We start from the raw sequence: 55300 nt of genomic DNA, 5'->3' as shown, positions 1-55300 counted from the left end.
ACTTGCAGCAGGCAGCCGGTGCGGTCTGCCATCACCTACGGGAGCAACCTGTACATGTCCGAATCCATCTCCAGCAAAATGGCCATCGGCGGCCACCCGCTGCACCCGATGCTGATCCACTTTCCGGTGGCCGCCCTGATCGGCCTGATAGGAACCGATCTGGCGTGGATCCTTACCGGCGACTACTTCTGGGCCAGGGCCAGCCTCTGGCTGGTGGGTGTCGGTGTGGTCGGCGGCTGGCTGTCGGGCAGCGTCGGCCTGCTGGATCTTCTGATAGTGGCCGAGATCCGCCGGCTGATCACCGCCTGGTGCCATGCCATCCTGGCGGTGATGCTGATGTCGCTGGCAACCCTGAACTGGCTGCTGCGTATCGATCAGGCGGAGGCCGCCATCCTGCCCTGGGGCCTGTTCCTGTCGCTGGTGAGCGGCGCCACCATTGCCCTGACCAGCTATTTCGGCGGCCAGCTGGTGTACGACCATGCCGTGGGTGTCGAGTACGAGGAGGCCCCGGAGCCGAGCAAGCCGCAGTGAACTCATAACAGCAGCCCCATGGTCGGCTTGGCCAGCACCAGCCAGAGGATCAGGCCGATCAGCAGCATTACCCCCACCGCCAGGGCGATGCAGGCCGGCACCAGCGGGGTGCCGCCGCGCTCCACCCGCAGGATCAGGGCCCCCACGGTCACATGGCAGAGCACCAGTCCGGTGACCAGGGTCAGCTTGATGATCAGCCAGGGATTGATATTCCGGTCGATGACGAACACCAGGGTGCCGGCGATGATGGCGGTCAGCGCAGCCGGTGTCGCCACCCGGGTGAAGACCATGCGTTCGATGGAATTGTGTGGGTTCTGCGGGGATTGCACCGGCAGGAGATGCGCCCGACGGGCAGCGATGAGCGCCGGCAGGTACAGCAGGGCCGCCACCCACAACAGCAGGGCAATGATGTGCAACACCAGGAACCAGAGCATGCAGAGTCAACTCCTGTCATCTCGCATCAGCAGTAAGCGAGGCTACAGGGTGGGACAACCAGTTCCGGTTATTGGTGCCAGCAAATTGGAGTGATCAGGACAACAGCCCGCAGAGCGGGCCGTTATCGGGAAGGAACAGCCTTACAGCGGCTTGCCACGGTTGCCGTGGGCGGAGACGAACTGCTGGATCTCGGTGAGACTGTTCGGCAGCACCGTGCAGCGCTCTTCACGGTCGAACAGATCCGCCAGGTGCGGCGGCAGCTGCGGCTCGACCACACCCGCCTTGCGCACCGCATCCGGGAACTTGACCGGGTGCGCGGTACCCAGGGTGATCATCGGGGTGCTCATGCTGCGGCGGCACTCGCGGGCTGCACGTACGCCGATGGCAGTGTGCGGATCCAGTACCTCGCCACATTGGGCGTGGACCTCGGCGATGGTCGCGCAGGTCGCCTCGTCATCCACTGCCAGCGAATCGAACAGGCGACGGGCTTCGGTCCAGCGCTCGGGCTCGACCGACAGCTTGCCGTTCTGCCGGAAGCTGTCCATCAGGTCCTTCACCAGGGCGCCGTTGCGGCCATGCAGGTCGAACAGCAGGCGCTCGAAGTTGGAGGAAACCATGATGTCCATGGACGGCGACAGGGACGGGTGCAGGGTGTCCTTGTCGTACTGGTTGCCACTCATGAAGCGGTGCAGGATATCGTTGCGGTTGGTCGCCACCACCAGCTGGCTGATCGGCAGCCCCATGTTGCGCGCCAGGTAGCCGGCGAAGATGTCGCCGAAGTTGCCGGTGGGCACCGAGAAGGCCATGGAGCGCAGCGGCCCGCCCAGCTGCAGGGCGGCATGGAAGTAGTAGACGATCTGGGCCATGATCCGCGCCCAGTTGATCGAGTTGACCGCCACCAGCCGGGTGCCCTTGAGGAAGCCCTGGTCGGCGAAGCTGGCCTTGACCATTTCCTGGCAGTCGTCGAAGTTGCCTTCGATGGCGATGTTGTGGATGTTGTCACCGAGGATGGTGGTCATCTGCCGGCGCTGCACTTCGGATACCCGGTTGTGCGGATGCAGGATGAAGATGTCCACGTTCTCGCAGCGGCGGCAACCCTCGATGGCCGCCGAGCCGGTGTCACCGGAAGTTGCGCCCATGATCACCACGCGCTCGCCGCGCTTGGTCAGGAAGTGGTCCAGCAGTCGACCCAGCAGCTGCAGGGCGAAGTCCTTGAAGGCCAGCGTCGGGCCGTGGAACAGCTCCATCACCCACTCGTTGGTGTCCAGCTGACGCAACGGCGCCACCGCGCTGTGGGCGAACCCGGCATAGGTGTCCTCGAGGATGGCCTTGAAGTCCGCATCGCTGATGCTCTCGGCGACGAAGGGACGCATGACCCGGAAGGCCAGCTCATGGTAGGGAAGACCGTTCCAGGAGGCGATCTCCTCCAGGGTGAAGCGCGGCAGGTTCTCCGGCACATAGAGGCCACCGTCGGAAGCCAGACCGGCCAGCAGCACGTCTTCGAAATTCAGGGCGGGGGCCTGGCCCCGGGTGCTTATATAACGCATATCTTCAAACCTTCGGTTTGAGCGGCAAGCTACAAGCTGCAAGCCACAAGCTGTTCTGCCTGTAGCCTGCCGCCTGTCGCCTGCAGCTGATTAATCCAGTTGTTCCACGCGGATGCGCATCACCGGGTTGGCGACCTCATCCAGGGCTTCCATCGCGGCAATGGCATCGTTCATGCTCTGCTCGCGCACGCGGTGGGTGAGGATGATGATCGGCACCAGGCCGTCCTGCTCCTCTACATCCTTCTGCATGATGGATTCGATATTGATACCGCGCTCGGAGAGAATGCTGGCCACCCGGGCCAGTACACCCGGACGATCCTGGGCGTGCAGACGCAGGTAGTAGGCGGTCTCCACATCACCCACCGGCAGCACCGGCAGGTCGGACAGGGCATCCGCGCGGAAGGCCAGATGCGGCACCCGGGTGTCCGGATCGCAGCTCATGGCCCGGGCCACGTCGATGATGTCCGCCACCACGGCCGAGGCGGTGGGTTCGGAACCGGCACCGGCGCCGTAGTACAGGGTAGAACCGACCGCATCGCCATTGACCATGACGGCGTTCATCACGCCATGTACATTGGCCAGCAGCCGGTTTTCCGGGATCAGCGTCGGGTGTACGCGCAGCTCGATGCCCTGCTCGGTACGCCGGGCAATGCCCAGGTGCTTGATGCGGTAACCGAAGGCTTCCGCGTAGTTGACGTCCGCCGTGGTCAGTTTGGTGATGCCCTCGGTGTAGGCCTTGTCGAACTGCAGCGGAATACCGAAGGCAATGGAGGCCAGGATGGTCAGCTTGTGGGCAGCGTCGATACCTTCGACATCGAAGGTCGGATCGGCTTCGGCGTAGCCCAGCGCCTGGGCCTCGGCCAGCACGTCGGGGAAGGCGCGACCCTTGTCACGCATTTCGGTCAGGATGAAGTTGCCGGTACCGTTGATGATGCCTGCCAGCCACTGGATGCGGTTGGCCGCCAGACCTTCACGCAGCGCCTTGATGATCGGAATGCCACCGGCTACCGAGGCCTCGAAGGCGACGATCACGCCCTTCTCCCGGGCAGCGGTGAAAATCTCGTTGCCGTGTACGGCGATCAGCGCCTTGTTCGCGGTAACCACATGCTTGCCGTTGGCGATCGCCTGCATGACGATTTCCAGCGCCAGACCGTAGCCGCCGATCAGCTCGACGATGACGTCGATCTCCGGGTTGTTGACCAGGGCCAGGGCGTCGTCGGTCACCTGGACGTGGCTGCCGATGCTGCATGATGGGTTGGGGTGCCGGGTGGCAATGTGGGTCACCTCAATCGCCCGTCCTGCCCTGCGGGCAATCTCCTCGGCGTTGCGTTGCAGAACATTGAAGGTGCCACCGCCTACGGTGCCCAGACCACATATACCCACTTTGACCGGTTTCAAACCAGGAACCCCACGTAATTGACTTTGTTGAATATTGGCTTCTGTCCGCCTTTCAGACGGTTCTACTTGTTGGCGATTGCCTCGGCTGCCAGTTGCTGGGCCGGCTTGTAGCCGGGCAGCAGCCTGCCATTGGCAAAGAAGATCGCCGGTGTGCCCTGCACCCCGAGACGGGAGCCCAGGCTGTACTGCTCGGCCACCGGATCCTCGCAGCTGGCGGCGCTGACCCGCTTGCCCTGCTTGGCATTGGTCATGGCCGTCTGCTGATCATCGGCACACCAGACCGACTGCATGGTGCGCGCGGTGGCGCTCTGCAGGCCGGCACGGGGGAAGGCCGCATAGCGGACCTCGATGCCCAGATCGTTCAGCTGACCCACCTCCTCATGCAGCTTGCGGCAGTAACCGCAGTCCACATCAGTAAAGACGGTGATATGGGTCTTGGGCTGCTCCGGGGCAAACACCACCAGCTGCTCGGCCGGCAGTGCTGCCAGCACCTGCCTGGCCTGCTCGGCCTCGACCTCGGCGGTCAGGTTGCGCACCCCGTCGTCACCTACCGAGAGCAGTACCCCCTGGATCAGATGGCGCCCGTCGGCGGTGGCGTAGATGACCTTGCCGTTATCCAGTTGTACCTGATGCAGGCCCTCGACCGGCGACTCGGAGACGGCGGAAATCGGCACGGGAAACTGCAGTCGCTCCAGACTCTGCGCGATGTTCTGCCGGGCATCGGCCCAGACGGAGGCGGCGCAGAGGCTCAGCAGACCCGCCGCCAGATATTTCAGTCGCATGATCGATCCCTTCAACAGACACAAAAAGACAATAGAGCTTACCACGAAACCGTGATCTCACCCACGGGGATGATGACTGGCATGCAGCTCGCGCAGCCGGTGCCGGGCCACATGGGTGTAGATCTGCGTGGTAGACAGATCGCTGTGCCCCAGCAGCATCTGCACCACCCGCAGATCGGCCCCGTGGTTGAGCAGGTGCGTGGCAAACGCATGGCGCAGGGTGTGCGGGGACAGCGGCACGCGGATCCCCGCCTGCTGCGCATACAGCTTGATGCGGTGCCAGAAGGTCTGGCGGGTCATCTGCCGCGCCTGCTGGCTGGGAAACAGCACATCATTAGCTTGCCCGCGCAGCAGTACAGGGCGGGCCTCTGCACAGTAGCGGACGATCCAGGCCAGCGCCTCCTCGCCCAGCGGCACCAGTCGCTCCTTGTTGCCCTTGCCGGTCACCCGCAGCACGCCCTGGCGGGGGTTGAGCTGGTCGACCCGCAGACCCACCAGCTCGCTGACCCGCAGGCCGCAGGCATAGAGCACCTCGAGCATGCACCTGTCGCGCAGTCCCAGGGTGTCCTCCACATCCGGCGCCGCCAGCAGGGCGTCCACATCCGCCTCGCTCAGCGTATCGGGCAGCGGCCGCCCCAGTTGCGGCATGGCGATATCCAGCGTCGGGTCCTCGGCGATCAACCCCTCGCGCAGGGCATGCCGGTAGAAGCCGCGCAGACAGGACAGCAGCCGCGCGGTGGAACGCGCCGAATAGCCCGCGCGCATGCGCCAGGCCAGATGCTCCATCAAGTCCGCTCGGCCCGCAGCATACAACCCGCCCCGGCTCGCCAGCCAGCCGGCGAGCAACGTCAGATCGGTGCGATACGCCTGCAGGGTCTTGTCCGACAGGCCGCGCTCCAGCCACATGGCATCGAGGAAACGGGTAATGGCCTGCTGGTCGGCCTCAGTGGGCGGAGGAAGTTGTGGCGCGTTCATGATCATCTCGGAATTGCATACCGGCGATCATAAAGGTTTCGCACACCCGCTTCGACTGCCCTTCGCTGCGGAGGGAATGTGGGCGCAGTTGCTCAACGAGTGCGCTTCGGCCTTCTCAACGCGGCCCCATCACCTCGGCCATCTGTTCCGGGCGGGGCATGCCATTGAATTTCCTGATCAGACCATCGCTTTCGCGCACCACTATGCCTGGTGTGCCGCGAAAGCCCGTGGTCTGCATCAGCTGCTGATTCTCATCCAGGATTCTCTGGGCCCTGCTGGAAATGCTGCTGGCCGGTTTGATACCACCTCTGGCGAAATTCTTCTCGTTTTCCAGCAACGCCGCTGACGGATCATCCGCCTCGAGGATGGCCGCCGCCTTGGCCGGGCTATCGGCCTTGATGACCCCCACAAACAGATGACGCAATTGCACCTTGCCGGAATCCACCCAGGGGCGGGCCGCTTCCCAGAAGCGATGGCAGAAGGGGCAGTTGGCGTCACTGAAGGTGTAAACCACACGCGGCGCCTCCGCGTCGCCGTCCAGCACCCAGGTGGCGTTTTCCAGCGCGGCCCAGGTTTTTTCACTCATCGGCTTGGCCACCAGTTCCTGGAGCGTGGCGACATCAACCGGGGCGCCGCTGGCATCCAGTCGGGTACCTACAACTGCGCTGCCGTCGCTGGTGACATAGACCGCGATGGGCTGATCACCCGCAACGCCGGCAAAGGCCCGCAGCTCGCTGCCAGCGTCGAACTCCTCGACGATGGTCAGACCCTGAGCCTCCAGTGCCGTGAGCACCTGCGGCTGCGCCGCCCCTTGTGCGTACACGCCGGTTACTGCCGATAACAAAGCCGCGGCCATGCCGAAGGACATGCCGGAACGCGGTTGGAACATGAATCTGGAAAACATGCTTACTCCTCGTTGGAAATGGGTCGGACGGATTGCGCGAAATGGCGCGCCATGTTGCTCTTGAAACTGGCCATGGTGAGCTCGCCCATGTGCGAATCCACCAGTTCACCTTCGGCATCGAAGAACAGGGTGGTCGGCAGCGCGCGTGCGCCCGTCGCGTTCATGACGCGGGAAAAGGGATCCAGCAGCACGTTGCTCAGCGTCAGGCCCTGGCCTGTCAGGAAGGCCTGCGCCTGCTCGGCGCTTTCGCCCTGGTTGACCATCACGATGTTCACGTCCGGGAACTCGGATTGCGCCTGCTCAAACACGGGCATTTCCCGGCGGCACGGCGGGCACCAAGTGGCCCAGAGATTGACCACGGTCGGGCGGCCCTGGTAGCTCAGCAGCGACACGGGCTCCTCCTCCAGGGTGGCCAGCTGCAGATCCGGCATGGGCGGCGAATGGTGCAGCAGACCCACCACCATGCCGGCCAGGAACCAGGCCGCGACGCCGGTCAGCACCCCCGCGAGCGCCGCCCGCCGCAGCATGCGCATGCCCCGGGCTCGCCAGCCGATAAACGCCAGCGCGAACAGCACGCCTACCCACCAGGTAAACCCGCCATCGCCAATGGCGATTATCGACATCGGTGTCGCGAAATAATCCTCCCACCAGTAGGCGACATACCCGAGCCTCGCGGCTATCAACCCCCAGAACACGGCATCGAACAAAACGGCGCCAGCCAGTTTGGGCGAAACATCGTCGCCCATCCGCCTGGCAACCGCACGGGTCACCAGCCAGGCGAGCAGGATGGCAGCAACAACGCCGACGACTTTGATGGAGAACGGACCGACACTCATCATGGGGTACCTGCAGCATTCAAACGGTTGAGAAATTCACTCGCATTGATCTCGCCGACCATCCGCAAATCGCGGCGTTCGTTGCCATCCGGCCCGACCAGGATCAGCGTGGGCGGCCCCAGCACGCCCCAGTGCCTGAGCAGCGCCTGGTCCACCGCATCGTTCCGGGTGACATCCGGCCGCACTATCTGCATGCGCGCCAGGCGCTCCGCCACGACCGGATCGCCGAACACATTGCGCTCGATCACATGGCAGCTGACGCACCAGTCGGCGTAGAAGTCGATCAAGGTCCACTCCCCCCGCGCGGCGGCTTCAGTCAGGCGGGCGTCCACATCCTCCACCGACTTGGCCTGCACATAGTCCGGCATAGACGGGGCGGACGCCGGCGCCGAACCGCCGCCGCCCAGGTGGGTCAGCGGCTGCAATACCGAGCTGCCGCCGGACGCCGCGCCCAGCAACATCAATATTGACCACAGCCCGACGAAGCTGGCGCCCGTACGCAGCGCCCACTTCAGGCGCGGCCTGGCCAGCGCCGCCTGGGCCCAGGCGAGCAAACCAATGGCAATCGACAATATCCAGGCACCCCACAGCAGCAGGCTCAAGGTGCCGGGCAGGAACCGAGCCAGCATCATCACGGCCATGCCGACCATCAGGTAGCCAAAGGCGATATTCACCCGCTCCATCCAGGCACCGGGCCTGGGCAGGATGCGCGCGCCGAAGGTCGCAATCGCCAGCAGCGGCAGCCCCATGCCCAGGCCCAGAGCAAACAGGGCCAAGCCACCATAGACGGCGCTACCGGTTTGCCCGATGTACAGCAGCGCACCGGCCAGCGGCGCGGTCATGCAGGGACCCACCAGCAAGGCGGATAGAAAGCCCAGGGCGGTGGCACCGACCAGGCTGCCGCCTGTCTGCCCGCGCCCTGCCGACTCGACCCGATTCACCAGGGCCGATGGCAGGCGCAGGGTGAACACGCCAAAGAGCGCGCTGGCCAGCACCAGGAACAGGGCGGCGAAGGCGCCCAACAGCCAGGGCGATTGCAGGGTCGCCTGCAGGTTGGCACCGGCCAGCCCCGCCGCTACCCCGACTGCCGCATAGGTCACGGCCATCGCCACCACGTAACACAGCGATAGCATAAAAGCGCGAGCCGGTCTGGCCTGGCTGCCGACGACCATGCTGGACACGATGGGGATCATCGGCAAAGTGCAGGGAGTAAACGCCAGCAGCAGACCGAAGCCGAAAAACAACAGCGTACCCGCCACCGGCCCCAGGGTAGCCAGGTGTTGCGCCGCCTGCTGATCCTCGCCCATCACAGCATTCGACGGCGCATCACCCACGTCCGGGGAGCTGGTTAAGGCCGCTTTGGCTGAAGCCGGCGCCACGCCTGCTGCAGCAACATCCACCTGCAGCGTCTGCGGTGGATAACAGAAGCCGACCTCTGCACAGCCCTGCCAGTGCAGCGTCAGCGGGCCTGATACGTCTGCCGGAAAGCCCAGCCGCAACATATCGGCGGTATAGATTTCGGTGTCACCGAAAAACTCGTCATGCTGGGCTTTGCCCGCACTCAGCTCCAGTTCGACCGGCTCGCCCTGGTCGTCAACCAGCTTCAGAGAGTGGCGGTATACGTAATAACCATCGCTGACCCGCCCCTTGGTCGTATAACGCTCGCCCTGCTGTTCGACCTCTTTCAGGGTAAAAACCTCTGCGGCCTCCAGCAGATCGGGCTGCTGTCCCCAGGTGAACAGGCCGCTGCTGGCGGCACTGCCGGTGGCATGCAGCAACAGCAGGACAAGCGCCAGGGCGTGTTGATAACCGAACGACAATGTCGACTCCTTCAGACGAGGCTTTCGGGCAATGTTGCACCTGCTCGATTAAGCGAAACTGAAGGCGTGACGGCGGCCAGACGGGAAACGAAGCGGGACGGCAGCCGTCCCGCTTCGCGGAGGGAGGTCAATCGTAGGTGCGATCGCGCAGCACGTCGGGCTTGAGGAAGTCCTTGCGTCCCACGTTATCGTGATCACCCAGCACCCGGCCGTTCACTTCCTGGCCGTACATGGTGTGCTTGTGGAAGGTATCGCGGTACAGCTCCAGGGTTTCCTTCACATCGCCCGTGTAGCGGGGGTCCTGCGGCCGCTCCTCGGAGTCGATGAACTGCGCCAGATCCCAGGCCTGCTGGTCGGTCAGGCTATTGGGCTGGCCCAGCGGCATGTTGTGCTTGATGAAGGATGCCAGGGTGTATACCCGGCTGATCCCCGCTCCCCAGTTGTAGGAGTTATCTCCCCAGACCGGCGGAAACACCACCTCGCCGCGGACGCTCAGGCCCGCCCCCTCATCACCATGGCAGATCGAGCATTGGGCTGCATAGATCTCCTTGCCACGATCGTAGTCAGGCTTCTCGGCGGGCTCGTCGAGCCGAGGGAAGCCACGCCCATACAGCTTGCCGGTCGGGTACATGGGCACACCACTGGCCAACCACTGGTGGTAGGCGGCGAGCGCGATCATGTCATCACTGCCGTAGGCCGGCGGCTTGCCGTTCATGGAGTAGGTGAAGCAGCCGGCGATGCGCTCTTCCAGGTTGTTGACGTGATCGTTCTTCGGCCGGTAGCCCGGCAGGGTAACCGCCGCCGGCCAGATCGGCCCCGAGAACGGCAGTCGCCCTGCGCCCAGGTGACAACTGCTGCAGTTCATGTCATTGAACACGTACTCGTCGCGAAACTGCTGGGTGTTGGTAAAGATGTCGTACCCGCGGCGGATCACCCGTTTCAGCTCCGGGTGCAGTGAAGACGCTTCCAGATCCTCCATGGTTGGCGGAATATGAACAAAACTGTCAGCGGTGGGCGCAGGCGCACCGGGCGCCATACTGGCCAGAACCGCCAGGCTTTCCTCGGACAGTTCGGTCTGGGCCTGGGCCAGAGGCGCAGCCAACAGGGACCCCAAGGCGACCAGCAGGCCGGTGCGCAGCCGGTGCATCAACGAATTCAGAATAGTCATACTGCTCGCCCTTACTGTTCGGCGGTGGCCGGCTGGGTGGAAAGCCAGGCGGCAACGGCGGTGATGTCGTCACTGCTCATGCGCTCGGCGATGGTGGCCATCAGGCGCTGCGGGTCGTTCTTGCGGGACCCCTTCTGCCAGGCGAGCAGCTGATCGCGGATGTAACCGAAGTGCTGACCGGCGATCGCAGGGAATACGGTGCCGGCACCCAGGTTATCCGATCCATGGCAGCTCGAGCAGGACACAATGTACTTGCTCCAATCACCTTCGGTGGCGAGTTGCTCGCCGCGCTTGAGCAGTTCCTCCGAATGACTCTGCGCCTCGGCCGGTTGGCCAGCGGTAGCCGGGAGGCTGGCGAACCAGGCAGAGACATCGGCGATCTGTTGATCATCAAGCATCTGGGCAAAGGCCTGCATGCTGGGATTCTGCCGGGTGCCGTCCTTGTAGGCCTGCAACTGTCGGGCGATATAACCGGCATCCAGCCCGGCCAATCGGGGCCAGGATTCGCCGTTGGGATTGTTCTGGCCGCTGCCGTCCACCTGGTGGCAGCTGGCGCAGACCGCCGCTGCGGCCTTGCCCTGTTCTGGATCACCGGCCGATGGTGCGGCCGCCACACCCAGCGGCAGGGTCAGCAGGCAGATGACGCCAGCCGCCCCCCGGATATGTTTTCTTAGCACTTTGAACTCCTGAAGTGGCCGCGTTGCGCGGCTTCAGCATCGTTGTCGATCTGACGCGAGGCGTGCTTTTAGCATAGCCCGATTAAGCGAATGTTAAAGACGGCATACCAGCGATCCATGGCTGACGTACATCAACGCTCTGGCCTAAGATGGTCTTTTTCAACGCAGAGACCGGATATGCGCGTTCTGTTGGTAGAGGATGATGTCCTCATCGGCCAGGGTATTGTCGCCGGACTACGCAAACACGGAATTTCCGTGCGCCATGTGGATACCGCTGCTGCTGCGGAGGCGGCGCAACTCGAGGACACCTTTCAGGCATTGATCCTCGACCTCGGTCTCCCCGACCTCGAAGGCCTGGAATTGATGGCCCGGATGCGTCGTTTCGAGCCCGAGCTTCCGGTACTGGTATTGTCGGCACGGGATGCCATTGAGCACCGGCTCGCCGGCCTGCAGAGCGGTGCCGATGACTATCTGGTCAAACCCTTCGACCTACGCGAGCTCGCCGCTCGGTTGCACGCGCTGGTCAGGCGCACCCAGGGCCGGGCTGTCCAGACCATCGAGGCCGGACCGTTGCGCCTGGAGCCGGACAGCGGTCTCGCCTGGCTGGGTGGCGAGCCGGTCACCCTGTCACGCCGGGAGGTCGATCTGCTGGTTCACCTGGCGGCCGCCGATGGGCGCTGGGTATCCTCCGACGCGCTCAATGAGCGCCTGTATGGCCTCGGTGAGGAAGTCAGCAGCAATGCGCTCAGCGTGCATATTCACAATATCCGGAGAAAGCTCGGCGCGGAGGCCATCGAAACCGCCCGTGGGCTTGGCTACAGGCTGGGCTGGAGCTGCTCCCAATGAGCCTGCGCCTGCGTGCGGTGCTGATCACCGGCATAGCCCTGATGGTGCTCTGGGCACTGGCTGCAGCCTGGATGACGCAGGGCATGCGCGCCAACCTGGACCGCACCCTGGATGGCCGACTGGCCATGTCGGCCCGCATGGTGGCGGGCCTGCTCGAAGGGGCAGCACTGGACCCGAATGCCTCGCCGGCAAACTTCACCGATGCAGTGCGCGTCAGTGGTAAGGAAGGCATCGCCTGTGAAATCCGGGCGCTGCGCGGAGAGGTACTGGCCAGCACCGGCAGCGTTCCCACGTCGGATTTCGCCACCCTCACCGCCGGTTATAGTACCAGGGAAGTGGAAGGCAGGCAGTGGCGGGTCTATATCCTCCACGACAACGGCTACCAGATCACCACCGCGGACCGCATCGATGAGCGGAACGTACTGATCAACAACCTGCTGGGCGCGGCGGGCGTGCCTTTCCTGATCGCCTTTCTGGGCGGCCTGGCGGCACTCTGGATCGGTATCGGGCGCGGTCTGGCCCCGCTGGAAGCGCTGCGCGAACAGCTGCGCGCCAGGGACACGGAGGACATCACGCCGATTGTGGTCGGCCGTTCACCCACCGAGTTGCGCCCGGTCCTTGATGCGATGAATGCGCTGCTGGCCCGTCTGGCCCAGGCGCTCGCAAGCCAGCGCGCCTTCACCGACGCGGCCGCCCATGAACTGCGCACACCGCTGACGGTCATCGACACCCATCTGCAGGTGGCACGCCTGAGTGACGGCGAAGACGCGCAAGCCTCGCTCGCCAGCGCCGAGGAAGGAGTACGTCGACTGCGCCGTATTCTCGACCAGATGATGACCCTGGCGCGCACCGAGGCCGTTCCCAGCAAAGGCGATGAATGCATTTCGGTGCTGGCTGCCGTGGAGGAGGTGCTGGATCGCACCGAGGCCAGCCAGCGAAGCCGGTTGATCTTCACCGTGACGGGTAACGATGCCGGCACCCCGCTGCCCAGATCGCTGTTGGAAACGGCATTGCGGAACCTGGTGGATAACGCGCTGCGCTATTCGCCGGAGGGTACCCCCATCGAGATAACGGCCGCTTTCGACCATCCGGCCCGGCGCTGCGTCATTGCGGTGGCCGATCAGGGCCCGGGAATGGACCCCGAGCAGCTGCGGCAGATCGGCCGCCGATTCTGGCGGGGCGACCGGGGGCGTCAATATCAGGATGGCGCCGGCCTGGGCATCTCCATTGTCCGCGCCATCGCAGAACGCTTTGGCGGCGCGCTCAGCTTGAAACCTCGGGAAGGAGGCGGTTTGCTCGCAGAAATCCTGATACCTCTTTCCCATACTGCGAAGGTCTGACTCTCACTTTCGCTTCTTGCAGGGGGTATCGGGCAGCTGGTGTTCTTCAACCGACGCTTTCCGGCGCAGCTCTGGTCGAGGCACCCTTGCGTATCGCCACGGCCAGGGCCACCACCGCCAGTACCAGTGGAGCGAACGAAACCCACAGAACGGTATGCCAGCCATAGACCGACAGCAGGCCGCCCGAGGCAAACGAGCCGATGGCCATCAGCCCGAAAACGATGAAGTCGTTGAGCGACTGAACAGGGGCCTTCTCTTCAGGGCGGTGGCATTCCAGAACCAATGCGGAGGCGCCGAGAAAGCCGAAATTCCACCCCAGACCAAGCAGGATCAACGACCACCAGAAATGCATGAGATCCAGCCCGACCAGCCCAACGGCCGCCGACAGGCCAGTCAACACCAGACCGGCTATGGCCACGCGCGCCGCGCCAAAACGCGTGATCAGGTGACCGGTGAAGAAACTCGGCGCGTACATGGCGATGACGTGCCATTGCAATCCCAGGTTGGCTGAAGCCTGCGAATGCCCATGCATGTGCATGGCCAGCGGGGCTGCGGTCATCAGGAAGTTCATCAGCATATAGGACACGGCACCGCAGATGACCGCCGCCACAAAGCGCGGTTGGCGTACGATCACAGCCAGTGGTCGTCCACTGGCGATTTCCTGCGCCGTTGGCATCGGCAAACGTACTCCCAGCAGAATCAGGGCGGACACTGCGGCAACCGCGGCCTGGAACAGGAAGGTAGCAGCGAATACGTAGGCGGGCCACAGGTCCATGGTCCAGGTCACCAGCTGCGGGCCGACTATGCCGGCGGCAACGCCGCCGGCCATCACCAGCGATAACGCCCGAGCACGCCGTTTCGGCTCTACTCCATCAGCAGCAGCGAAACGGAAAGACAGCACCACAGCCGCATAGCTTCCTCCAAAGAAGGTGGCGAGACAAAACAGCCAGAACCAGCCCACGATGACCGCTACCATGGCCAGCAACCCGGCGAGCACGCCCGCCCCGGTTCCTGCCATAAAGGCCACGCGACGCCCATGCTGCCGAGTAATTGCCCCCACCGGCAGGATGCAGGCGGCCATGCCGACCACGAAAATGGAGATAGGCAGGGTCGCCAGTACCGGCGATGGAGCCAGCATATCGCCGACGATGGCGCCGGTCGCGTAGACCACCACCGAGTTGGCTCCGGCCAATGCCTGAGCAACGGACAGACGCCAGATGTTACCGCGCTGAACCTGTTCCGAAAAAAAAGGAGAAGTATTCACAGAATCGCTGTTATTCGTCACTTTGAGTGTATCCGTTGCAGCGCCCATTGCTGGCGGGCCGATGTAAGCGGGACGGATCGGCAGCCCCCATCCCCGCGCCGATGATGACAAACCAAGGAGAACCCGGAATCAAACCCGATTCTTCGCTTATTTCCCTGCCCCGGCAAACGAAATAAAGTGTCCTTCACTGAAAGAAAAAAACTTTGACATGGGTGGGCACTACGGCCTGGGGGTGGGCGGGCCTGGTGGCAGACAAGCTGATGGACGAGGAAGTCTACCCGGTGTGCTCGCCCGCAACCAACAAGGATAAAAAAAGCAGCCCGAAGGCTGCCTTTTTTCGAGAAAAGCTCCGATCAGTTGAGCTTTTCCTTGATACGAGCGGCCTTGCCGGACAGGGCGCGCAGGTAGTACAGCTTGGCCTTGCGCACGTCACCACGGCGCTTGACAGTGATGCTGTCAACCATCGGGGAGTAGGTCTGGAAGGTACGCTCGACGCCTACACCGCTGGAGATCTTGCGCACGGTGAAAGCGGAGTTCAGACCACGGTTACGCTTACCGATAACCACGCCTTCGAAGGCCTGCAGACGCTGACGGTCGCCTTCCTTCACTTTTACCTGGACGATGACAGTGTCACCCGGCGCGAACGCAGGGATTTCACGGTTCATTTGCTCGGCTTCGAGCTGGGCAATGATGTTGGACATTTCTAGAACTCCTACAAGCCGCCGGACTTGCTTCAATGGTTATCGGTTTCCTGCTCGCGGATGAATTCCGCCAGCAGTTGCTGCTGTTCTTTGCTCAACGCCAGACCTTCGAGCAGTTCCGGCCTTCTCAGCCAGGTTCTGCCAAGCGACTGCTTGAGACGCCAGCGCCGGATCAGTTCATGATTCCCACTGAGCAGCACCTCCGGTACGCGCTGCCCTGCAAACTCTTCCGGCCGGGTGTAATGCGGACAATCCAGCCACCCTTCCGAAAACGAATCCTCCACCGCTGAATCCGCATGCCCGAGCACGCCGGGTATCAGCCGGGTTACCGCGTCCAGGAGCACCATGGCTCCCAGTTCGCCGCCGGACAACACATAGTCGCCGATGGATATCTCCTCGTCGACGCACATCTCCACGATGCGCTCGTCGATACCCTCGTAGCGCCCGCACAGCAATACCAGGCTGTCCAGTTGCGCCAGCTCGACGACCCGTTTCTGGGTCAGCGGCTGCCCCTGCGGTGAGAGATAGATCACCCGCGGGGGTGAGGGAGCCTTGGCGCGGATGGCCGCAATGGCCTCCAGCAAGGGCTCAACCTTCATCAGCATGCCCGGGCCGCCCCCGAAAGGCCGATCATCGACCGTACGGTGCCGGTCGTGAGCATGGTCACGGGGATTGCTGTACTCGACAGTCAACTGCCCCCGCTTGACGGCTCGCCCGGTCACTCCGTGCCCGGTCAACGCCGTGAACATCTCGGGAAACAGGGTTACCACACCGGCCCACACCGGTCAGAACTCCGGATCCCAGTCGACCTGCATGACACTCTCAGCCAGGTCGATGTGCTTTACGTACAGATCAGGCAGGTACGGCAACAGCCGTTCGCGCTGGTCGATACTGCCCGCACAGGGCTTTACCACCAGGACATCATTGGAGCCGGTCTCCAGCAGATGATCGACCCGACCGAGCAGCTGCCCGTCGAGGGTGACAACCTGCAGACCTTCCAGCTGATGCCAGTAATACTCACCTTCCGGCAACGCGGGGAGCTGGGACTCGGGAACACAGATTTCCCAGTCCACCAGTTCCAGTGCTTCGTTGCGGTCTCTCACGCCCTTGAGCTGAGCTACCACCACACGCCCCTGGAGCCGGCCCGAAATAACGGACATCTGTCGCTGCTCCTGCCCCTTCCGAAGTATCCAGACGGGGTAGTTCAGCACGTTGTCCAGCGGCTGGGTGTGCGAATACACCTTCACCGCTCCGCGTATGCCATGAACCGATACGATCTTGCCGAGAATCAGCAGCGGCGCTTGCGCCGACTCAGGCTCGCGGATCATATCAGGCGGAGGCCTGGGCTTCCTTCAGCAGAGAAGCAACGCGCTCGGAGGGCTGTGCACCCTGACCCAGCCAGTAGCTTACGCGCTCCTGGTTGACGGACAGGCGAGTTTCACCACCGGTAGCGACCGGGTTGAAGAAACCAACGCGCTCAACGAAACGGCCATTGCGAGCGTTGCGGCTGTCAGCAACAGTCAGGTGGTAGAAGGGGCGCTTCTTGGAGCCGCCACGAGCAAGACGAATGGTTACCATGTGAACATCGTTTCCTGTATTTGAGTAACACCCACGGATTCATGCCGGGCATATAGCCCGAAAGGTCGCGTATTCTACGGAATATCGCAAACAAATGAAACCCTTTGTGAGGCCTGCTCGACCACAGGTCGGACAGGCCAGATCAACCGATGCGGCGGGGGATGCCGACAGCGGTCAGAAACGCGGCATGCCGCCGCCCGGAGGCAGCATGCCGCCACCGCCCAGACCGCCCATGCCGCGCATCAGTTTGGCCATGCCACCCTTGCCGCTGACCTTCTTCATCATCTTCTGCATCTGCTTGTGCTGCTTGATGACGCGGCCGATATCCTGGATCTGGGTACCGGAACCGGCGGCGATGCGACGCTTGCGCGAGCCGCTGATGATATCCGGGTTGCGCCGCTCGGCCGGGGTCATGGAGTTGATGATGGCCTCCATCTGCTTGAACTGCTTCTCGGCCTGAACCTGAGCCGCTTCCATCTGCGACGGGTTGATCTTGCCCATCATCGGCAGCTTGTCCATCAGCGAGCCCAGCCCGCCCATGCCGCGCATCTGCTGCAGCTGGTCGCGGAAGTCTTCGAGATCGAAGCCCTTGCCCTTTTTCAGCTTGTTGGCCAGCTTCTCGGCCTTGGCCTTGTCCAGCTTCTGCTCGGCCTGCTCGATCAGACTGAGCACATCGCCCATGCCGAGGATGCGCGAGGCAACCCGGTCAGGATGGAAGGGCTCCAGCGCATCGGTCTTCTCGCCGACACCCAGGAACTTGATCGGTTTGCCGGTGATATGGCGGACCGACAGCGCCGCACCACCGCGGGCATCACCATCGACCTTGGTCAGGATGACCCCGGTCAGCGGCAGGGCTTCATTGAAGGCCTGGGCGGTATTGGCCGCGTCCTGACCGGTCATGGCATCGACCACGAACAGGGTCTCGGCCGGTTTGGCCGCCGCGTGCACCGCCTTGATCTCCTCCATCATGTCCGCATCGATGTGCAGACGACCGGCGGTATCGACGATCAGCACGTCCATGAAGCGGCTTTTCGCTTCACGCAGGGCAGCGTCGACGATATCCACCGGCTTCTGGCTGAGATCGGAGGGGAAGAAGGTGACACCCACCTCGCCGGCCAGGGTCTCCAGCTGCTTGATCGCCGCCGGACGGTAGACGTCGGCACTGACCACCATGACCTTCTTCTTCTGCCGCTCACGCAGGGTCTTGGCCAGCTTGGCGACGCTGGTGGTCTTACCCGCACCCTGCAGACCGGCCATGAGGATGACCGCCGGCGGGGTCACCGACAGGTTCAGGCCCTCGGCCTGCCCCATGACCGCTTCCAGCTCGGACTTGATGATCTTGACGAACACCTGCCCCGGCGACAGGCTGCGCGAGACTTCCTGGCCCACGGCCCGGTCGCGCACCTGATCGACAAAGCTCTTGACCACCGGCAGCGCCACGTCCGCCTCAAGCAGCGCCATGCGCACTTCGCGCAGGGTGTCCTTGATATTGTCTTCAGTCAGCTTGGCGCGACCGGTGATACCGGCCAGGGTACCGGACAGGCGTTCGGTAAGATTTTCAAACATCAGCGAATTCTCCTTGGCCCCGTAGACCCCTGCTGCGGGTTGAGGCAATCTGGCTGGGCAGTATACATTGGGGTTTGTGTGTGTGCAGCAAGCGCTTTATCCTCACCCCGGCTTGTGCGACACTTGATCGCCAATTGATAACCATTTGCAAGGACGTATGACTGCCCTGATTGCTACCCTCCTTGCCGCCGCGCTGTATCTGGGCGGTACCCTGTATCAGCTTCACTGTCTGCGGCAACGTCAGACAGCCAGTCCTTCGATCCTGCGCGGCGTCGGCGCCCTCGCCCTGATAGCCCACGCCATCAGCCTCTATGGCGAGATCTTCACCGGTCAGGGCCTGTCCTTCGGCTTCTTCCATGTTTCCTCATTGATTGCCTGGCTGGTCATCGCCGTCACCCTGGTATTCAGTCTGCGTGCACCGGTTACCAGCCTGTTGCTGGTGATGTTCCCGGTGGCACTGATCGCCAAGCTGCTGGCCTGGCTGCTCCCCGATCAGGGCGCGGCGACCGTCCCCGGGCACTCGGCGCTGCTGGTGCATGTGCTGATGTCCATACTGGCCTACGGCATCCTCGCCATTGCCGCCTTCCAGGCGAGTCTGCTGGCCCTGCAGAACCATCAGCTGCGCCACCGCAACCCGGTGCGTTTCAACCATACCTTTCCACCGCTGCAGACCATGGAAGCCCTGCTGTTCCAGTTCGTTCTCTGCGGCGAGGTATTGCTGACCCTGGCGCTGATTTCCGGCTTCGTGTTCCTGGACAACATGTTCTCCCAGGGCGTGGCCCACAAGACCCTGCTGTCATGCCTGGCCTGGGTGGTGTTCGGCATCCTGCTGTGGGGCCGGCACGTGCGCGGCTGGCGGGGCAGCAAGGCCATCCGCTGGACCCTGGCCGGCTTTCTCCTGTTGATGCTGGCCTTCTTCGGTAGCAAACTGGTCCGTGAATTCATCCTGCCCATGTGAGCGGGGCCCTGTCCGACCCGTACCGAGGTAGCTCTTGAGCGAGACTAGTACCGGCCTGTTACTGCTGATCCTGGCGTTGCTGATTGTCTGCTCGGCATTCTTTTCCAGTTCCGAAACCGGGATGATGAGCCTCAACCGCTACCGGCTCAAACACCTGAGCAAGAAGGGCAATCAGTCCGCCCGCCGGGCCGAGCGCATGCTGGGTCGGCCCGACCGACTGCTGGGTACCATCCTGGTCGGCAACAATATCGTCAATATCCTTGCCGCCTCCCTGGCCACCATTGTGGCCGTGCGCATCTGGGGCGATGCCGGGATCGCCGTCGCCACGGTGGCACTGACCGTGGTCATTCTCATCTTCGGCGAGATCACCCCCAAGACCCTGGCGGCGCTGCGACCGGAAGCGATTGCCTTCCGCGTCAGCCGGCCGCTCGCCGTGCTGCAGCGGCTGTTGTATCCGATCGTCTGGCTGTGCAATACCCTGAGCAACGGCTTGTTGCGACTGCTGGGCATCACACTGGAGAACGCCCAGGCCGCCCAGCTGTCGGCCGATGAGCTGCGCACCGTGGTCAACGAGGCCAGCCTGGGCATAACCCCGCGGCGCCAGAACATGCTGCTGAGCATCCTCGACATGGAACGCATGACGGTCAACGACATCATGGTGCCGCGCAACGAGGCCTACGGTATCGATCTGGATGACGACATGCCGACCATCCTCGAGCAGCTGCGCACCAGCCATCACACCCGCCTGCCGGTCTACCGCGGCGACATCAACAATGTCACCGGCATAGTGCACATGCGCGCCATCGCCCGCTTGCTCAGCCACAACGCGCTGACCAAGAACAAGCTGGTCGAGAGCTGCAAGGACCCCTACTTCATTCCGGAAAACACACCGCTGCACACCCAGCTGCTGAATTTCCAGAAGCACAAGCGGCGCATCGGTTTTGTCGTGGACGAATACGGCGATGTGATCGGGTTGGTCACCCTGGAGGACATCCTGGAGGAAATCGTCGGCGAGTTCACCACCGACCTGCTGCCGGCCAACCACGACATCCACCCCCAGGAGGATGGCACCTTCGTGATCGACGGCAGTGTCTACCTGCGCGACATCAACCGGCAGCTGCAATGGCATCTGCCCGAGGATGGCCCCAAGACCCTCAATGGTCTGATCACCGAGCGCCTTGAGCACATACCCGACAGCAGCATCGGCCTGAGTATCGACGGCTATCGCATGGAAATTCTGCAGACCAAGGACAACATGGTCAGAAGCGTGCGCATCTGGAGCGTGGATACCCCGGTGACGGCAGACTAGGACCGCTCCCCGCCTGCCGGAGACAGTTACAGCTCGACGCTGACCGCCTGCGCCGCGCGCAGCGCCCGGGCCCGCGCCAGCTCGATATTCTCATCCCGTGCCAGCACCACACCCATGCGCCGCAGACCTTCCACCGCCGGCTTGCCGAACAGGCGCAGCTGGGTATCGGGCTCGCTCAGGGCCTGGTGCAGGTTGCCGTAGCTGACGTTGCTCGAGTTGCCCTCGACCAGGATCACCGCCGAGGCGGCCGGACCATACTGGCGGATCTGCGGAATCGGCAGACCGAGAATGGCCCGGGCATGCAGGGCGAACTCCGACAGTTCCTGGGAGATCAGGGTCACCAGCCCGGTGTCGTGGGGACGGGGCGAAACCTCGTTGAACCAGACCTGATCACCCTTGACGAACATCTCCACGCCGAACACCCCGCGCCCGCCGAGCGCATCGGTGATGCGCCGGGCCACGTCCTGGGCCTGTGCCAGCGCCTGCTCGCTCATCTGCTGGGGCTGCCAGGATTCGCGGTAGTCGCCACTCTCCTGACGATGACCGATGGGCGCGCAGAAGCTGGTGCCACCGGCATGGCGCACTGTCAGCAGGGTGATCTCGTAATCGAAATCGACAAAGCCTTCGACAATGACCCGGCCGAGCCCGGCACGGCCGCCGGACTGGGCATAGTCCCACGCCGCCTCTATATCCTGCTCGCTGCGCACCAGACTCTGGCCCTTGCCGGAGGAACTCATCACCGGCTTGACCACACAAGGCAGACCGATTTCGCGGACTGCTGCCAGATAGTCGTCGCGCCCCTCGGCAAAGCGGTAGGGCGAGGTCGGCAGCTGCAGCTCCTCGCTGGCCAGGCGGCGGATGCCCTCACGGTCCATGGTCAGGCGCGCGGCGCGGGCGGTGGGAATGACGGTGTAGCCCTCCTCCTCCAGCTCGACCAGGGCCGCAGTGGCGATGGCTTCGATTTCCGGCACTATGTAGGCCGGCTTCTCCAGCTCGATCACCTGGCGCAGGGCCGCGGCATCCAGCATGTTGATCACATGGCTGCGGTGCGCCACCTGCATCGCTGGGGCATTGGCGTAGCGATCCACGGCGATCACCTCGCAGCCCAGACGCTGCAGCTCTATGGTCACTTCCTTGCCCAGCTCGCCCGAGCCGAGCAACAGGACACGGGTGGCGTTACCGGCCAGGGGAGTTCCGATACGGGGCATGCTGCCTATCCTTCTGTTATCTCGTTCCGACATTCATCCACACGCCCTGCTCCCGGGCGCGGATTTCACACTGACGCAGGATCTCCCGGCGTCGCTCGTTGCTGGCCCTGCCCCACTCGGTAATCTCCCTGCCACTGCGGTGGCAACCGGTGCAGATGTCATTGTCATCCAGACTGCATACATAGACGCAGGGCGACTTGACCGGGGTCTCGGTGCTCATCAGTCTTCCTGGGGGTGCAGGTCGCGCTTGAAACGCTGGGCGTTGTGTACGTAATGGGCGGCACCGGCCTTGATCGCCATTGCCTGCTGTTCGCTCAGCTGACGCACCACCTTGCCGGGCGAGCCCATGACCAGGGAGCCATCGGGAATTTCCTTGCCCTCGGGAATCAGCGCGTTGGCGCCGATGATGCAGTTGCGGCCGATCTTGGCGCCATTGAGGACCACGGCATTGATGCCGATCAGGCTGTCGTCGCCCACGGTGCAGCCGTGCAGCATGGCCTTGTGTCCGACGGTGACGTTCTTGCCCAGAATGAGCGGAATGCCCGGATCGGTATGCATGATGGCCCCGTCCTGGACGTTGCTGTTCTCACCGATAAGGATGAGTTCGCAGTCACCGCGCAGCACTGCGTTGAACCAGACGCTGGCGTTCTTCTCCAGACGCACCTTGCCGATGACCACGGCGGTCTCGGCGATCCATGCTCCTTCCGCCATCTCCACACGATCATCACCCAATCTGTACTTCATCCTGACTCCTCATGATTGTTCTGGTTTTCAACGTCTGTGCCCATCGGGCGGGACCTGCAGCGGAATCCGTGCGTCGAATGCGACGTTCATGAAATCCACCAGGATCAGGGCGGTCAGGCCCCAGATCCGGAAACCTTCGAAACGGTAACTGGGCACGTACCAGCTGCGCCCTTCATAGTCGATGCGGTGGGTCATCTCCCGGTTGTCCTCGAGGAAATAGCTCACCGGCACCCGGAACACTTCCTGTATCTCGTGCTCATTGGGGCGCAGATCGAAGACATCGGGCACTATGCCCACAAAGGGCGTGACCTTGATACCGAACCGGGATACCAGACTGCCGAGCGGCCCGACCACTTCCACCAGGTCCGGCAGCAGGCCGATCTCCTCGTGGGCCTCGCGCAGTGCGGTATAGGCCAGGTCGATATCACCGGGGTCCCGGCGACCACCCGGCAGGGCCACCTCGCCGGAATGGGTCGACAGGTTATTGGAACGCAGGGTGAGAATGATCTCCGGCCGGTCCTCCACGCAGGTGACCGGGACCAGAACGCCGGCTTCCGGCAAACCGGCTGTTTCAACCACCCGCGGCTGATACTCGGGAATCCGCGAGCGTACCTTGTCCAGCATCTGACCTACCTCGTATTTTCCTATCATGATGGCATGATCACCGACACCCGACCAGCACCCATGATTGCTGAATATATCCCCATGCCGGGCATTGTCGGCCCATTGCCTCTTTACCCCGCGGGCGATGCGCAGCAAGATGGAAGCCTGCCAGCCGACGAATCGAGGAACCCCCGCTACATGAAGTTCTGCAGCCATTGTGGCCAGCCGGTCACCGAGCGCATCCCCCAGGGAGACACCCGGCCGCGCTTCATCTGTGATGCCTGCCAGTTCGTGCACTACCAGAATCCACGTATCGTCGCCGGCTGTCTGGTCACCGAGGAGCGCTATGTGTTGCTGTGCCGGCGTGCCATAGAACCGCGCCACGGCTTCTGGACGTTGCCGGCAGGCTTCATGGAGAACGGCGAGACCACCGAAGAGGCAGCGCTGCGCGAGACCTGGGAGGAAGCCCATGCCCGGGTGCGCGATCAACAGCTGTATATGCTGTACAACCTGCCCCATATCAACCAGGTGTACATGTTCTTCCGCGGCCAGCTGGCCGACGGGGAGTTTGCTCCCGGCGAGGAGAGCCTGGAGGTACGACTGTTCAGCGAGGCGGAAATTCCCTGGGACCAGCTGGCCTTCCCCACCATCGGCAAGACCCTGCGCCAGTACTATCGGGACTACTCCAGCCAGCAGTTTCCCGTACGCATGCGCGACATCACCTGGCCGCCGGGGCACACCACCCGATGAGTCGCTGGCTACTGTTGTTGTGCCTGAGCCTGTTCTGCACCCTCAGCGCCGCCGCCCAGCCGGTCATCGACCAGCTGCGGGTTCACAAGCAGGAGCGCCGGCTGGATGTGATCAGCGAGGGCAAGGTGATTCGCAGCTACCGCATCTCCCTCGGTCGGCAGCCGGTGGGACACAAGCAGCACCAGGGCGACAACCGCACCCCGGAAGGCATCTATCACATCGACTGGCGCCACCGCAGTCCCAACTACAACCTCAGCATGCATCTGGACTACCCCAACCTGAAGGACAGGGCCGAGGCCTGGAAGCGCGGGGTCGACCCCGGCGGCATGATCATGATCCACGGCACGCCGGTGGATGATGACTACCCGGAATGGTTCTTCCACGGTCTGGACTGGACCAACGGCTGCATCGCCCTGCTCAACGCCGACATGCAGGAGCTGTGGGACCTGGTGCCCGACGGCACCCGGGTCGAGATATTACCTTGACCCACGTCAACCCTCCCGCGTGGTGGGTCTGAGACACTCCAACCCAGAGAATGAACATGGCGAAGACCATGCCTGCTGAGGTGCATGTAAGGAGTGTTGCCCATGAAGAAACTGCTTAGTCTTGCTGTCGCCGCAAGTATCGGCATCAGCGCCCACGTCCACGCCGACCGCCTGACCAGCGAGCTGATCAAACCGATCGAGCCGGCGGTAGTGACCGAGCCGGAAAAGGTCGAACTGGGCAAGAAGCTCTGGTTCGATCCGCGCCTGTCGATGTCCGGCTTCATCTCCTGCAACTCCTGCCACAACCTGTCCATGGGCGGCAGTGACAACCTGCCGACCTCCATCGGCCACAACTGGGCGGAAGGTCCGATCAACTCGCCGACCGTACTGAACTCCAGCCTGGCCGTGGCGCAGTTCTGGGACGGCCGTGCTGCCGACCTGAAAGAGCAGGCCGGCGGCCCGATTGCCAACCCCCTGGAGATGGCCTCCAACCACGCGCTGGCAGTGGACGTGATCAACTCGATCCCGCAGTACCGCGAAGAATTCGCCAAGGTCTACGGCAGCCCGGAAGTCACCATCGAAAACATCACCGATGCCATCGCCGTGTTCGAGGAGACCCTGGTCACCCCCAACTCCCGCTTCGATCTGTGGCTCAAGGGTGATGACAGTGCCCTGACCGCCCAGGAACTGGCCGGCTACGAGACCTTCAAGAGCATCGGCTGCGTGGCCTGCCACAACGGCCCGGCCGCTGGCGGCACTTCCTTCCAGCGCATGGGCGTGGTCGAACCCTACCAGACCGACAACCCGGCTGAAGGTCGTGTGGCCGTCACCGGCAAGGACGCGGACCGGTTCAACTTCAAGGTGCCGACCCTGCGCAACGTCGAGCTGACCTATCCCTACTTCCACGACGGCGCCTACTGGGAGCTGGAAAAGGCAGTGGATGTCATGGCTCGCCTGCAGCTGGGGCGTCAGCTCAATGACGAGGAGATCAACAACGTGGTCGCCTTCCTCAAGACGCTGACCGGCGATCAGCCCCAGCTGACCCTGCCGATCCTGCCGCCGTCGACCAACGACACGCCGCGTCCGCAGCCCTTCGGCGCCAAGTGATACCCAGTCGGTAACACGGCAATGCAAAAGGCCACCCTCGGGTGGCCTTTTCATTGTCCGCTTCCTACAGCTCCAGCAACGGCCAGACGTCGAAGGCCGGTTCCTCGTAGGGGTGGGCCTGACGCAGTGCAGCCACCGCCTGCTGGATGGCCTCATCCTCGCAGACCATTTCCACCCGGTACTCGGCGACCTGCTCCAGCCTGCCCGCCTCCCCGATGAAGGGATTGGCGCCGGACCCGGGGCGGAACTGCCCCTGACCCAGCACCTGCCAGCAGCAGTGCTCGTAGTCGCCCATACGCCCGGCGCCGGCATCGAATACCGCCTGCTTGACCGCCTCGAGATGGGACTCGGGTACATAGAAACAGAGCTTGTACATGCGTCACTCCACAGGGCACAGAGGGCCGCAGTGTCGCAGCCATGCGCCCGTTTCTCAATACCGCCGCCTCACAGACTGAAACGCACCCCCAGGGTCAGGTTGCGCCCCGGCAGCAGCACGTCGTCCTTGATGAAGGAGCTGTGCTGACGCGCCTTGTCATTCAGCAGGTTGCCGGCACGGGCGTAGATCAGGTAATCCACCCCCGCCTCGCTGAAGCCGCGGAAACTCAGGCCGGCGTTGAGCATGGTGTAACCGTCGGTGCCGGTTTCGTGCTCTGCCAGCCGGTCCTGACGCTCTACCCGGTAGGCCTCCAGCTCGCCATCGAGGGCGCTGGTGATCTGGCGGTTCAGCCGCAGCCCGTAGCGATCAGCGGGGATGCGCTCCAGATTGCCGCCGTCACGCAGCCGGCCACGTACGCTGTCGGCGAACAGCCCGAGCTCCAGGCGGTCGCTCAGGGCCAGGGCGGCACTGGCCTCGAAGCCACGCAGCACAGCGTCGTCCTGCCGGTACTCCACTACCCGGTAGTCGCCGCCGGGGTCATAGCCGGCATCGGCGGCATGGATGAAATCATCCACCTGATTGCGGAACAGGCTCAGGCTGTAGGTCAGCCGGCCGGCGGTCTTGCGCAGACCGAGTTCGAGGTTGTATCCGGTCTCCTCATCCAGCCGTGCATTGCCCAGCTCCACGGTGCGGGTCGCCGCGTGGGGGCCACGGGCATACAGCTCCTCGGCGGTTGGCAGGCGCTGGGAACGGGACAGATTGCCGAACAGGGCATAGCCCTCGGTGAACTGCCAGGTGCTGCCGAAGGCGATGGAGGTCCCGCGGTGGCGGCTGTCCGCCGCGCTGCGCTTGACCTGCACATCCTGCCATTCGTGGCGCAGGCCCAGCTCATGGCGCCAGGCCCCCGATTGCAACTCCTCCACCAGGAACAGGGCGTGGTTGCTGGTCAGGGTCGCCGGCACATAGGCCTCCTCGCCGAGGGCCGCGAAATCCCTGCGACTGCTCTGCCCGCCCAATACCCCGCGCCAGCCGGCGATGGGTCTGTGGGTCAGCTCGGCGCGCATCTCCTGCCCCCGGTTGTCGAAGCGGGTGCCCACCTCGCTGCCCTCCATCTCCCGGTGCTGATAGTCGGTGTTGGCCAGACGTACCCGCAGTTTCTCGAAGCCGGCCAGGGGTTCCCGATATTCACCCCGCAGATCCCAGCGCCGCTGACGCATGTCGATACGGGCATCGTCGTGGTCCTCATGGTCATGATCGTGATCCCCGTGCCCGTGACCATGCCCGCCGCAATGCCACACCGGGCCGTGGGTGTGGCAGTCCGCATGCTCATGGGCCAGCAGACCGTACTCGCGATTCTGCTCACTGTAGGCCAGCCCCAGATAGCCCCGCTCCCCGATCCAGCTCAGTCCCAGGGCCGCGGAATCGGCCTCGTTGAAGGCCCCGTCCTGGCGCGAGGGCGAACCCGGAATGCGATACTCGTCGGCCTCCAGACGGCTGCCCTCCAGCCGCAGCGCCAGCTGCCCCGCCCCTGCCGTCAGGCCGAAGGCACCGGCTTTCTCGTCGGCCACGGTATTGCCACGCAGCTCCAGATCCGCCTCCAACCCGTCCTCGGGCAGGTAGGTGGGCACCCGTCGATCGATCAGATTGACCACACCGCCAATGGCACCACCCCCGTACATCAGGGTCGCCGGCCCCTTGAGCACTTCAATGCGCTCCAGCAGCTGCAGCTCACCGGTACTGGCATGGTCGGGACTGCTGACGGAGGCATCCAGCAGATCGGCACCGTCACTCAGGACCCGTACCCGAGGACCGTCCAGGCCGCGGATGACCGGTCGCCCGACACCGGGGCCGAAGCCGCTCGACTGCACCCCGGGCAGACCGGCCAGGGTATCGCCCAGGGTGGCTGCGCGGCGACGGACCAGAGCATCGCCCTGCAACACCTCGACGGCGGAACTCAGCTCCGCGGCGTGGCGCTGGTAAGCAGTGGCGCTGACCCGGGTATCGGGCAGGCTCAACACCTCGGAAGCATGGGTTGGCGCTGCGCAGAGACTGGCCAGCGCCACGGCGCCAGCCAGGGAATGACAAACCTTGTTCATGTTATTCAGCCCTCGTTTTTGACACGACCCGGACCGCACGCCGGGCGAAGGGCGCATAATATGAATTGTTATATTATAACAATCAACCTGTTTTTCACGTAGGCATGGGACTGCTCGCCCCGTCGCTGACAATCCGGCCGTCTACCAGCTCTATGGTGCGCGGGCAGCTGGCCGCCAGTCGGGGGGCGTGAGTCACCACCAGGATGGAGCAGCCGAACTGCTCGTTGATGCGGCGGAACAGGTCGAACACGCTGGCGGCGGTACGACTGTCCAGGTTGCCGGTGGGCTCGTCAGCCAGCAGCAGCGGCGGTCGGGTCACCAGTGCCCGGGCGATGGCCACCCGCTGCTGCTGGCCACCGGAGATCTCGGTGGGCTTCTTGTCGGCAAGGCGCTCCAGCCCCACCTCTTGCAACAGGCTGCGGGCCAGCTCCACGGCCTCGGCCGACGGGCGCCCGCTGCGGATGATCAGTGGCATCAGTACGTTTTCCAGCACGCTGAAGGCGGAAATCAGATGGTGGAACTGGAACACGAAGCCCAGCGACTCATTGCGCATCCGGGTACGGGTGGCATCGTCGCTGCTGCGGGTCGGCCGCCCCTGCAGGTAGAGTTCTCCGGCGGTGGGCACATCCAGCAGGCCGATCAGATTGAGCAGGGTACTCTTGCCCGACCCGGATGGGCCGATCAGCGCCGTCAGCTCGCCGCGCCCCAGCCGCAGGTTGATGTCCTGCAGCACCCTGGCCTCCAGCGCAGTGCCCTGGTTGAAGGTCTTGCCGATGCCTTCCAGGCGCAGGACTTCATCAGACATAACGGATCGCCACCGCCGGATCATAGTGGGCGGCACGGCGGGCCGGCACCGCCGCTGCCAGCACGCCGGCCCCGCAGGCGATCAGCATGGCCGCCGGTATCAGCCCCGGCTCGACCGTCACCTGGAACAGCCCCGGGCCGAAGATGTTGAACACCTGCACCAGCAGCCAGCCCACGGCGCCGCCGATTCCCGAACCGAGCAGACCGAGCAGGCCGCCCTGCAGCAGGAATACCCGCAGGATCTGCCCGCGGGGGCTGCCCATGGCGCGCAGGATGCCGATCTCCCGGGTGCGCTGCACCACACTGACCGCCAGCACGCTGGCGATGCCGAAGGCCACCGAGATACCGACAAACAGGCGGATCATCTGTGTGGTCATGCTCTGGGAGCGCAGTGCGTTGAGCAGCTGGCCGTTGGTTTCCATCCAGCTCTCGCCCCTGAGGCCGGTCAGACGCTCGATACGCCGGGCCAGCTCATCGGCGGCGAAGATCTCGTCCACCCGGGTATCGATTACGGTCACGCCGCCGGGCAGCGCCAGCAGGGTCTGGGCCTGTTTGAGATCCAGGTAGACGTAACGGGCATCCAGCTCGCGCACACCCAGCTCGAAGATGCCGGCCACATCCACCACCGCCTCGCGGCCCTCGCCGCCGTCCAGCCGCAGCTTGTCGCCGGTATTGAGCCCGAGATCCCGGGCCAGCTCGCTGCCGATCACCGCGTGCCCTGCCCCGACCCGGAAGCGGCCGGCGAGCAGATCCTCGCTGATGGGGATGATGCGCTCATAGCGCAGCGGATCCATGCCGATCAATGCCACCGAGGCCCGTGCCACGCCGCTCAGGGCCAGCGCCGGCCCACTGACCACCGGTGACACGGCGGTCAGCCGCGGGTGCTGGTCGAGCAGGGTCACCACATCCTGCCAGTTGCTGATCGAGCGCAGCCGCTGGGCCCGCGGACTCTCGCGCAGCAGCGACAGGGTGCCGGCGGGCAACGGCGCCAGACGGTTGAATTCGTCCAGCGGCAGCACCCGGATATGCGCCTGGGTGCCCAGGGTGCGGTCCACCACGTTGCTCTGCAGACCGGTAATGATGGCGGTGATGAAGACGATGACCGCCGAGCCGACGGTGATGCCGAACAGGATCAGCAGGGTCTGCATGCGGTTGTCCAGCAGAAAGCGCAGCGCGATCAGCCACTCGGTCCAGGCACTGGACAGCAGCGGGCGAATGCTCATTCCCGCCGATCCTCGCGCAGCGGATCGATGCGTGCCCGCACCCGACGCCCCTCGGCCTGCTCATCGGTCAGCAGCACATCCCCGGCGCCCACCCCCTCCACCACCTCGGTCAGCCCGGTGCCCCGCAGCCCCAGGCGCACCGGCACCCGCTCGGCCAGCCGTCCGCCGGCCAGGCGCAGCACTTCGGCACTGTCACCCCGACGGTTGAACAGGGCATCATTGGGAATGACCAGGGCCTGATCCCGGCTGGCGGTGCGGATATCCACCGACACCGTCATGCCCTGGCGCAGAAAGTCCGCCGACTCCAGCAACTCCAGATGCACATCTATGGTGCCCCTGTTGGTATCCACCGCCGGGGCGATGAAGCTGACGCGGCCTTCCAACACCTTGATCGGATAGGCATCGGCAATGATCAGCGCCGGCTGCCCGACCGCCACCGGGCCCAGCTCCTTCTCATCCAGCGGCACCAGGATCTCCCGGCTGTCGGCCCGGGCGATCTGCAGCAGGGCCGTGCCCGGCTGTACCACATCCCCCGGCTCCACCGCGCGCACCTGTACCACGCCATCGAAGCGGGCGCGGATGCGGGTGCGCTCCAGCGCAGCGCGGGCGGCGGCCAGACGCTGCTGCAACAGTTGCTCGTCACTGCCGCCGGGGGCGGCCGCCGCCGCAGCGGCCTGGGCCCGCTGCAATGCCGAGCGGGCACTGATCTCGGCCTGCCGGGCCTGCTCGCCCTGTTCGGCCGGCAGCAGTTGCCGCGCCACCAGTGCTTCCCGACGCTCGCGCTCACGGCTGGCCTGGGCCAGATTGAACTGCGCCTCGCGCAGGGCGGCCTCGGTCTGCGGGCGTTGGGACTGGACCAGCTGCCGCAACGCCGCTTCCGCCTCGCGCAGCCGTGCCTGCTGCTCCTCGTCGTGCAGCTCGATCAGCAGATCCCCGGCCCGTACCGCATCGCCTTCGCGCACGTGCCGCGCCTTGACCACCCCGGTGATCTCGCTGCCGACCTGGGCCAGCGACTGGCTGTCGACCTCGCCGCTGGCCACTACCCGCTGCACCAGCGGACGCTGTTCCAGCTGATAGGCAGGAATCTCCGGCCCCTGCCACTGGCGCCAGGCAAACCACAGCAGCAACAGCACAAGCGCAAGCAGGATGGGTAACCAACGGCGAATTCGGGGCACGGGACAGGTCCTTGCGGCAACAGGATTATCGGCTAGTTTACCGCTGCGGTCGACTCTTTGCCGCCCGGCTCAGGCTCCCTGCTGAAGGTCGAAGGAGATCTGTACCGAAGGCGCACTGCGCCGGGCGGGGCCGTGATAGACCACCTCGATATTGTTGCCGTCGGGATCCAGCACGAAAGCGGCGTAATAGTCCGGATGATAGGGCCGCAGTCCCGGTGCGCCGTTGTCCCGCCCCCCGGCGGCCAGCGCCGCCTGGTAAACCGCCTCCACGGTCTCCCGGTCCGGCGCCTGGAAGGCCAGATGATGACGCCCTGTGGGCTCGCCGAGTGCCGCCGGCGAGTCCAGCGCCGAGAGCACCAGCTCATCGATCCAGACAAAGCCCTCGCCACGCCCGCCGACCGGTATGCCCAGCCCGGCGGCGACAGCGATATAGAAGCGTTCAGCGGCGGGCAGATCGCGCACCACCAGTTGCACATGATCCAGCAGTCTGCCGCGATGCAGTTCCATGGTTTCCACAGCTCACCTCCGGTCTGGGGTTGACGATCCCTCCAGCCTAGTCCCGGGACTGGTGGCCTGCCAGCCGATTGCCGACACAACCTTCCGCGCCTTTGCCGGTCACAGAAGACAGGCACACCCGTCCTGAGGAGGCCGCCATGGCACCCCGATTCAAGGTCGATGATCACGTCAGCTGGAACTCCGAGGCCGGCCGGGTCAGCGGCACCATCATCAAGGTGCATACGTCCGATATCAGCTACAAGGGCCACCCCCGCCGGGCCAGCGAAGACAAGCCGCAGTACGAGATCCGCAGCGACAGGACCGACCACATCGCCATGCACCGGGAAGACGCCCTGACCAGGATCAAGTGACATGGCCCAGCCGCAGACCATCTGGACCCTGGGCCATTCGACCCGCTCGATCGAGGACTTCATCGCCCTGCTGCGCCATTACCGAATAGAGGCCCTGGCGGACGTGCGGCGCTTTCCGGGCTCCCGCCGGCTGCCGCAGTTCGGCCAGCAGGCGCTGCGAGACAGCCTGCAGGCGGCGGGCATCCATTACCAGCTGCTGACGGAACTCGGCGGCCGGCGCCGCCCCTCAGCCGACTCGCCCAACACGGCCTGGCGCAATACCTCCTTCCGCGGCTACGCCGACCATGTGGCCAGTGCCGAATTCGCCCGGGGCCTGGCCCGCCTGCAGGAACTGGCTGCGCGGCACCGTACCGCGCTGATGTGCGCCGAGGTGCTCTGGTGGCGCTGCCACCGCTCGATCATTTCCGATGTACTGATGACGACGGGAGTGCAGGTGCTGCACATCCAGGACGAACAGCACTGCGAGGAACATCCCTATACCCGCCCTGCCCGCCTGTATCATGGCGAGCTGACCTACGAGGCCGGCCGCGGCGAGCCGCTCAATGCCAGGGAGCGGGAACAGCAGGTTCAGCAGCAACTGGATCTGTGAAACCGACAGGCTTTCAGCGCCGGGTTTCCCGATAGCGCGCAGGCGTGACGCCCTGCCAGCGGCGGAACGCTCGGGTAAAGGCGTTCTCATCGGAAAAACCCAGTTGCTCGGCGATCTGCGACAGGCGCAGGTCGCTACCCAGCAGCTGGCAGGCCATGGACTGCAATACGCTGTCGCGCAGCGCCTTGAAGGTCAGCCCGTCCTCGGCCAGCCGCCGGTGCAGGTGCCGGCCGCTGAGCTGCAGCTGTTCGGCAATGCGCTCCTTGCCCCAGCGCGGATGGGCGCGTATCAGCTGTTCCACCTCGGCCGCCATGCTCTGGCGACCCAGCTCGGCGAGCATCTGATCGGCCAGCTGGCGCAGGTGGTCGCGCAGCACGCTGTTGGCCTGGATCTGCGGCAGCGCCAGCTGCTCGGGGGTGATGCCCAGCTGATAATGCTCGGCCTGAAAATGCACCGGGCAGCCGGTCAGCTCTGCATAGCGTTCCGGCGCGGCCAGTGGCCGGTGGCGCAGCCAGATGCCCGCCGGCTGGAAGCGTCCGCCGGTGGCCCAGCCGGTCAGGTTGAGCAGGCTGCCCATGGCCGCCTCGGCCCGTTCCGCCTGGCGCACCTGGAAGCGCGGGCGATACTCGACGAACACCAGCTCCGTTTCACGGCGCAGACGGAATTCACCGCCATCGCTGATCACCGGGGTGTACTCCATGAGTTCCTCCAGCGCTTCGCCCAGGGTGTCACAGGTCACCAGCAGCATGCCGAGACTGTCCAGATGCCCGACCTGGATCTGCAGGCCCAGCTGCAGCCCCACCAGGGGATCACCACTGGCCTCGCACAACGCCTCCCAGAGTTCGTCCTGCCAGTGGATGGGCACCCGCTGCAGCCCCTCCATGCGGGCGCGCAGCGCCTCCGGCAGGGCAATGCCGGCCCGTTCGGCCAGCTGCAGCATGGCCTGGCTGTACCTGGGAGTGACTGTCTGTTCGCTGATATCGTGCATGGCCCGTATTGCCGGTTCCCTGTCCCGTTTGGTGGGATACGTACTGATTCCCGTGCCGTAGACTCGGCATCATAACAATAAGGAGTCAGCATACATGTATGCCATCATCGGCGCCGGACCCATGGGTCTGGCCAGCGCGCGCAATCTGCAGAAGCTTGGAATCCCCTTCATCGGTTTCGAACAGCACAGTGATGTCGGCGGCCTGTGGGACATAGACAACCCGCACAGCACCATGTACGACAGCGCTCACCTGATCTCGTCCAAGCGCATGACCGAATTTGCCGAGTTCCCCATGGACGACAGCGTGGCGCCCTACCCGCACCACAGCGAGATGCGCCGCTACTTCCACGACTACGCCTCGCACTTCCAGCTCCGACGCCATTACGAGTTCAACACCCGGGTCATCGAGCTGACGCCGGACGGGGACGGCTGGATGCTGCTCAGCGAGCGCGATGGTGTACAGCAAAGGCGCCGATTCGATGGCGTGCTGATCGCCAACGGCACCCTGCACAAGCCGAACATCCCCGGTCTGCCGGGGCAGTTCAGCGGCGAACTGATGCATTCGGCGGATTACCGCAGCCCCGAGGTATTCAAGGGCAAGCGGGTGCTGTTGGTCGGCTGCGGCAACTCCGGGGCGGACATCGCCGTGGACGCCGCGCACCACGCCGCCAGCGTGGATATCAGCCTGCGCCGGGGCTACTACTTCCTGCCCAAGTTCGTCCGGGGCCGGCCCATCGACACTCTCGGCGGCAAGCGCCGTCTGCCGCGCCCGCTCAAGCAGCGCATCGATGCGGCCATGATCCGCATGATCCTCGGCAAGCCCTCGGACTACGGTCTGCCTGACCCCGATTACCGCATGTACGAGTCCCACCCCGTGGTCAACTCGCTGATCCTCCACCATCTGGGGCATGGCGACATCACCCCGCGTCGGGATATCGCCGCCATCGACGGGCACCGGGTGAGGTTTGCCGACGGCGCCAGCGCCGAATACGACCTCATACTCCAGGCCACCGGTTACCAGCTGGACTACCCCTTCATCGAGCGCCGCCACCTGAACTGGCCCGAAAATGAAGACGCACCCCAGCTGTACATGAACATCTTCCACCCGCAGTACGACAACCTGTTCATGATGGGCATGATCGAGGCGACGGGCCTGGGCTGGGAGGGCCGCAACCAGCAGGCCCGTCTGGTGGCGCTCTACCTGCACCACCGGCAGGCCGGCAGCCAGGCGGTGGCGGCGCTGGATCAGGCCCGGCAGAACCGGGCCGGCGAACGGCTGGACGGCGGCTATCGCTACATCAAGCTGGCGCGCATGGCCTACTACGTGAACAAGGAGGTCTATCTGGCCGCGCTGCACCGGCATATTGCGGAGCTGGAGCAGGCGCTGCCCGCGGCACCCGCCGCACTGGTGGTGAGCCAATGAACGGCGCACCGGCGCTGGATTTCGATCCGGCCAGCATGGTGGTGCTGAACATCATCATGGCCTGCATGATGTTCGGCGTGTCCCTGTTCCTGCGCCTGGAGGACTTCCGCCGTATCGCCCGGGCTCCGGTCACACCGGTGGTCGGGCTGGTCGCCCAGTTCCTGCTGCTGCCCGCCGCCACCTGCCTGGTCACCTGGTGGCTGCGCATTGATGCGGAACTGGCGCTGGGAATGATCCTGGTCTCGGCCTGCCCCGGCGGCAGCTTTTCCAACGTCATGACCTGGCTGGCCCGGGGCAACCTGGCGGTGTCGGTGAGCATGACCGCGGTCTCCAGTCTGGCCGCCACCATCATGACGCCGCTGAATTTTGCCCTGTACGGCTGGCTCAACCCCCATACCCGCGCCTATCTCACCGAGATCAGCCTGGAGCCGGGCAGCGTGCTCTGGCTGGTGCTGCTGGTACTGGCCCTGCCCATGGCGGTGGGCATGACCACAGGTCGCCGCTTTCCCGGTCTGGTCGAGCGCAGCGAGAAACCCCTGCGGGTGATATCCCTGCTGGTCTTTCTCGGCTTCGTGGCGATTGCCTTCAGCCGCAACGTCGATCTCTTCCTCGCGCGGTTCCACAGCTTCTTCTGGCTGGTGGTCGGCCACAACCTGCTGGCACTGCTGCTGGGCTACGGCATGGCCCGTCTGTGCCGCCTGGCTGAGAGCGACCGCCGCGCGGTGACCCTGGAGGTCGGCATCCAGAATTCCGGACTGGGCCTGGTCATTCTCTTCACCTTCTTCCCCAATGCCGGCGGCATGCTGCTGATCACCGCCTTCTGGGGCGTATGGCATCTGGTCAGCGGCCTGACCCTGTCCCAGTACTGGGCACGCCGGCCACTGCCCGCCGATGATCCCGCCCTGGCGCCCGCCACCATCAAGGAGCAACTGTCATGACACCGCGCATCCTGATTACCGGCGCTGCCGGCTATCTCGGACATCAACTGGGTAACCGTCTGGCCACGGATCTGCATGTTGTCGGGACCGATATCCGGGCACGGGATGATCTGGACTTCCCGGTACACCAGCTGGATATCCGCGACCCGGCGCTGGCCGAGCTGCTGCAGGAGCAGCAGATCACCCACGTAGTGCACCTGGCCTCGGTACTCCAGGCCTCCGCCGACCGCCATCGGGACTTCGACATCGACGTCAACGGCACCCGCAACGTACTGGAATGCTGCCTGCGCGCCGGGGTAAGGCACCTGACGGTGACCAGCTCCGGCGCGGCCTACGGCTACCATGCGGACAACCCGGAGTGGATCGACGAGCAGGACCCGCTGCGCGGCAATCCCGAGTTCGCCTACTCCGACCACAAGCGGCAGATCGAGGAAATGCTGGCAAGTTATCGCCAGGGCCATCCGCAGTTGCAGCAGCTGATCTTCCGGCCCGGCACCATACTCGGCGCCGACACCCGCAACCAGATCACCGAGCTGTTCATGGCGCCGCGGCTGCTCGCCCTGCGCGGCAGCGATTCGCCCTTCGTGTTCATCTGGGATCAGGACGTGATCGCCGCCATGGAGATGGGGCTGCGCCAGAGCCGCACCGGCATCTACAACATGGCCGGTGACGGCGCCCTGAGCATGCGCGAGATTGCCGCGCGGCTGAACAAGCCGGTGCGCACCCTGCCGGTATGGCTGGTACGCCTGGGGCTGCAACTGGCCCAGTGGCGCGGCCGGCCCACCAGCCCGGCGCAGGTCAGGTTCCTGCAGTACCGCCCGGTACTCAGCAACCGGCGTTTGAAGGAGGAGTTCGGCTTTGTGCCGAGCAAGACCTCCGCCGAGACCCTGGACTATTTCGCCCAGTGCAGTGGAGCCCGCCGCCCGTGATGGATCCCTGGCTGTGGATAGGCCTGTTCGTCCTGCTCTCCTATACGGTGGAGGCCGTCACCGGCTTCGGCAGTCTGGTCATCGCCCTGGCCCTGGGTGCGCTGCTGCTGCCGGTCGCTGAGCTGCTGCCGGTGCTGGTGCCGCTGAACGTGCTGATGAGTGGATCGCTGGTGCTGCGCCATCGCCGCCAGCTGGACGGTGCCCTGCTGCTGCGGGTGATATTGCCGCTGATGCTGCTCGGCACACTGGCAGGATTCGCCCTGCAGCAATGGCTGGCGGACGATCTGCTCAAGGGGCTGCTGGGAATACTGATGCTGTGGTTCGCCGGCCGTGAACTCTGGCGTCTGCACCGCGGCAGACCGGCGCGGCCGCACCCGCCGTGGCTGAGTCGACTGCTGACCCTGGGTGCGGGCCTGACCCACGGCCTGTTCGCCTCGGGCGGTCCGCTGCTGGTGTACGCCCTGGCCGGGACCCAGCTGGACAAGCGGCGGCTGCGGGCCACCCTGCTCTGCGTCTGGTTTTCCCTCAATGCCTGCCTGAGTCTGATGCTGCTGATGCAGGGCGAGCTGGTTCCGGCCCTGCCCCGGTTGCCCTGGTTCATCCCGCTGCTGGTGCTGGGCATGCTGGTCGGTGAATACCTGCATCACAGGGTCAATGAGCAGCGCTTCCGCCAACTGGTCTATGGTCTGCTGCTGGTGACCGGGACCATCCTGACGCTGCAGTCGCTGTAGGGCTCAGTCGATCGCCCGCAGCCTGGCCAGGCACAGCTGCTCCATCTCCACGGCCCACTGCTGCATCCGGGGCTGGTCAAGGCGCAGTTGCATGGCATAGCGGCGGCCACCCCAGATCGCCAGATGCAGGGCCTCGACCAGGGCCTCATCCGGTCGCCGGGGCAGGTCGCTGCAGGCATCGAATACCCGTCGCCACATGGCCAGGAACTCGCTCCAGGCCCGCTGCTGATGCTTCTGCTCGGCAATCCGCGGCTCCAGCGCCAGCATGTCGGGATGAAACCAGGACACCGACTGGCAGCCACTGAGCAGCTGCACCAGCCGGCGCATGCGCTCTTCCCAGCTCAGTTGTGCCGGCGCCACCACCTGCTGATCCACGGCCTCGATCAGGGTCTCCATGCAGTGGCGTACATAGGCCGAATGCAGCGCCTCCTTGCTGGGAAAGTAGTCATACAGGGTGCCGATGGCGACCCCGGCTTCCAGCGCCACCGCCCGGGTGGTCAGCCCCTCCCAGCCGTCACGCTGCCAAATCCGAACATAGGCATCGAAAATCGCCTGCACGGTGAACCTTGCCCGGGCCTGAGTGGGGCGTTTGAGCGGTTTGCTGCGGGTTACCGAAGGGGTCTTGCTGCTCATGGTTATCCGAACCCGGCCAGCGTTCGGCTGGCGTACCCTGTCGATGGAATGAATTTGATCAAGGAGCCCATCATGACCCAGATCCAGAGTCTGCAGACGGACAAGCGCGATCTCGCACGTACCCGCATCGTTACCCAAACCCAGGGCGATCTGCAACCCGGCCAGGCACTGCTGAAGATCAGCCGGCTGGCACTGACCACCAACAACATCACCTATGCCGCCTTCGGCGACACCCCGCACCTGCGCTACTGGAACTATTTCCCCACCGACGAGGCGGGCTGGGGCCACATGCCGGCCTGGGGTTTTGCCGAAATCGTCGAAACCACCGTCGAGGGTCTGGAAGTCGGCGAGCGCTTCTATGGCTACTGGCCGATCGCGACCCATCTGGTCGTCGAGCCCGTGCGCGTCACCGAGCGCGGCTTCTATGACGGCGCAGCACACCGCCTGGACCTGGTCTCGGCCTACAACCAGTACCAGCGCAACAGAACCGACGCCGCCTACCGTCCCGAAAACGAAGATTACCAGATGCTGCTGCGGCCGCTGTTCATCACCTCCTTCATGCTGGCTGACTACCTGGAAGACAACAGCTTCTTCGGCGCCAGGCGCATCGTTGTTTCCAGCGCATCCAGCAAGACGGCCTTCGGTACCGTGTTCTGCCTGGAAGGCCGTGACGATGTCGAGCTGATCGGTCTGACCTCGGGCAGCAACAAGGCCTATGTCGAGAGCCTTGGCTGCTACCACAAGGCCGTCACCTACGATGAGCTGGAATCCCTGGATCCCTCGGTACCCACCCTGTACGTGGACTTCTCCGGCAACGGCGAACTGCGCCAGCGCATCCACAACCACTTCAAGGGCACCCTGGTGCATGACTGCTACGCCGGCTCGGCGCACAGCCAGGACCACATCAGCGATCAGAACCTGGACCTGGCCGGCCCGCAGCCCCAGGCCTACTTCGCCCCCAACCAGATCCGCAAGCGCAATGCCGACTGGGGTCCGGCGGAGGTCACCCGCCGCTTCAATGCCGCACAGCTGAGCTTCATCGACCGGGTGCGCAACCCCGCTGCGCCCTGGCTCGAGCTGCAGGTCCATCAGGGTCTGGAGAGCGGTCCGGCACTGGTGGATACGCTGGTCAACGGTCGCATCAACCCCAGCGACGGGCATGTACTGATTCTCGACTGAGATCAGTCCGGCAGGGACGCCGGCAGCCCGCCGTCGAAGATCTCCAGCACCTGCTGGAAACTCGGCTCGGGCGGGCAGTGCAGCTTCATCGGCTGGCCGGTCGCCGGATGGACGAAGGCCAGTCCGGTGGCCGCCAGCATCAGCCGGCTGTAGCCGAAACGCTCGGCAAAGTAGTGGTTGTGCCGGGTCCGGCCGTAGTTGGTGTCGCCGATGATCGGATGACTGATGTGCTGCATGTGCCGACGCAGCTGATGCTTGCGCCCGGTTTCCGGGCGCAGCGACATCAGGCTGTAGCGGCTCTGCGGATAACCCTCCACCGCCACCGGAATCTCGGTGATTGCCAGTCGCTCGAAGCGGGTGACGGCTTCGCGCACCGGCTGGGGCTCATCCCTGCAGCGCCGGTCCACCGCATGTTCCCGCAGCGGATGATCAATCACCCCCTGCTCCGCCGCCCAGCCCCGCACCAGCGCCAGATAGCTCTTCTGTACCTGCCCGGCCATCAGCGCCTTGCCGAAGGCACTGGCCGTGTCCGGGTCCCGGGCAAACAGCAGCAGGCCCGAGGTCGGGCGATCCAGTCGGTGGCAGGGATAGACGTGGGCGCCGCCGTTGAGCTGGCGTGCGTACTGCAGGGCAAATTCGGTTTCGTGACGGTCGATGGGGCTGCGGTGCACCAGCAGACCGGCCGGCTTGTGCACCGCCAGCAGCCAGTCGTCGCGATAGAGTTCGATCAGTGGATTGTCTGCCATGCCCGGCGCCCCGCTTAGAAGGCGCCGAGCATAGCATGATCAGCCGCTGGCCAGTTTCAGGCCGACGATTCCGGCGCCGATCAGCAGCAGACTGATCAGCCGCAGCGGGCTGGCGGGATCATCGAACAGCAGAATGCCCAGCACCACCGTGCCCATGGCGCCGATGCCCACCCAGACTGCGTAGGCGGTACCCACCGGCAGGGTCTTCATGGCGATACCCAGCAGCCAGACGCTGATCAGCATGGACAGACCGGTGGCGACCGATGGCCACAGACGGGTAAAGCCCTCGGTGTATTTGAGGCCGATGGCCCAGCCGATTTCAAACAGACCTGCGACCACAAGAATGGCCCAATTCATGTTACCTCCGAATGGGGCCGTCCCCTCGCGAATGACGAGGCGGGGTCGTCCCCGCCTCCTGAGTGAAGCCGGAGTATATCAACCCCGCCGGCCGGGTCCAGTCAGTGAGGTTCAGCCGAATTCGCGGTGCTGCGGCAGGTCATCGGTGATCTCGTACCAGGGCGCCTTGCTGTCGACGAACACGTGCTTCTGCGGGCGCACCCCGGGATCGCTGTCCAGGGTTCCCAGGGGGAAGCCGTACACCTCGGGACGGGCATCGAAACGGGTGAACAGGCTGGAGCCGCACACCGAGCAGAAGGCCTTGTGCTCCCCCGGGGATGATTCATAGAAACGGATCAGCTCCTGCCCCTGCAGCAGTTGCCAGTCCGCCGAGCGGATCCGGCCACAGGTGCGGAAGGCGGCGGCGTGCAACTTGCGGCACATGGAACAGTGACAGTGGTAGACATCGGAAATCGGGCCGTGGATACGGTAGCGCACGCCCCGGCACAGGCAGCTCCCCTCAAGAGTCATGGCATCCTCCTCCCCGTTCGGGCTTCAGCCCAGCATAGCTCCGGAGCAGGTACGGGGCGAATCGCCGGCAGTTCCCCCATCGGTTACAAGGTCTATACCCTGCACCACTTGTGTGAATATCGACTAACGTCCACCATAACGCACACACATAATTGCACAGAGCTTCCGTGTGTCTGAATCAGTCAGCCTCCCGACCCATTACTGCATCGCTCTGCAGCCCATCTGCGACGCGAAAATGCAGCATCGAGCCGACGAGATGCTGTATCGCGCCGCGCCGGACAGCCTGCATGCGCAGATCGACTGCGGGCTGACCGCCACGGTGCGGGCCTGTTCCACCGCTTTCTACGAAATCGGCCTGCAGGCTCTGGTCGGCGACCGCCTGCTGTTCTTCAACGCGCCCCGCGAGTGGCTGCTGGAGCCCGATCTGCTGCCGCCCTGCAGTAATCAACTGGTGATCGAGGTGCTGGAGTCGGTAACGGTGGACAACCAGCTGCTGCGCAGGCTGGAGCACCTGCGCGAGCAAGGCTATCGGCTGGCCCTGGATGACTTCGTACTGACCGAACAGACCCGGCCGCTGCTGGAGCTGGCCGGTATCATCAAGGTGGACATGCTCCAGCCCCAGGACCCGGCCAGTCTGGACGTCTACAGACAGCACGGGGTGCAGCTGCTGGCGGAGAAGGTGGAGGACATGGCGACCTTCGAACGCTGCCGGGCCGCCGGATTCGATCTGTTCCAGGGGTACTTCTATGCCCGTCCCGAGATCCAGGGGTTGTCCTGCCGCCGCCGCGAGAGCAACCAGGCGGCGCAGATCCAGCTGCTCAATCATCTGTACCGGGACAATCCGGACTTCCGCCAGCTCGAATCCCTGCTGGTGCAGGACCCGGAGCTCTGCGTCACCCTGCTCAGGCAGGTCAACTCTGCCGCCTACCATCGCCCCCACCCGGTTTCCAGCATCCGTCGGGCCATCACCACCCTCGGTCTGCAGCGCCTGAAACGGCTGATCCTTACCCTGTTGCTGGCACGCAACGGCCCGGCCAGCCTGCTGATGCTGCCGCAGCTGCTGACCCGTGCCGCCATGTGCGAGCGCCTTGCCCTGCATTTCGGCACGGCGCCGCCGGATGAAGCCTTCACCGTGGGCACCTTCTCGCTCATCCACACCCTGCTGGGCCGGCCGCGTGACACCTTGCTCGACAGCCTGGCGCTGGATGCCCGCATCAAGCACGCGATCCGCACCGGCGAGGGCGAGCTGGGTCGCCTGCTGCGCCTGGTGCAGGCCCACGAAAGCGCCCGTCTGGATCAGGCTTCCGAAGAGCTGATCGACCTGCTCAACGACAGCTACCTCCATGCCCGCAGCTGGGCCACGGAGCAGCTGTATAATGTTTCGCGCTGATAGCCACCCAACGTTGCCAGGGAACGCCGGCCATGTCCTACCCCATTGAACAGAAACTCGTGATCGCCGTCGCCTCCAGCGCCCTGTTCGATCTCAGCGAGTCCGACCGGGTGTTCCGGGAACGGGGCGAGAAGGTCTACCGCGACTACCAGCAGCAGCACCTGAACGACCCGCTGGACAAGGGCGTCGCCTTTCCCTTCGTGCGGCGTTTTCTCAGCATCAACCAGCGGTTTGCCGCCGAGAGCCCGGTGGAGGTGGTGCTGCTGTCGCGCAACTCCGCCATCACCGGCAAGCGGGTATTCAACTCGATCGCCCACCACGGGCTGAACATCACCCGCGCCGCCTTCCTCGAGGGCAAGTCGCCCTACGCCTACATTCCGGCGTTCAACGCTTCACTGTTTCTCAGCGCCAACGAGGCGGACGTGCTGCAGGCGATCGATTACGGCTACCCCGCCGGGACCGTGCTGCCCAGCCATGTGGTGGATGACCCCGAAGATGCCGAACTGCGCATCGCCTTCGATTTCGATGGGGTGATCGCCGATGACGCCTCGGAACGGGTCTACAAGCAGGGTTCGCTGGCGGACTTCGTCGCCCATGAAACCTCCCGCTCGCACATACCCCATACGCCCGGCCCGCTGGCCGACCTGTTCCGCAAGCTGTCACACCTGCAGCGCCTGGAAGACCGGGCGATGGAGACCGATCCCGATTACCGGCGCGTGCTGCGCACCGCCATAGTCACCGCGCGCAACGCCCCCTCCCACGAGCGGGTCATCACCACCCTGGAACACTGGGGTGTCAATGCCAACGAGGTGTTCTTCCTCGGCGGCATGAAAAAGGACCGCATCCTCAGCATCCTCAAGCCGCACATGTTCTTCGACGACCAGCGCAGCCATCTCGAGTCCGAGGCCGGAGATCTGCCGATGGTGCATATCCCCTTCGGCGTGGCCAACCTGCTCTGACGCGACCGATCATCGCTCTGGCCAGCATCTAGTTCATTTGAACGAGGCCAGCCCGCGAACAGCTGACTATCTTCAGGAGAACCCGAACACCGGCACGGCGCCTATAACAACCTGACAAAAAGGGGCCACGCATGAAAACATCCAGATGGCCATTCCTGCCCACCCTGGCCGCGGGCCTGCTGATCCTCCTGATGACGGCAGTGGAAATCAATCACGGCACCTCAGCCGGTAAAACCCAATGCGCCGGCAACGGCGGGTTCTGTAATGTGCCGGCGGTATCCTTCAACCGTCTGGTCCCCTGACCTTTTCTGATCAGTTGCCCGACCTCACCGCAATTCATCCCGTCACCGTCCTCCACTGAACACTCCCGTATTCAGGGCTGAGGCTCTCCCCCAGCCCTGTTCTTGATAGCGGCCTGTAATTTTTTGACGAACAGCACAGACAATTGTTGCTATCAAGAAGCATTATCATTAGCATTCCGCAAAACAAAAGGATTGCTGAATATGTCAAAACAACTTCCCCCTGCTTCACGCTGCCCTCGTTTTGCCCTCGGTGCCGGTCTGCTCGTCGCCGGTTGTCTTGCCCTTCCCGCCGCGGCCCAGTCCCCCATCGATTTGCCCGACGAGGTGGTCATAGGCACCGAGATGGAAACCGCCACCGGCTCGGTCAAGGGCTATACGGCGACCCGATCAGCCACTGCGACCAAGACCGATACGGCCATTACCGAGACGCCGCGCTCGATCAGCGTGGTGACCGCCCAGCGCATGGAGGATCAGGGCGTGCAGACCGTTCAGGACGCTCTGCGCTATGTGTCCGGTGTCCGCAGCGAGGCCTACGGCCTGGACGCCCGGGTCGACTCCGCACTGGTGCGCGGCAGCTCCCCCACCACCTTCCTCGATGGTCTGCAGCAATCCTTCGGCCACTACACCAACACCCGCAGCGACCCCTTCACCCTGGAGCGCATCGAGGTGCTCAAGGGCCCTGCCTCCATGCTCTATGGGCAGAGCCCGGTAGCCGGCGTGGTGAACATGGTCAGCAAGCGCCCCCGGGCCGAGCAGGCCACCGAGCTGCAGCTGCAGTACGGCACCTGGAACCGCAAGCAGGTCGCCATCGATACCACCGGGCCCCTGACCCGCGACGGCAACTGGCTGTATCGCGTGGTCGCCGTGGCCCGGGACAGTGGCACCCAGGTGGATCACGTGGATGATGACCGACTGGTGCTGATGCCCTCGATCACCTGGCAGCCCAGCGACGATCTGGAGTGGACCCTGCTGGCCAATATCCAGCGCGACGACAGCGGCTCGACCTCCCAGTTTCTGCCCCATCGGGGCACCCTGCTGAGCGCGCCGCTGGGGCGCTTCGATACCGATCTGTTCGTGAGCGAGCCGGGATTCGATGAATACGACAGCGAGCAGCTGGCACTGACCTCCATGCTCAGCTGGCGGCTGAACAACGTCTGGACCCTGCGCCAGAACCTGCGTTATCAGGAGAGTGAGGTCAGCTACCAGCAGATCTACGGCTGGCCGGCGACCCTGGCGGCGGACAACCGTACGCTGGAGCGCATCTACTACGTTTCCAAACCCGAAGTGGATGTCTGGACGGCCGATCAGAACGCCACTGCCCTGTTCGATACCGGGCCGCTGCAACACACCCTGTTGCTGGGCGCCGACTACCAGCATGCGGTGACCAATCGACGTCAGGCCGGCGGCATGGCAACCCCGCTGGATGTCTACAACCCGGTGTACGGCACCTTCGATCCCTCGATCATCAGCCTCACCGAAGACCCGGAGCAGACCGTAGCGCAGCGCGGCCTGTACCTGCAGGACCAGATCCGCTACCGCAACTGGCTGGCCACCCTGGGCCTGCGCAAGGACTGGGCCGACAACCGCACCGAGGGCGGCCTCCGGCAGAAGGATGATGAGGTGACCGGCCATGTCGGTCTCAGCTACCTGCTGGACAACGGCCTGGCGCCCTATATCAGCTACAGCGAGTCCTTCCAGCCGGTGATCGGGCTCAACCCGGTCACCAACCAGCCGTACATCCCGCTGGAGGGCAAGCAGTGGGAGCTGGGCATCAAGTATCAACCGCCGGGCAGCCGCAGCCTCTATACCGCCGCAGTGTTCGACCTGCGTGAACAGAACCGGCGCATGGCCGACCCGGACAACCCGATCAATACCCTGCAGGCCGGCGAGACCCGCTCCCGTGGCCTGGAACTGGAAGCGCTGGCCTCGGTCACCGACAACTGGGACCTGATCGGCAACTACACCTACACCGATACCGAGGTGCTGGAGGGATCGGAGGCCGAGCAGGGTCACCGTCTGGCCAGCGTACCGGAGCACATGGCCTCGCTGTGGAGCCAGCATCGCTTTGCCCTGTTCGGCATCCCCGGCTTCACCGCCGGCGCCGGGGTTCGCTATGTCGGCGCCAGCTGGGATGGCATGGATGAGCTGAAGACCCCGTCGACCACCCTGTTCGACGCCATGGTCGGCTACAACCGCAACAACTGGGGCCTGGCGCTCAATGCCACCAACCTGGAGGATGAGCGCTACTACACCACCTGTCTGGCCAGGGGTGACTGCTTCCTCGGCAGCCGCCGGACCCTGGTCGGCACCCTGAGCTACCAGTTCTGATGGCGGCGCAACACTGGCGGCGCCTGGCCGCCTCGCCCCTCGCCGAGCTGATCAGCCGCGGCCTTGCCGCGCTGATCGCCGGGTATCTGCTGGCCTTCGGCGCTACCGCCTTTCTCAGCGTCTACCTGCCGCTGCCGCGACCGGACCGGGTGGTTGTCGCCAGCCTGCTGTGCTTTGCGGTCTGGGTCGGTGCCGCCGTCTACAGCTTTGCCGCACGCCGGCCACTGCGTGTCTGGGTGGTGCTTGTGGCGCTGGCTGGCGCACTCTGCCTGGCCGCCTGGCTGCCCACCGACTGGAGAATGCGCCCATGAAGCTGCGTCAGAGCATGACCACCCTGCACACCTGGGGCGGCCTGTTGCCGAGCTGGCTGTTGTTCGTGGTGATCTTCACCGGGACCCTGGCCTGCTTCGACAAGGAACTGGAGCACTGGATGCGCCCTGCCCTGCATGGTTCATCCGGCCCCGCCAGCGCCAGTGCACAGCAGATCAGCGACTGGCTGGCGGACAACGTCAGCGCGCCGCTGCACGCCTACTGGATACACCCGCCAACCGAGCGCACGCCCTTCTGGCAACTGGGATGGGAGGAGGACGGCAGCGGGCAGCGCGGCCGCGCCGTGTTCGATCCGGTCACCGGCGCGGCCCTGCCGGAAACCCTGGGCGGTGACTTCTTCTTCACCCTGCATTACAACCTGCACGCTGGGCAGATCGGCATGTACATCGTCGGCCTGGCCGGCGTCTTCATGCTCGCGGCCCTGATCTCGGGCGTCATCATTCACCGGCGCATCTTCAAGGACTTCTTCACCCTGCGGCCCCGCGCCCAAGGGCAGCGGGCCTGGCTGGATGCGCACAACCTGTTCGGAGTGGTCGGCCTGCCCTTTCATCTGGTGCTGGCCTATACCGGCGTCGCGATCTTCGTCGCCGCCTACATGCCGGCCGGCGGCATGGTCGCCTACAACAGCGATCCGCTGGCCTTCTATCACGAGGTTCAGGGCGGCTATCACCGCAACGAACTGGACCGGCCGGCCGGCACCCCTGTGCCACTGGACCAGCTGGTTACCGCCGCGCAGCAGCAGTGGCAGAGCACCGATACCGGCTGGATCATTGTCGAGCACCCGGCGGATGCCTCGTCGGTGGTCAGCATCCGCCGCCGCGACCCGTCGCGCATCGGCTCGCCCCAGGACACCCTGAGTTACGACGCCTTCACCGGTGAGCTGCTGCACCAGCAGCAGACGCCCCCCGCCTACCGCGGCTATATCTGGATGGTGGGGCTGCACATGGCCCAGTTCGGCGGCTCCCTGATCCGGCTGTTGTACGGCGTGCTCGGTCTGGCCGGCTGCATGATGCTGGTGGCGGGCAACACCGTCTGGCTGCGCAAGCGCGCCGCACGGCAGACACCCGGACTGCACCTGGTGCAGGCCCTCAATACCGCCGTGTTCTTCGGGTTGCCGGTGGCGTCCCTGGTTCTGCTCTGGGCCAACCGCCTGATTCCCGCAGAGCTCGAACACCGCGCCAGTGTCGAGGCCTGGAGTTTCGTGCTGGCCTGGCTCGCGGTTACCCTCGCTACCCTTGCGACCTCCCGTCGCCCACTGGCCAGAGCCAGAGCGCTGCTCGGCATGATGGCCGCCCTGGCCCTGGGCCTGCCCCTGGTGAATTTCCTCACTGCTCCCTACAGCCACCTGCTGGTGACCTTTGGCACTGCGCCCGAACTGGCACTGGTCGATCTGACCCTGCTTATCTCCGGTGTATTGCTGGCCGTGGCCATGGCGAGATGCCGGCCGCGCCAGCCTGTGCCGGCGGCCCGAAAGACAGAATGCGGAGAATCGGAGGTAACCGTATGAGCATACTGGCGTTTGTCACGGCGGTGGCGGCCATGCTGTGTTTCAGCCTGGCCATGGCCCGGCACCACCGCGATCTCTTCGGTCGCTCACCCAGCCGCCACCGCCAGTGGCTGTTCCGCCTGCTGGGCGTGCTGAGTACGGCACTCTGTCTGTTACTCAACCTGCGTAATGGCGGCAGCGAGATCAGTGTAGTCACAGCCCTGGGGCAACTGATGGCAGCGGGCATTCTGGTCGGACTGCTGCTCGCGCGCGTCAGCGCGGCGGGGAGCCGGCATTCCAGAGGATAGGAGGGAGGGAAAAAACCGGTGCGCCGCAAGGGCGCACCGCAAAGGAGGACTGCTATGATCAGACCTCAGGACAAGCCGGCATGAAGGCGCGCACGCCCTCCTGCGGGAAACCGTCCTGGGTGAAGGTGCAACCGAAAGCGGGATCGGCCATCAGCTCGGCATCCAGCAGATCATCGCCCGCCGGCTTCACGCCGTCCTGTTCCCAGGTCAGCATGGCATCCAGGGTCGAGTTGAACTCGGCAATGGAGAAGTCACAGTGACTGGGAGCGCGTACCGCCCGTTGCACCAGGTTGTCGCCCCAGCCGTTCTCTTCCATCCGCTGACGATAGATCTGCTGCATCTTGATCGGTACGAACAGGTCGCCGAGGGTATGCACGGTGACCACCGGAATGTCGGCATACAGATCCCCGTTGACCTTGGGAATCAGCCGCAGACCGTCATCACGAAGAGCGTTGGCGTCCGCAGCCGGCACGGCCTGAACAATGGTGTTGTTGAAACCCTGTTCAGCAGAGGACAGGGGCTCGCCGGGCAGGGTCTGGAAGCGGTAGGTGATACCCGTGGTATCGATCACCGGCTCGTTCAGAATGCCCTTGATGGTGCCATTGTCGCCGGCCAGGCTCTGGAGCAGCCCCTGGAAGCCACCGAAGGACAGCGGGTAGATCGGCCGCGGGCCACCGGACAGGTTCTGCAGCGTGGCATAGAAGGGAGCGCCAGCAGCAGTCAGGCCGTTTGCGTTGGGGTTGGCATCGTAATCGACCCACAGCGCCTCGCGGGCCGCCTCCAGCTTGCCGGGCACCTCATCCGCCGGGATCGGGAAGGCATCAGCGCCCACACCGGCGAACTCGAACAGTGCCAGGCTGTAGGCACCGAAGTAGTTGAACAGTTCGGTATCACCCATCACGCCGCACATGGGAGCTGCGCCAGCATAGGGCACGAAGTTGTTGGCGGTCTGCTGGGTCTCGCGCTCGATGGCGGCGCCGGCAATGTGGCCACCCATGGAGACACCGGTGATGTAGATCTTGTCGGGCTCGGGCAGAGAACGGCCGTTCTGCTCGGCAATGTCATTGAACGCCAGGGCAAGGGCGTTGGTATCCTCGACGCCGGTGCGTACATCGTAGAAGTTGGAGCTGTAGGACGAGGCGGCCCAGGCATAGCCGTTATCCAGCAGATACTGGCGCATCGGCGGGTTGTCCACGGTCAGATCCGGAACCTCACCGCGATAGCCGTGGGCGTACATGACCAGCATGCCATTCCAGTTCTCGGGGACCTCGACGCGGTAACCGGCCCCATTCAGCACGCCGTGCCAGCGGCTGGTACCGGCATAGGCATCACCCAGTGCATCAAATGGCAGCTGGCTCTCGTCTATTACAAAGAACCCATCCTGAATGCGCTTCTGCTGCTCGGTCAAAGGCTCGGATGGTGCAGGAGCGGGCTTGCTGTTGCCTCCGCCTCCTCCACCGCTCAGACAACCACTGAGAATGAGGGCACTGATAACCGTACCGAGGGAAACCGCTCTCTTCACTCCGGACATTATTATTCTCCTGACGCCATATTATTTTTGTCATGCGTAACAGGAAGATAATAGGTAGCGCGAGCGACCGATGCCAAGGTGATAGCATCACCCTTTTGGGTGATATCAGCCGCTGTGATGTGTAAACATGACACCGACGGTACGCACCATTTTCCTCGCTCTCAGTCCCTGCTGTTGCTGAACTGCATCCATCTGCTAACGTGCCAGCTCTACCCCACCACCTTGAGGGCATACCGTGAGCAAGCTACAAGAGATCCCGCTGACACGCATTGATGGCACCCCGGACAGTCTGGCCAGCCACAGCGGCAAGGTGCTCCTGATCGTCAACGTCGCCTCCAAATGCGGGCTGACGCCCCAGTACACCGGGCTGGAAGCCCTGTACGAAAGCAAGCGGGACCAGGGCCTGGAAGTACTGGGCTTTCCCGCCAACAACTTCAAGGGTCAGGAGCCGGGCAGTGACGAGGAGATCCAGAGTTTCTGCTCCACTGAGTACAACGTGCAGTTTCCGCTGTACTCGAAGATTTCGGTCCTGGGTGAGGACCAGCATCCACTGTATGCAGAGCTGACCGCCGCCCGGCCGCAGGCCATCGGCGAAGGCCCCTTCCGCGAGCGCCTCAAGGGCTTCGGTATCCAGCCCGCTGATCCGAAGGATGTGCTGTGGAATTTCGAGAAGTTTCTGATCAACCGCCAGGGAGAGGTCGTCGCCCGGTTCTCTCCGGATGTAACCGCCGACGATCCCCGCCTGCTGGAAGCCATCGAGGCCGAACTGGCCCGCTGATCTCCAGTCGTTAAAAAGCCCCCGCCAGCCAACGCTGACGAGGGCTTCTTACTGCCTGCTGCGAGAAGGGAACAGGCCTCAGCGTATCGCCAGCTCCCAGCCCAGCACACCGAGCATCACCAGCAGGATCAGGTAGCCCACCAGAAACAGCCGCAGCCGTGTCGGTACATGGTTGGAGTGCGTATGGACCCAGGCGTGGAGATACCGGCTGAGCACGAACAGGCTCGCCAGAAACAGCGCCACGGCGGACACCGCATTGAGCCCCAGAAATGCCAGACACAGGGCATAGAACAGCACCGGCGCCTCGAACTGGTTGGCGATGTTGTTGGATACCTTGACGGTATCCTCCGGCCACAACCTGTTGTCCAGCGCCACCTGCTGCCGGTCAACCGCCTTGTCCCTGATCGCCTTGGCCTTGCGCGCGGCCAGCACCAGATACATCAGCAGCGTCAGCAGGATCTGGGCGAAAACCGGCCAGAGAATCAAATGTGCATCCATGTCCACTCCTTGTTGTTGTCTTCTTGATGGCCTGATCCACAGCAGATCGGCACTCTCCCGCGGCTCGCCAATACGGAGAGTGTTCCTTTGTACCTCAGGCACGGGCTTTCAGCCACGTTAAAGATCACTACCGGCGTATTCAGAGCTGGATCGTCCCGTCGATGACATCCACCACCTCGCCACCGACCCATATGCCCTCCCCGTCCTGATGCAGATGGATGCGCCCGGCGCGTTGCATGGCTGTCCCCTGAGAAGCGACATAGGACGACTCGACCAGCCCCGCGCCTATCATCCACTGCGCCAGACTGGCATTCAGGCTCCCGGTCACCGGGTCCTCGGCGCCCTCACTGCCCATGAACGCTCGCACCTCCACAGCCGTGTCACTGCCCTCGGGACTGGCACCGACCACGCCGACAAAATAGGGAACCAGCGCCGGCCAGTCGGGCTTCAGCGCCAGTACACGCTCAGCGGACGGCAGCATCAGCGCACACCAGCCCGGGCCATTGTCCACCCACTGGTGATGCAGCACCTCCTCCGGCGCTATGCCCAGGGCAGCGGTGATCCGGTCCAGATCGTCCGGGTCCAGCGGCCCCGTGCGACGCAGCGGTGGCGCAGCAAACTCGTAGCGCTGACCGGCCTGGCGGATGGTGACCAGCCCCACGGCGCACTGCTGCACCACCCGGCCAGCCTGCCGCGGCCGCCCGCCGGCACGCAACCAGGCATGGCATGAGCCCAGAGTAGGGTGCCCAGCGAAAGGCAGCTCCCCACCGGGAGTAAAGATGCGCACCCAATAATCCGCCCCCGGCTCCGTTGGCCGGAGCAGGAACACCGTCTCCGACAGATTGGTCCAACGCGCCAGGGCCGCCATCTGCTCATCCGTCATGCCATCGGCCCCATGCACCACCGCCAGCGGATTACCGCCAAGCGGATCAGCGGAAAATACGTTTACCTGGGAGAACTCATGGCTGGTCATGGTGCGCTCCTGTGGAGAGTCGAGAGAAAATGGCTGGCAGACTGAGGTGCACAACCGCCGGTCGTGGCTTGCGTCAGAACGAGCGCGGTATCAGCTCTCTCCAATACCATGCTCAATGATCATCTTGGCAAACTGCTCCCCATCCACGAGTTCTATTTTCATACCGGCGTTTTCCAGGTACTCCTTAGCGGCACGACTGGCGTCGTCAGAGTAGGTACCGGTAGTAATCACCATCCCAAGATCCGCCGCTTCAGCCTCCATTCCTGAGACGAGCTGATCAATGACATGCCGGTCTACTGGAGGTTCAGGTTGCCAATGCTTAGCCTGGACAGCAACTATCAAAGGGAACGTCTCCGCAACCAGAAAAGTAGCTACGACATCCGCCCCCTTGTCTTGATTACGCGGAACCACTCTCGCCTCTTTGGCCCCCAGACTACGAAACAGATTTTTGATCAGATTCTCGAACCCAAAACTGTCGATTCTGCCATGGCGGAGCTCATTGAGTGCTCGTTCAACGAGGCTGGATTGAAAATCAGAATGAAAGCTGGGTGTGGCCCCGGAAGAAGCTACTTCCAGGCACTCTCGAATTTCATCCAAGAGATCGGTTGCGGAAGCAGATGTACCCTGAACCTTCATGCGAGAGATCAATGCCGACTTCGCATACGCCCTGGGGATTGGCTGTTTGGCGTTGAGCCAATTTACAGGCCTGCGATATGCTGAATCCTCGCTCGATTTCTCTGGAAGATAAATTGCATCGCCTGCCACTTCAGCAACATAGAAATTAGACCCATAGGGAACGACAACCAAATCACCCCGTGCCATTTCCCGAATGAATCGCCACATATGACCTGCCGCCGCTCCTGCGCGGTGCAAGGTCTTGTCATCTCGATAGTAGCTATCCCGAACGACCTGGCGGAAAGCGGCCCAGTCCAGCTGGTCATCCAAAAGGCCTTCCGCATCAGCCCAACCGATTATCAATTGATTGTTTTCTAACGCCTCGGGGACCCTGTCGATTTCGCTGGGGGCGATTCTTAGCACGAAAGCTTGCACACACTTATCCTTCGAAGAGCTAAAACGAAGCACTGCGGCGACCCGCTAGGTTCGTGCGGTGGCGACCGGCCGCGTACTGATGCGACCTGTTAAATGGCTCTAGGCACACGGTCCGATTCGGCCACTTGTTGATTGAGTTGCCGGAGCTTGTTGAGCGAGACTTGGAACTGCCCATTACTCGGTAGCCTTTTTCCTTTGAACTGCTCCCAAACAAGACATCCTGGCCCGTTATAGATTTCCTCGAATGTGCCATCACGCAGGATCTTGATGATGATCGTATGTTGCGGCTGACTCCGAAACGCAACGGAGTTGGATTGCGTAGCCTTGATCTCAACTTCTAAGCCGGTTTCGGTGACAGCGTCAGAACCTTTGTTGGACGCTGTCTTCAACTCTAAATTATATGCGTCAGCTACGAGGCATTCACCCAAACTGCCAACCATATGACCATCCGGGGTAAAGTGCCTCCCCGGGAACATGGCTTCCAACTCATTGACCGTTGCATAGAGCTGCTTGACCAAGGCACGGAATTTATCGTGATCGATCATATACATTTAACGCCGCGCTCAGGGGCAAAACGTAGTGGAGCTAATTTGTGGTAATGTGAGCGTAGCGAACCACAAATTAGCGTAGCGTAGTTTTGTCCCTTGCAGCGCCTTGTTATGCGCACAGCAAACTTATAGATCAGGAACAAGAATACCATTGGAGTATTTAAAACCTTTTACTTCCAAGCCAACACCTTCGTATATGATTGAATCAGGCTGTGCATGCCCTTGGTACCACATTTTTATATAGTTGTAATAATCATCTACATTTCTTTGATCTTCCCCAAGCATTTCTGGGCTTTTTATGGAATCTTCGAGTTGATCCTTTTGGCTTAGATCAATTTCATGATTTTTATACATTTGCCGAATGATGTTGTAGCACACCTCTACACTATGAATTCCGGTGTCATGCCTTAAAAAGCTAACTACATGACTATATTTACCTGAAATCAACGGTTCAATAATCTCAGCTTTTTCATTACCAGTTATCGCCTTTATTTGAACCCCTGCATCTCTAGTGGTGCCCAAGACAGTTGCCGATTCATAAACTCCATCCTTTGGGTTCCGCCTTATAAATTGAATATCAAATCTATGCTGAAAGCTATACAAAGATGGATATGATTGTCGCGTGGATACAAAGCCCGTTCCAATGGCCTTAAACTGTTCTAAATAATCGTTTTTAGTTCGTTCTCGTTTTGTACACCACTCGAATGCCCGCCTACCAATTGTGCGCCAACTATCATTAAATATTCGGACTGCTAAAGCTTCAAAAATGAATCCTGAAAAAGAATGATAAGGAAGATTTGTTCTGAAATTCACAGAACCGTCTCCGTTCATCGTGAAGTTTCCAGTCTCCAATCCATCCTGTATAAGTTGATTATGGTATCTATCACGTAGAATTTGCTTTCTAACTTCGATTGAAATATTAGGATGATTTGGATCTAAAAAACCAATCGGAATCTGAAATAAAAGCTCAGACTCGGAATCACTTTGTTTTTCTATTTCTGACAAAATTATTAAACTGCCCATCGTACTACCAAATATCTCCTGTAGAGCTCAATCAGCGCATAACGCCAGCAATAAACGGCGCCCTGACAAGGGCGTCCGGTGGAGGCCGAAGGCCGGAACGAATTTGATTGCCTTGTTAACTGCTTACTCGAAAACTGCTTCATAGACGCTCTGGTCCCATGCTTGCCCAAAGCCGCTTTCGCTTACCAGAGCAACGGAAAATCCTTTGTCGTACCCTGAAACCACCATAGCTATCGGATCGCCGTTGCACAGCAGGGCTACCGATTCGCCATCGCTAGACCAAACAAATTGAAAGCTATGCTCCTCGGGGGATTCGAGAACCGCCCTCGATGAAGCGTATTTACGTGTGAGAATAGGTGGATTGCCGGCTTCTATTGCTGCCCTATTTAATTCCTCACGGGGCGCAACCGGCGAATAGGCAAACGCATCTTGTTCAATGCCTTCACCACCGGCTGGAGTAAGGTAGAGCCAGGCACTGCTTCCATTGTCCTCTAGAATCGCACAGCGCGCAGACTCAGGATGGCAGCTCTCAACGAATGTGTTTGCCATAGGTGTTCCGCTAATCATCAACAAGAGTAAGATCAGGTACTTCATGCAGTTAACGCCTGGCACAGCGGATCGCAAACCTGGCGCGGCTTTTGGTACAAAAGGCGTGACAGGTTTGCGAATCCGTTGCTGCCACTTGTTAACCCTTTTGCCAT

The 55300-nt window shown here is 63.3% G+C and carries 61 protein-coding genes; 23 read left to right on the top strand and 38 right to left on the bottom strand.

Features of this window, described 5'->3' with window-relative positions:
- Positions 1–54 precede the first annotated feature (54 nt).
- Entirely contained in the window at positions 55–531 is a 477-nt protein-coding gene (locus VF673_RS13025) for a DUF2231 domain-containing protein (RefSeq protein ID WP_440292274.1), read from the top strand.
- 2 nt (positions 532–533) lie between these two features.
- On the opposite strand, the gene VF673_RS13020 is transcribed toward VF673_RS13025, so the two are convergent.
- From VF673_RS13020 to VF673_RS12975, 10 genes are all read right to left on the bottom strand, one after another.
- The gene (locus VF673_RS13020; RefSeq protein WP_440292273.1) at positions 534–965 is read right to left on the bottom strand and encodes a CopD family protein; all 432 of its coding nucleotides are present in this window, start codon (positions 963–965) and stop codon (positions 534–536) included.
- A 141-nt stretch (positions 966–1106) separates the two neighbouring features.
- Positions 1107–2513 (bottom strand): threonine synthase, encoded by a 1407-nt coding sequence (gene thrC / locus VF673_RS13015; RefSeq protein WP_090536114.1) that lies wholly within the window; start codon positions 2511–2513, stop codon positions 1107–1109.
- 90 nt (positions 2514–2603) lie between these two features.
- Positions 2604–3911: a homoserine dehydrogenase gene (locus VF673_RS13010; protein ID WP_440292272.1), complete on the bottom strand. Its 1308-nt coding sequence runs from the start codon at positions 3909–3911 to the stop codon at positions 2604–2606.
- Positions 3912–3973: 62 nt separating this feature from the next.
- Complete coding sequence (locus tag VF673_RS13005) at positions 3974–4693, bottom strand: thioredoxin fold domain-containing protein (protein WP_440292271.1); 720 nt, start codon at positions 4691–4693, stop codon at positions 3974–3976.
- A 57-nt stretch (positions 4694–4750) separates the two neighbouring features.
- A complete protein-coding gene (gene xerD / locus VF673_RS13000) occupies positions 4751–5668 on the bottom strand; it encodes a site-specific tyrosine recombinase XerD (RefSeq protein WP_440292270.1) in 918 nt (305 codons plus the stop codon).
- 115 nt (positions 5669–5783) lie between these two features.
- Positions 5784–6572, bottom strand: coding sequence for a thiol:disulfide interchange protein DsbG (dsbG, locus tag VF673_RS12995; protein ID WP_440292269.1), 789 nt, complete (start codon positions 6570–6572; stop codon positions 5784–5786).
- A 2-nt stretch (positions 6573–6574) separates the two neighbouring features.
- A complete protein-coding gene (locus tag VF673_RS12990; RefSeq protein WP_440292268.1) occupies positions 6575–7408 on the bottom strand; it encodes a prolipoprotein diacylglyceryl transferase family protein in 834 nt (277 codons plus the stop codon).
- Positions 7408–9228 carry a protein-disulfide reductase DsbD gene (gene dsbD / locus VF673_RS12985; protein ID WP_440292267.1) on the bottom strand — a complete coding sequence of 607 codons (1821 nt, stop codon included), beginning with the start codon at positions 9226–9228 and terminating at the stop codon, positions 7408–7410. Before dsbD ends, VF673_RS12990 begins: the two co-directional genes overlap by 1 nt.
- Positions 9229–9355: 127 nt before the next feature.
- Positions 9356–10396 carry a c-type cytochrome gene (locus tag VF673_RS12980; protein ID WP_440292266.1) on the bottom strand — a complete coding sequence of 347 codons (1041 nt, stop codon included), beginning with the start codon at positions 10394–10396 and terminating at the stop codon, positions 9356–9358.
- An 11-nt stretch (positions 10397–10407) separates the two neighbouring features.
- Positions 10408–11073 carry a c-type cytochrome gene (locus VF673_RS12975; protein ID WP_440292265.1) on the bottom strand — a complete coding sequence of 222 codons (666 nt, stop codon included), beginning with the start codon at positions 11071–11073 and terminating at the stop codon, positions 10408–10410.
- Between the two features lie 177 nt (positions 11074–11250).
- On the opposite strand from VF673_RS12975, the gene VF673_RS12970 reads away from it, so the two are divergent.
- Together VF673_RS12970 and VF673_RS12965 are read left to right on the top strand one after the other, a co-directional pair.
- A complete protein-coding gene (locus tag VF673_RS12970) occupies positions 11251–11919 on the top strand; it encodes a response regulator (protein WP_440292264.1) in 669 nt (222 codons plus the stop codon).
- The gene (locus VF673_RS12965) at positions 11916–13259 is read left to right on the top strand and encodes an ATP-binding protein (RefSeq protein WP_440292263.1); all 1344 of its coding nucleotides are present in this window, start codon (positions 11916–11918) and stop codon (positions 13257–13259) included. Before VF673_RS12970 ends, VF673_RS12965 begins: the two co-directional genes overlap by 4 nt.
- 46 nt (positions 13260–13305) lie before the next feature.
- Here the strand turns inward: VF673_RS12965 and VF673_RS12960 are convergent, their stop codons facing one another.
- From VF673_RS12960 to ffh, 6 genes are all read right to left on the bottom strand, one after another.
- Positions 13306–14634: an MFS transporter gene (locus tag VF673_RS12960; RefSeq protein ID WP_440292262.1), complete on the bottom strand. Its 1329-nt coding sequence runs from the start codon at positions 14632–14634 to the stop codon at positions 13306–13308.
- Positions 14635–14876: 242 nt separating this feature from the next.
- Complete coding sequence (gene rplS / locus VF673_RS12955; protein WP_090536095.1) at positions 14877–15224, bottom strand: 50S ribosomal protein L19; 348 nt, start codon at positions 15222–15224, stop codon at positions 14877–14879.
- A 32-nt stretch (positions 15225–15256) separates the two neighbouring features.
- The gene (gene trmD / locus VF673_RS12950) at positions 15257–16006 is read right to left on the bottom strand and encodes a tRNA (guanosine(37)-N1)-methyltransferase TrmD (protein ID WP_440292261.1); all 750 of its coding nucleotides are present in this window, start codon (positions 16004–16006) and stop codon (positions 15257–15259) included.
- A 3-nt stretch (positions 16007–16009) separates the two neighbouring features.
- Complete coding sequence (rimM, locus tag VF673_RS12945; RefSeq protein ID WP_090536091.1) at positions 16010–16552, bottom strand: ribosome maturation factor RimM; 543 nt, start codon at positions 16550–16552, stop codon at positions 16010–16012.
- 1 nt (position 16553) lies between these two features.
- Positions 16554–16802, bottom strand: coding sequence for a 30S ribosomal protein S16 (gene rpsP, locus VF673_RS12940; RefSeq protein WP_090536090.1), 249 nt, complete (start codon positions 16800–16802; stop codon positions 16554–16556).
- Positions 16803–16976: 174 nt separating this feature from the next.
- The gene (gene ffh / locus VF673_RS12935) at positions 16977–18368 is read right to left on the bottom strand and encodes a signal recognition particle protein (protein WP_273125827.1); all 1392 of its coding nucleotides are present in this window, start codon (positions 18366–18368) and stop codon (positions 16977–16979) included.
- Positions 18369–18525: 157 nt separating this feature from the next.
- On the opposite strand from ffh, the gene VF673_RS12930 reads away from it, so the two are divergent.
- Both VF673_RS12930 and VF673_RS12925 read left to right on the top strand, forming a co-directional pair.
- The gene (locus VF673_RS12930) at positions 18526–19326 is read left to right on the top strand and encodes a cytochrome C assembly family protein (protein WP_440292260.1); all 801 of its coding nucleotides are present in this window, start codon (positions 18526–18528) and stop codon (positions 19324–19326) included.
- A gap of 34 nt (positions 19327–19360) precedes the next feature.
- Positions 19361–20635, top strand: coding sequence for an HlyC/CorC family transporter (locus tag VF673_RS12925; protein ID WP_440292259.1), 1275 nt, complete (start codon positions 19361–19363; stop codon positions 20633–20635).
- 26 nt (positions 20636–20661) lie between these two features.
- Here the strand turns inward: VF673_RS12925 and purT are convergent, their stop codons facing one another.
- The 4 genes from purT to VF673_RS12905 are packed head-to-tail and all read right to left on the bottom strand — an operon-like array spanning position 20662 to position 23211.
- On the bottom strand, positions 20662–21843 hold the full coding sequence (purT, locus tag VF673_RS12920; RefSeq protein ID WP_090536083.1) for a formate-dependent phosphoribosylglycinamide formyltransferase: 1182 nt from the start codon (positions 21841–21843) through the stop codon (positions 20662–20664).
- Between the two features lie 16 nt (positions 21844–21859).
- On the bottom strand, positions 21860–22063 hold the full coding sequence (locus VF673_RS12915) for a DUF1289 domain-containing protein (RefSeq protein WP_440292258.1): 204 nt from the start codon (positions 22061–22063) through the stop codon (positions 21860–21862).
- A complete protein-coding gene (locus VF673_RS12910; protein ID WP_090536079.1) occupies positions 22063–22587 on the bottom strand; it encodes a gamma carbonic anhydrase family protein in 525 nt (174 codons plus the stop codon). Before VF673_RS12910 ends, VF673_RS12915 begins: the two co-directional genes overlap by 1 nt.
- A 27-nt stretch (positions 22588–22614) precedes the next feature.
- On the bottom strand, positions 22615–23211 hold the full coding sequence (locus tag VF673_RS12905; RefSeq protein WP_320331364.1) for an NUDIX hydrolase: 597 nt from the start codon (positions 23209–23211) through the stop codon (positions 22615–22617).
- Positions 23212–23388: 177 nt separating this feature from the next.
- Here VF673_RS12905 and VF673_RS12900 point away from each other — a divergent pair, with 177 nt between their 5' ends.
- The 3 genes from VF673_RS12900 to VF673_RS12890 all read left to right on the top strand — a co-directional run bounded on the left by VF673_RS12900 (position 23389) and on the right by VF673_RS12890 (position 25532).
- Entirely contained in the window at positions 23389–23940 is a 552-nt protein-coding gene (locus tag VF673_RS12900) for an NUDIX hydrolase (RefSeq protein ID WP_090536077.1), read from the top strand.
- Positions 23937–24425 carry a L,D-transpeptidase family protein gene (locus VF673_RS12895; protein WP_440292257.1) on the top strand — a complete coding sequence of 163 codons (489 nt, stop codon included), beginning with the start codon at positions 23937–23939 and terminating at the stop codon, positions 24423–24425. The genes VF673_RS12900 and VF673_RS12895 overlap by 4 nt, the downstream gene beginning before the upstream one ends.
- A 102-nt stretch (positions 24426–24527) precedes the next feature.
- The gene (locus VF673_RS12890) at positions 24528–25532 is read left to right on the top strand and encodes a cytochrome-c peroxidase (protein ID WP_440292256.1); all 1005 of its coding nucleotides are present in this window, start codon (positions 24528–24530) and stop codon (positions 25530–25532) included.
- 64 nt (positions 25533–25596) lie between these two features.
- On the opposite strand, the gene VF673_RS12885 is transcribed toward VF673_RS12890, so the two are convergent.
- The 6 genes from VF673_RS12885 to VF673_RS12860 form a co-directional block, all read right to left on the bottom strand.
- On the bottom strand, positions 25597–25908 hold the full coding sequence (locus VF673_RS12885; protein WP_090536072.1) for a Nif3-like dinuclear metal center hexameric protein: 312 nt from the start codon (positions 25906–25908) through the stop codon (positions 25597–25599).
- A 68-nt stretch (positions 25909–25976) separates the two neighbouring features.
- Positions 25977–28004, bottom strand: a complete 2028-nt coding sequence (locus VF673_RS12880) for a TonB-dependent receptor (protein WP_440292255.1) — start codon at positions 28002–28004, stop codon at positions 25977–25979.
- A 94-nt stretch (positions 28005–28098) separates the two neighbouring features.
- On the bottom strand, positions 28099–28809 hold the full coding sequence (locus VF673_RS12875; protein ID WP_440292254.1) for an ABC transporter ATP-binding protein: 711 nt from the start codon (positions 28807–28809) through the stop codon (positions 28099–28101).
- A complete protein-coding gene (locus VF673_RS12870) occupies positions 28802–30031 on the bottom strand; it encodes an FtsX-like permease family protein (protein WP_273125429.1) in 1230 nt (409 codons plus the stop codon). The genes VF673_RS12875 and VF673_RS12870 overlap by 8 nt, the downstream gene beginning before the upstream one ends.
- Positions 30028–31206: an efflux RND transporter periplasmic adaptor subunit gene (locus tag VF673_RS12865; RefSeq protein WP_440292253.1), complete on the bottom strand. Its 1179-nt coding sequence runs from the start codon at positions 31204–31206 to the stop codon at positions 30028–30030. Before VF673_RS12865 ends, VF673_RS12870 begins: the two co-directional genes overlap by 4 nt.
- Before the next feature lie 69 nt (positions 31207–31275).
- A complete protein-coding gene (locus VF673_RS12860) occupies positions 31276–31713 on the bottom strand; it encodes a VOC family protein (protein WP_440292252.1) in 438 nt (145 codons plus the stop codon).
- Between the two features lie 146 nt (positions 31714–31859).
- Between VF673_RS12860 and VF673_RS12855 the strand changes: the two genes are divergently transcribed.
- Positions 31860–32072, top strand: coding sequence for a DUF2945 domain-containing protein (locus tag VF673_RS12855; RefSeq protein WP_440292251.1), 213 nt, complete (start codon positions 31860–31862; stop codon positions 32070–32072).
- 1 nt (position 32073) lies between these two features.
- Positions 32074–32661, top strand: a complete 588-nt coding sequence (locus VF673_RS12850; protein ID WP_440292250.1) for a DUF488 domain-containing protein — start codon at positions 32074–32076, stop codon at positions 32659–32661.
- 13 nt (positions 32662–32674) lie between these two features.
- Here the strand turns inward: VF673_RS12850 and VF673_RS12845 are convergent, their stop codons facing one another.
- On the bottom strand, positions 32675–33649 hold the full coding sequence (locus VF673_RS12845) for an AraC family transcriptional regulator (RefSeq protein ID WP_273125420.1): 975 nt from the start codon (positions 33647–33649) through the stop codon (positions 32675–32677).
- 94 nt (positions 33650–33743) lie between these two features.
- On the opposite strand from VF673_RS12845, the gene VF673_RS12840 reads away from it, so the two are divergent.
- The 4 genes from VF673_RS12840 to VF673_RS12825 are packed head-to-tail and all read left to right on the top strand — an operon-like array spanning position 33744 to position 37670.
- The gene (locus VF673_RS12840) at positions 33744–35072 is read left to right on the top strand and encodes a flavin-containing monooxygenase (RefSeq protein WP_440292249.1); all 1329 of its coding nucleotides are present in this window, start codon (positions 33744–33746) and stop codon (positions 35070–35072) included.
- On the top strand, positions 35069–36010 hold the full coding sequence (locus tag VF673_RS12835; protein WP_440292248.1) for a bile acid:sodium symporter family protein: 942 nt from the start codon (positions 35069–35071) through the stop codon (positions 36008–36010). Before VF673_RS12840 ends, VF673_RS12835 begins: the two co-directional genes overlap by 4 nt.
- The gene (locus tag VF673_RS12830) at positions 36007–36939 is read left to right on the top strand and encodes an SDR family oxidoreductase (protein WP_090536053.1); all 933 of its coding nucleotides are present in this window, start codon (positions 36007–36009) and stop codon (positions 36937–36939) included. Before VF673_RS12835 ends, VF673_RS12830 begins: the two co-directional genes overlap by 4 nt.
- Positions 36939–37670, top strand: a complete 732-nt coding sequence (locus tag VF673_RS12825; RefSeq protein WP_440292280.1) for a sulfite exporter TauE/SafE family protein — start codon at positions 36939–36941, stop codon at positions 37668–37670. The genes VF673_RS12830 and VF673_RS12825 overlap by 1 nt, the downstream gene beginning before the upstream one ends.
- A gap of 3 nt (positions 37671–37673) precedes the next feature.
- Here the strand turns inward: VF673_RS12825 and VF673_RS12820 are convergent, their stop codons facing one another.
- Positions 37674–38303, bottom strand: a complete 630-nt coding sequence (locus VF673_RS12820; RefSeq protein WP_440292247.1) for a TetR/AcrR family transcriptional regulator — start codon at positions 38301–38303, stop codon at positions 37674–37676.
- Positions 38304–38375: 72 nt separating this feature from the next.
- Between VF673_RS12820 and VF673_RS12815 the strand changes: the two genes are divergently transcribed.
- On the top strand, positions 38376–39482 hold the full coding sequence (locus VF673_RS12815; protein ID WP_440292246.1) for a DUF2855 family protein: 1107 nt from the start codon (positions 38376–38378) through the stop codon (positions 39480–39482).
- A gap of 2 nt (positions 39483–39484) precedes the next feature.
- On the opposite strand, the gene VF673_RS12810 is transcribed toward VF673_RS12815, so the two are convergent.
- From VF673_RS12810 to VF673_RS12800, 3 genes are all read right to left on the bottom strand, one after another.
- A complete protein-coding gene (locus VF673_RS12810) occupies positions 39485–40228 on the bottom strand; it encodes a pseudouridine synthase (protein ID WP_440292245.1) in 744 nt (247 codons plus the stop codon).
- Between the two features lie 39 nt (positions 40229–40267).
- Positions 40268–40585, bottom strand: coding sequence for a quaternary ammonium compound efflux SMR transporter SugE (gene sugE, locus VF673_RS12805; RefSeq protein ID WP_090536044.1), 318 nt, complete (start codon positions 40583–40585; stop codon positions 40268–40270).
- A gap of 111 nt (positions 40586–40696) precedes the next feature.
- Positions 40697–41095, bottom strand: coding sequence for a GFA family protein (locus VF673_RS12800; RefSeq protein WP_440292244.1), 399 nt, complete (start codon positions 41093–41095; stop codon positions 40697–40699).
- Positions 41096–41264: 169 nt separating this feature from the next.
- Here VF673_RS12800 and VF673_RS12795 point away from each other — a divergent pair, with 169 nt between their 5' ends.
- The 7 genes from VF673_RS12795 (at position 41265) to VF673_RS12765 (ending at position 48198) form a co-directional block, all read left to right on the top strand.
- On the top strand, positions 41265–42485 hold the full coding sequence (locus tag VF673_RS12795) for an EAL and HDOD domain-containing protein (RefSeq protein ID WP_440292243.1): 1221 nt from the start codon (positions 41265–41267) through the stop codon (positions 42483–42485).
- Positions 42486–42517: 32 nt separating this feature from the next.
- Positions 42518–43444 (top strand): 5'-nucleotidase, encoded by a 927-nt coding sequence (locus VF673_RS12790; RefSeq protein ID WP_090536039.1) that lies wholly within the window; start codon positions 42518–42520, stop codon positions 43442–43444.
- Between the two features lie 131 nt (positions 43445–43575).
- Positions 43576–43746 (top strand): hypothetical protein, encoded by a 171-nt coding sequence (locus VF673_RS12785; RefSeq protein ID WP_177197757.1) that lies wholly within the window; start codon positions 43576–43578, stop codon positions 43744–43746.
- Between the two features lie 201 nt (positions 43747–43947).
- The gene (locus tag VF673_RS12780; protein WP_440292242.1) at positions 43948–46074 is read left to right on the top strand and encodes a TonB-dependent siderophore receptor; all 2127 of its coding nucleotides are present in this window, start codon (positions 43948–43950) and stop codon (positions 46072–46074) included.
- Complete coding sequence (locus VF673_RS12775) at positions 46074–46385, top strand: DUF3649 domain-containing protein (RefSeq protein WP_440292241.1); 312 nt, start codon at positions 46074–46076, stop codon at positions 46383–46385. The genes VF673_RS12780 and VF673_RS12775 overlap by 1 nt, the downstream gene beginning before the upstream one ends.
- The gene (locus VF673_RS12770) at positions 46382–47911 is read left to right on the top strand and encodes a PepSY-associated TM helix domain-containing protein (RefSeq protein WP_440292240.1); all 1530 of its coding nucleotides are present in this window, start codon (positions 46382–46384) and stop codon (positions 47909–47911) included. The genes VF673_RS12775 and VF673_RS12770 overlap by 4 nt, the downstream gene beginning before the upstream one ends.
- Positions 47908–48198 (top strand): DUF3325 domain-containing protein, encoded by a 291-nt coding sequence (locus tag VF673_RS12765; protein WP_440292239.1) that lies wholly within the window; start codon positions 47908–47910, stop codon positions 48196–48198. Before VF673_RS12770 ends, VF673_RS12765 begins: the two co-directional genes overlap by 4 nt.
- A gap of 58 nt (positions 48199–48256) precedes the next feature.
- Here VF673_RS12765 and VF673_RS12760 read toward each other — a convergent pair whose 3' ends face one another.
- The gene (locus tag VF673_RS12760; protein ID WP_440292238.1) at positions 48257–49729 is read right to left on the bottom strand and encodes an alpha/beta hydrolase; all 1473 of its coding nucleotides are present in this window, start codon (positions 49727–49729) and stop codon (positions 48257–48259) included.
- A 235-nt stretch (positions 49730–49964) separates the two neighbouring features.
- Between VF673_RS12760 and VF673_RS12755 the strand changes: the two genes are divergently transcribed.
- A complete protein-coding gene (locus tag VF673_RS12755) occupies positions 49965–50507 on the top strand; it encodes a glutathione peroxidase (protein ID WP_440292237.1) in 543 nt (180 codons plus the stop codon).
- A 78-nt stretch (positions 50508–50585) separates the two neighbouring features.
- On the opposite strand, the gene VF673_RS12750 is transcribed toward VF673_RS12755, so the two are convergent.
- The 6 genes from VF673_RS12750 to VF673_RS12725 form a co-directional block, all read right to left on the bottom strand.
- Entirely contained in the window at positions 50586–51005 is a 420-nt protein-coding gene (locus tag VF673_RS12750) for an MAPEG family protein (RefSeq protein WP_320330883.1), read from the bottom strand.
- Positions 51006–51144: 139 nt separating this feature from the next.
- Positions 51145–51978, bottom strand: coding sequence for a PhzF family phenazine biosynthesis protein (locus VF673_RS12745; protein WP_440292236.1), 834 nt, complete (start codon positions 51976–51978; stop codon positions 51145–51147).
- A gap of 90 nt (positions 51979–52068) precedes the next feature.
- On the bottom strand, positions 52069–53028 hold the full coding sequence (locus tag VF673_RS12740; RefSeq protein WP_440292235.1) for a restriction endonuclease: 960 nt from the start codon (positions 53026–53028) through the stop codon (positions 52069–52071).
- 89 nt (positions 53029–53117) lie between these two features.
- The gene (locus tag VF673_RS12735) at positions 53118–53579 is read right to left on the bottom strand and encodes a DUF6998 domain-containing protein (protein ID WP_440292234.1); all 462 of its coding nucleotides are present in this window, start codon (positions 53577–53579) and stop codon (positions 53118–53120) included.
- A gap of 123 nt (positions 53580–53702) precedes the next feature.
- Positions 53703–54599 carry a hypothetical protein gene (locus VF673_RS12730; RefSeq protein WP_440292233.1) on the bottom strand — a complete coding sequence of 299 codons (897 nt, stop codon included), beginning with the start codon at positions 54597–54599 and terminating at the stop codon, positions 53703–53705.
- Between the two features lie 123 nt (positions 54600–54722).
- A partial coding sequence (locus tag VF673_RS12725; protein WP_440292232.1) for a hypothetical protein occupies positions 54723–55300 on the bottom strand: 578 nt, incomplete at its 5' end.

The organism is Halopseudomonas sp. Lyrl_26 (assembly GCF_051948695.1).
Lineage (GTDB): Bacteria > Pseudomonadota > Gammaproteobacteria > Pseudomonadales > Pseudomonadaceae > Halopseudomonas > Halopseudomonas formosensis.
The sequence above is the reverse complement of the archived record's forward strand: the minus strand, read 5'-3'. Positions and strand labels throughout refer to the sequence as shown.

Excerpts from the sequence above, each read along its gene's own strand:
- VF673_RS12810 (WP_440292245.1), bottom strand. The coding sequence starts at position 40,228 with ATGGCAGACAATCCACTGATCGAACTCTATCGCGACGACTGGCTGCTG.
- VF673_RS12815 (WP_440292246.1), top strand. The coding sequence starts at position 38,376 with ATGACCCAGATCCAGAGTCTGCAGACGGACAAGCGCGATCTCGCACGT.
- VF673_RS12930 (WP_440292260.1), top strand. The coding sequence starts at position 18,526 with ATGACTGCCCTGATTGCTACCCTCCTTGCCGCCGCGCTGTATCTGGGC.
- VF673_RS12735 (WP_440292234.1), bottom strand. The coding sequence starts at position 53,579 with ATGTATATGATCGATCACGATAAATTCCGTGCCTTGGTCAAGCAGCTC.
- VF673_RS12825 (WP_440292280.1), top strand. The coding sequence starts at position 36,939 with ATGGATCCCTGGCTGTGGATAGGCCTGTTCGTCCTGCTCTCCTATACG.
- rpsP (WP_090536090.1), bottom strand. The coding sequence starts at position 16,802 with ATGGTAACCATTCGTCTTGCTCGTGGCGGCTCCAAGAAGCGCCCCTTC.
- VF673_RS12900 (WP_090536077.1), top strand. The coding sequence starts at position 23,389 with ATGAAGTTCTGCAGCCATTGTGGCCAGCCGGTCACCGAGCGCATCCCC.
- VF673_RS12880 (WP_440292255.1), bottom strand. The coding sequence starts at position 28,004 with ATGAACAAGGTTTGTCATTCCCTGGCTGGCGCCGTGGCGCTGGCCAGT.
- VF673_RS12765 (WP_440292239.1), top strand. The coding sequence starts at position 47,908 with ATGAGCATACTGGCGTTTGTCACGGCGGTGGCGGCCATGCTGTGTTTC.
- VF673_RS12745 (WP_440292236.1), bottom strand. The coding sequence starts at position 51,978 with ATGACCAGCCATGAGTTCTCCCAGGTAAACGTATTTTCCGCTGATCCG.
- VF673_RS12965 (WP_440292263.1), top strand. The coding sequence starts at position 11,916 with ATGAGCCTGCGCCTGCGTGCGGTGCTGATCACCGGCATAGCCCTGATG.
- VF673_RS12835 (WP_440292248.1), top strand. The coding sequence starts at position 35,069 with ATGAACGGCGCACCGGCGCTGGATTTCGATCCGGCCAGCATGGTGGTG.
- rplS (WP_090536095.1), bottom strand. The coding sequence starts at position 15,224 with ATGTCCAACATCATTGCCCAGCTCGAAGCCGAGCAAATGAACCGTGAA.
- VF673_RS12820 (WP_440292247.1), bottom strand. The coding sequence starts at position 38,303 with ATGAGCAGCAAGACCCCTTCGGTAACCCGCAGCAAACCGCTCAAACGC.
- VF673_RS12885 (WP_090536072.1), bottom strand. The coding sequence starts at position 25,908 with ATGTACAAGCTCTGTTTCTATGTACCCGAGTCCCATCTCGAGGCGGTC.
- VF673_RS12770 (WP_440292240.1), top strand. The coding sequence starts at position 46,382 with ATGAAGCTGCGTCAGAGCATGACCACCCTGCACACCTGGGGCGGCCTG.
- VF673_RS12970 (WP_440292264.1), top strand. The coding sequence starts at position 11,251 with ATGCGCGTTCTGTTGGTAGAGGATGATGTCCTCATCGGCCAGGGTATT.
- VF673_RS12990 (WP_440292268.1), bottom strand. The coding sequence starts at position 7,408 with ATGAGTGTCGGTCCGTTCTCCATCAAAGTCGTCGGCGTTGTTGCTGCC.
- rimM (WP_090536091.1), bottom strand. The coding sequence starts at position 16,552 with ATGATCCGCGAGCCTGAGTCGGCGCAAGCGCCGCTGCTGATTCTCGGC.
- VF673_RS12730 (WP_440292233.1), bottom strand. The coding sequence starts at position 54,599 with ATGGGCAGTTTAATAATTTTGTCAGAAATAGAAAAACAAAGTGATTCC.
- VF673_RS13005 (WP_440292271.1), bottom strand. The coding sequence starts at position 4,693 with ATGCGACTGAAATATCTGGCGGCGGGTCTGCTGAGCCTCTGCGCCGCC.
- VF673_RS12905 (WP_320331364.1), bottom strand. The coding sequence starts at position 23,211 with ATGCTGGACAAGGTACGCTCGCGGATTCCCGAGTATCAGCCGCGGGTG.
- VF673_RS12800 (WP_440292244.1), bottom strand. The coding sequence starts at position 41,095 with ATGACTCTTGAGGGGAGCTGCCTGTGCCGGGGCGTGCGCTACCGTATC.
- VF673_RS12850 (WP_440292250.1), top strand. The coding sequence starts at position 32,074 with ATGGCCCAGCCGCAGACCATCTGGACCCTGGGCCATTCGACCCGCTCG.
- VF673_RS12915 (WP_440292258.1), bottom strand. The coding sequence starts at position 22,063 with ATGAGCACCGAGACCCCGGTCAAGTCGCCCTGCGTCTATGTATGCAGT.
- VF673_RS12775 (WP_440292241.1), top strand. The coding sequence starts at position 46,074 with ATGGCGGCGCAACACTGGCGGCGCCTGGCCGCCTCGCCCCTCGCCGAG.
- thrC (WP_090536114.1), bottom strand. The coding sequence starts at position 2,513 with ATGCGTTATATAAGCACCCGGGGCCAGGCCCCCGCCCTGAATTTCGAA.
- VF673_RS12855 (WP_440292251.1), top strand. The coding sequence starts at position 31,860 with ATGGCACCCCGATTCAAGGTCGATGATCACGTCAGCTGGAACTCCGAG.
- VF673_RS12780 (WP_440292242.1), top strand. The coding sequence starts at position 43,948 with ATGTCAAAACAACTTCCCCCTGCTTCACGCTGCCCTCGTTTTGCCCTC.
- VF673_RS13020 (WP_440292273.1), bottom strand. The coding sequence starts at position 965 with ATGCTCTGGTTCCTGGTGTTGCACATCATTGCCCTGCTGTTGTGGGTG.
- VF673_RS12875 (WP_440292254.1), bottom strand. The coding sequence starts at position 28,809 with ATGTCTGATGAAGTCCTGCGCCTGGAAGGCATCGGCAAGACCTTCAAC.
- VF673_RS13025 (WP_440292274.1), top strand. The coding sequence starts at position 55 with ATGTCCGAATCCATCTCCAGCAAAATGGCCATCGGCGGCCACCCGCTG.
- dsbG (WP_440292269.1), bottom strand. The coding sequence starts at position 6,572 with ATGTTTTCCAGATTCATGTTCCAACCGCGTTCCGGCATGTCCTTCGGC.
- VF673_RS12760 (WP_440292238.1), bottom strand. The coding sequence starts at position 49,729 with ATGTCCGGAGTGAAGAGAGCGGTTTCCCTCGGTACGGTTATCAGTGCC.
- VF673_RS12980 (WP_440292266.1), bottom strand. The coding sequence starts at position 10,396 with ATGACTATTCTGAATTCGTTGATGCACCGGCTGCGCACCGGCCTGCTG.
- xerD (WP_440292270.1), bottom strand. The coding sequence starts at position 5,668 with ATGAACGCGCCACAACTTCCTCCGCCCACTGAGGCCGACCAGCAGGCC.
- ffh (WP_273125827.1), bottom strand. The coding sequence starts at position 18,368 with ATGTTTGAAAATCTTACCGAACGCCTGTCCGGTACCCTGGCCGGTATC.
- VF673_RS12860 (WP_440292252.1), bottom strand. The coding sequence starts at position 31,713 with ATGGAACTGCATCGCGGCAGACTGCTGGATCATGTGCAACTGGTGGTG.
- VF673_RS12790 (WP_090536039.1), top strand. The coding sequence starts at position 42,518 with ATGTCCTACCCCATTGAACAGAAACTCGTGATCGCCGTCGCCTCCAGC.
- VF673_RS12840 (WP_440292249.1), top strand. The coding sequence starts at position 33,744 with ATGTATGCCATCATCGGCGCCGGACCCATGGGTCTGGCCAGCGCGCGC.
- sugE (WP_090536044.1), bottom strand. The coding sequence starts at position 40,585 with ATGAATTGGGCCATTCTTGTGGTCGCAGGTCTGTTTGAAATCGGCTGG.
- VF673_RS12845 (WP_273125420.1), bottom strand. The coding sequence starts at position 33,649 with ATGCACGATATCAGCGAACAGACAGTCACTCCCAGGTACAGCCAGGCC.
- VF673_RS12890 (WP_440292256.1), top strand. The coding sequence starts at position 24,528 with ATGAAGAAACTGCTTAGTCTTGCTGTCGCCGCAAGTATCGGCATCAGC.
- VF673_RS12870 (WP_273125429.1), bottom strand. The coding sequence starts at position 30,031 with ATGAGCATTCGCCCGCTGCTGTCCAGTGCCTGGACCGAGTGGCTGATC.
- VF673_RS12785 (WP_177197757.1), top strand. The coding sequence starts at position 43,576 with ATGAAAACATCCAGATGGCCATTCCTGCCCACCCTGGCCGCGGGCCTG.
- VF673_RS12750 (WP_320330883.1), bottom strand. The coding sequence starts at position 51,005 with ATGGATGCACATTTGATTCTCTGGCCGGTTTTCGCCCAGATCCTGCTG.
- purT (WP_090536083.1), bottom strand. The coding sequence starts at position 21,843 with ATGCCCCGTATCGGAACTCCCCTGGCCGGTAACGCCACCCGTGTCCTG.
- VF673_RS12910 (WP_090536079.1), bottom strand. The coding sequence starts at position 22,587 with ATGAAGTACAGATTGGGTGATGATCGTGTGGAGATGGCGGAAGGAGCA.
- VF673_RS12895 (WP_440292257.1), top strand. The coding sequence starts at position 23,937 with ATGAGTCGCTGGCTACTGTTGTTGTGCCTGAGCCTGTTCTGCACCCTC.
- VF673_RS12830 (WP_090536053.1), top strand. The coding sequence starts at position 36,007 with ATGACACCGCGCATCCTGATTACCGGCGCTGCCGGCTATCTCGGACAT.